Genomic DNA, 51,789 nt, shown 5'->3' with positions numbered 1-51,789 from the left:
CGCGCCGCGTGCGCGCCGCTGCTGCATGCCGCGCTGCACCGCGCCGAGGGTGAAGGCGAGGTTGGAGCCGGTGTCGCCGTCCGGCACCGGAAACACGTTGATGCGATCGAGGTGTTCGCGGCGCTCGATCACGCGGCGTATGCCGGCGGCGAGGGCGCGGCGCAGGCTGGCGCCGCCGCTTGCGGCAGCGGCGACGGGAGGGATCGCGGCAGCGTTCATCGCGCCAGAGTCTAACCGCGCAATGCGTCCGCGTATGTTGCGCCGCAGCGGGACGCGCTGGCACCCGCGTCCGCTTTCTGCCACCATCCGCGGACCCTCTCGCGCACGACCCCGAGGTCCGGCGCCATGAAACGCCCGCTTCTCGTCTGTCTCGCCTTCGGTGCCGGCCTGGCTGGTGCGGCCCAGGCGCGCGATTACGTCGTCGATGATCACCTGCTGGCGGCGAGCGATGCGCCGGCGCCGACGCTGCTCGGCGACCACGACCCGGGGCGCCCCTACGACAGCGGCGCGCACGTCGGCCCGCTCGGACCGGCCTCGTCCTACCGCGGCGACAGCAGCGACACCGGCAGCGGCACCGCGCAGGAAGCGGCACGCACGCCGACCACCCCGGATGCCGCGCCCGCGCAGCCCGCGCGCGAAACCGCACGCAGCCGCAGCACACCGTCCGCCGCGCCGGCGGCGCCGCGCAAGTCGCGCGGCAGCGGACCGAGCTGGCAGTCGCTGCTGCCGGGTTCGATCCAGTAGGGTGCGTCGCGGCGGCCTGCGGGTCGCCGCTCCACACACCGAGGTCCCACCTCCACATCCCCCATCCCTTGCTGCGCAAGGGATTCGCCCCTTTGACTCAATTCGTAGGGTGGAAGCCGCACGGCGGCTTCCACCAAGCGGGGTTGCACGGCCCGGCGGAAGCGCCGCGGTGCGGCGCTTCCGCCCTACGCAATGCGCGCGGCTTGATCGGCGCGACGCGCGCCCCGACCATCGCGGGATGACGACGCTGTTCGAACGCGTGGGCCGGCTGCTGCGGCCGGTGCCGCCGCTGCCCGACGATTTCTGGCGCGCCTGCGCGCAGGCGAATCCGCTGGCGCGACGCATGGACGCCGCGCGGCAGGCGCGCCTGCGTGCGCTGGTGGCGCAGTTCCTGGCGCGCAAGACCTTCAGCCCCGTGCGCGGCGCGCGGCTGGACGACCGCCGCTGCGCGCTGATCGCGTTGCAGGCCTGCATCCCGGTGCTGGAACTGGGCTTCGACTGGCTGGCCGGCTGGCGCGAGGCGATCGTCTATCCCGGCGAATTCAAGGTGAAGCGCACGCACGAGGACTACGCCACCGGCGTCGTCACCGAGGACGAGGACGTGCGCGTCGGCGAGGCCTGGGAGCGCGGCCCGCTGGTCCTGTCCTGGGCCGACGTGGAGCTCGACCTGGCGCAGCCCTGGGACGGCTTCAACGTGGTCGCGCACGAGATCGCGCACAAGCTGGACATGCTCGACGGCGCCGCCGACGGTGTGCCGCGGTTGCCGGCCGGCATCGCGCGGCGCGCGTGGATCGAGGCGTTCCAGCGCGGCTACGACCGGCTCGCCGCCGCGGTCGCGCGCGGCCGCCGCACCGCGATCGACCCGTACGCCGCGGAAAGCGCCGACGAATACTTCGCCGTGGTCAGCGAGCTGCACTTCTCCGATCCGGCCACGCTGCGGCGCGCCGAGCCGCAGGTCGCCGCGCTGCTGGAGGCGTTCTACGGGACGTCGCCGGCACCCGCGTAGGCGATGCACGCCGAACCGCGAGCCACCGGCGGGTAACGTGCGCTCCGCGCACGAAACGGGCGCCGAGTCGCGCTCGTGCGCATGCGACGTGCACGGAGTGCACGCTACGCGTTGCTCCCCGCGCCCCACTCCCGGCCCTCTTCATCCCTCCGGCAACCGCACGCGGAACCGCGCACCGCCCAGCTCCGGCGAGCGGTCCACGTCGAGTTCGGCGCGGTAGGCGCGCACGATGTCCTGCACGATGGCGAGGCCGATGCCGTGGCCCTGCACGCGCTCGTCGCCGCGCACGCCGCGCTGCAGCAGCAGGGCGACGCGTTCCTCGGGGATGCCGGGGCCGTCGTCCTCGACGACCAGCTCCAGGCCGGGCCGGCGCGCGCCGCGCCCGGCCTGCTGGCGCGCCGTCAGCAGCACGCGGTGGTTCGCCCACTTGAAGGCGTTCTCCAGCAGGTTGCCGATCAGTTCCAGCAGGTCGCCCTGCTCGCCGTAGAAGCGTGTGCCTTCCTCGATGTCGAACTCGCAGAGAATGTTCTTCGCCGCGTACACCTTCTCCAGGCCGCGCACCACCTCCTCGGCGTGCGGTTCCAGCGGCACCGGCGCGGCGAAGGTCTGGTGGCCGGAAGTGGCCGCGCGAGAGAGCTGGTAGGCGACGATCTCGTCCATGCGCCGCACCTGGTCGAGCACGTCCTGGCGCAGCACGGGCGTGCCGTTCTCCGACTCCAGCCGCGAGCGCACCACCGCCAGCGGCGTCTTCAGGCTGTGCGCGAGGTCGGCGAGCGTGTTGCGATAGCGCGACAGATGCTCGCGCTCGCTCTCGATGAAGTCGTTGAGGCTGCGGGTCAGCCCGGCCAGCTCGGGCGGATAGCGGCCGGACAGCCGCTCGCGCTCGCCGCGCTCGATGCGCGCGAGGTCGCCGGACACGCGCCGCAGCGGCGACAGCGACCAGCGCAGCAGCAGCAGTTGCATCAGCAGCAGCACCACGCCGAGGCCGGCCAGCCAGCCGAACAGGGTGCGCCGGTAGGCGGCGAGCTGGCGCTCGAACTGCGCCTCGTTCTCGGCGACGTGGAAGGTCAGGTTGATCTCGCCGCGGTTGGGCACCACCCAGGCGACGCCCTCGCTGAGCAGGTAGACGCGACCGACCTTGGTTTGCAGCGGACCGCGAAACTGCGTCTGGCCGGGCGCGAGGCGCGCGCCGAACGGCAGCTCGCGGCCGAGCGCGGACGGCGAATTCCAGCGCAGGCCCTCGCCGACCACCGCGGCGTACAGCCCGGAGCCGGGGCGCGAGAAGTCGGGATTGGGCAGCTTGTCGGGATCCGGCGGGATCAGCTTGCCGTAGCGGCTGACCTCGAAGCCGGCGAGGTAGGCGTAGACGTAGCCCTGCAGCCGGTCGCGCAGCACGCTGATCGCGCCCTCGTAATAGGCGCGGTCGAGCGCGAAGCCGGTGCCGCCGAGGAAGGCCGCCAGCGCGAAACCGGTGGCGAGGGTGGAGCGCGCCGCAAGCGAGAGCGGCCTTCGGCTCACTCGTCCTCGCTTTCGTCGCGCGGGATGGCGAAACGGTAGCCGCGGCCGCGCACGGTCTCGATCGGCTTCAGCTCGCCGTCGGGGTCGAGCTTGCGGCGCAGGCGCCCGATGAACACTTCGAGCACGTTGGAGTCGCGGTCGAAGTCCTGCTGGTAGATGTGCTCGGTGAGGTCGGCCTTGGAGACCAGCTCGCCGGCATGCAGCATCAGGTATTCGAGCACCTTGTACTCGTAGCTGGTCAGGTCGACCGCGCGGCCGGCCACGCCGACCGTCTGCGCGGTGGTGTCGAGGCGGATCGTCCCGCAGCGCAGCACCGGCCGCGACCAGCCGCTGGCGCGGCGCACCAGCGCGTTGATGCGCGCCAGCAGTTCCTCGACGTGGAACGGCTTGACCATGTAGTCGTCGGCGCCGTGCTTGAGGCCCTCCACCTTGTCCTGCCACGACGAGCGCGCGGTCAGGATCAGGATCGGATAGCGCCGGCCGTCGTCGCGCAGCATCTTGACCAGCTCCATGCCCGACAGCTTGGGCAGGCCGAGGTCGATGATGGCGAGATCGAACGGCACCTCGCGGCCGAGGTACAGGCCCTCCTCGCCGTCGGCGGCGGCGTCGACCGCGTAGCCGTCGCGTTTCAGCCGCGCGGCCAACGTCTCGCGCAGCGGTGCTTCGTCCTCGACCAGCAGGATGCGCATCAACGTTTCTCCTTCTCGCCCTTCTCGCTCTTTTCGTTCCTGTCGGCCTGCGCCCGCACCCGCACCACCTTCACGCGGCCTTCCGGGGTCAGCACCTTGATGCTGTACACGGTGGTGCGCCCGTAGTGCAGGGTGTCGGTCGCCAGCACGGTGCCCTTGGTTTCGCGCTGCACCTTCTCCATCGCCTGCTCGAGGGTCAGATCCTCGGCGCAGGCGGCGCCGGCGACCAGCGCCAGCGCGAGAAACAGCAGGACGTTACGGAGTTGTGGCATGCCGGGGATGGTAGCGCAAGGCCGCGGCGGACGGACGCGCCGGGATCGTCGCCGCGATGATGCCGGCAGGCATTGAATTCGCGCTGAATCGTCCGTCGCCGCGCGCCGCCCCCAACCTCCGCTTGCGCGCACCGGAAGCCCGGGGCCTCGCCGGCGCCACGCCGCCGGTCCCCGCAAGCGGGACGGCCGCCACGCCCGCCGCCTAGAACACCTCGCCGACGCAGCAGCGCAGGCTGCCGCCGGCCTTCTCCAGCTCGTCCAGCGGCGCGCTGCGCAGGGCGAAGCCCCAGTCCGCGAGCGCCGCGCGCTGCGCCGGCGCCAGCGCGTCGGCGGCGCGCTCGGACATCCACACCGTGTCGCCGGAAAGCGCGATGCCGTTGCCGCAATAGCAGCCGCACTGGCCGCCGTCCAGGCGCAGCACGCGCGGCGCATAGACGCTTGCGATCGCCTCGGCGTCGGCGGGATCGGCGAAGCCGCCCGGCGCGATCGCGCAGGCGCGGCCGGCGTACACGCTCAGCACCACGTTGGCGTGGTACTCGCCCGGCGCCAGCGCGAAGCAGTAGGTCAGGCGCAACCCGAACGCGGCGTGCATGGCGCGCGCGCCGGCCAAGTCGCAGCGCTCGGACAGGCCGCAGTAGCCGATGCCGCGGGCGCGGTCGATCACCAGCGCGCCGGTCAGCTCGGCCACGCCCTCGAGCGCGGACAGATCGACGAGGCGATAGCGCAGCACGTCGGTGAACCAGGCGCGGATGTCGGCGCGCGCGGCCTCGCGCCGGCGCACCGCGTGGCGCATGCGCCCGACCACCGCCACGCCCGGCGCGGTGCCGAACACGTTGTTGGGGAACACCGCGTCCGGCGTGGCCGCATCGCCGGGGAAGCTCGCCACCGGCAGCGTCGCCGACAGCGCGCGCGCCAGCGCGGCGTGCTGGCGCAAGGCGCGCGCCTCGTCGGCCGCCTGCGCCATCGCCATGTAGCGGTTGTCCTGTGCGGATTCGGCGGCCAGCGAAAAGCCCAGCGGCGTGACCAGGAACGCGCCGCGCGGCGTTGCCGGCGCGCGCGGCGGGTAGCGCTCGGGCGCATACGCGGCGAGGAAGTCGGCGGCGGAGGCGACGATCATGCGGCGTCGCGCGCCGGCGCCTGCACGGCGTCCAGCGCCGCTTCGACCACCTCCCAGCCGGCGTCGTCGCGGTGCGCGCGCTCGCTGAGGATGCGGCGGAACGCGCGCCCGCCCGGCTGGCCGTGATAAAGCCCGAGCAGATGCCGCGCGATGTGCTTCAGGCGCGTGCCGCGCGCCAGCTCGGCCTCGACGTAGACGCGCATCGCGCGCAGCGCCGCCTCGCGCGTCGGCGGCGTGCCGCCCCACAGCGCGGCGTCGGCTTCGGCCAGCAGATACGGATCGTGGTAGGCGGCGCGGCCCAGCATCGCGCCGTCGACGTGGGCCAGATGCCCGCGCAGCTGCGCGAGCGCGGTGATGCCGCCGTTGATCACCACCGTGAGCTGCGGGAACTCGCGCTTCAGCCGGTACACGCGCGCGTAGTCGAGCGGCGGCACCTCGCGGTTCTGCTTCGGCGACAGCCCCTGCAGCCAGGCCTTGCGCGCGTGCACCACCAGCACCTCGACGCCGGCGCCGAGCATCGCCTCGGCGAAGCGCTGCAGGTCGGCGTATTCATCCTGCTCGTCCACGCCGATGCGGCACTTCACTGTCACCGGCACCTCCACCGCCTCGCGCATCGCGCGCACGCAGTCGGCGACCAGCGCCGGCTCGCGCATCAGGCAGGCGCCGAAGCGCCCCGACTGCACGCGGTCGGACGGGCAGCCGACGTTGAGGTTGATCTCGTCGTAGCCCGCCGCGGCACCGTGACGCGCCGCCTGCGCCAGTTCGGCCGGCTCGCTGCCGCCGAGCTGCAGCGCGATCGGGTGTTCCTCGTGGCTGTGCTCGAGCAGGTGCAGGCGGTCGCCGTGCACCAATGCGGCCGAGGTCACCATCTCGGTGTACAGGCGCGCGTGCGGACTGAGCAGCCGATGGAAGTACCGGCAGTGCCGATCGGTCCAGTCCATCATCGGCGCCACGCACAGGCGCCATGCGGCGGGGTCGGGGCGGAACGTCATCCGCGCAGTGTAGCCGAGGCGCGGCGCCGCCACGCCGGAACGGGATCGACACGGATCGCCCGACCCGCCCTATGCTGGGCCCGCTGCAACACGGCCTGGAGCCGCCCGATGCGCCTTCCGCTTGAACGCTTCCTGCCGCTCGCGCTGCTCGCCGTCGCCGCGTGCGCGCACACGTCCGCCGACAGCATGCCCGGCACGCTGGAATGGGACCGCATCGCGGTGCTCGCCGAGGTGTCCGAGCCGGTGATCGCGCTGGACGTCAAGGAAGGCGACGCGGTGCGCCGGGGCCAACTGCTGCTGCGCCTCGACCCGCGCCGCACCGACGCCGAGCTGGCCGCGGCGCGGGCCGACGCGGCGCGCCTCGCCGCCAATCTCGACGAGCTGCGCCACGGCGCGCGCATCGAGACCATCGACGCCGACCGCGCGCAGCTCGCGCGCGCCGAGAGCGACGCCGCCAATGCCCAGCGCGTGCGCGACCGCGCCGCCGCGCTGCGCCAACAAGGCTTGAACGCGCAGGCCGACCTCGACAACGCCGAAACCAGCCTGCGCATGGCGCGCGCCGTGGCACGCGCGGCGCGCGCGCAGCTCGACGAGCTGCTGCACGGCACGCGTCCGGAGGACATCGCGCAGGCCGAGGCCGCGCTGGCCGCCGCGCGCGCGCAGGCCGAAGCGCTGCAGGTGAAGCGCGCGCGCCTCGACGTGCGCGCGCCGCGCAACGGCCGCGTCGACGCGCTGCCGTACCGGCTCGGCGACCAGCCGGCGACCGGCGGCACGCTGGCCAGCCTGCTCGCCGGCGACGCGCCCTACGCGCGCGTGTACGTGCCGGAGCGCCTGCGCGCCGGCGCGCAGCCGGGGCAGCATTACCGCGTGCACGTCGACGGCGTCGCGCAGCCGTTCGACGCGGTGCTGCGCAGCGTGCGCAGCGATCCGGCGTTCACGCCCTACTACGCGCTGTCCGGCGAGGACGCCGGCCGCCTGGTCTATCGCGCCGAGCTGGTGCTGCAGGGCGACGCCGCGCGCGCGTTGCCGGCCGGCCTGCCCTGCCGTGCGGAACGGGTGGGCGATGAACGCCCCTGACGAACGCCCGGCGATCCGCGCGCGCGGCCTGACGCGGCGCTTCGGCACGCTGGTGGCGGTCGATGCGCTCGACCTCGTAGTGCGCCGCGGCGAGGTCTACGGCTTCCTTGGCCCGAACGGCTCCGGCAAGTCCACCACCATCCGCATGCTGTGCGGGCTGCTGCTGCCCAGCGCCGGCGAGATCGAGGTGCTCGGCCACCGCATCCCGCAGGAGGCCGAGGCGCTGAAGCGCAGCGTCGGCTACATGACGCAGCGGTTCGCGCTGTACGACGACCTCACCGTCGGCGAGAACCTGCACTTCGTCGCCAGCGTGCACGACCTCGCCCGCGCCGCGGCGAAGGTGCGCGTCGAGGCGCTGCTGCGGCGCTACGCGCTGGCCGGCATGCGCAACCAGCTCGCCGGCACGCTCAGCGGCGGCCAGCGGCAGCGCCTGGCGCTGGCCGCGGCGGTGCTGCACGAACCGGCGCTGCTGTTCCTCGACGAGCCGACCAGCGCGGTCGACCCGCAGTCGCGGCGCGAATTCTGGGACTCGCTGTTCGAGCTGGCCGACGCCGGCACCACCCTGCTGGTCTCCACGCACTACATGGACGAGGCCGAGCGCTGCCATCGCCTGGCCATCCTCGACCGCGGCCGGCTGGCCGCCGACGGCAACCCGCGCGCGCTGATGGACGGCCTGCCCGGGCAGACCTTCCTGGTCGAATGCGCGGCGCCGCGCGCGGCGCAGCAGGCGCTGGCCGGCACACCCGGCGTGCTGGCGACCGCGCAGATCGGCGCCAGCCTGCGCGTGCTGGCGCAGGACGGCGCCGCGGAGGCGACGGCACTGCAGCGCGCGCTGGCCGCGGCCGGCATCGACGCGCGCGTGGTGCCGACGCCGCCCAACCTCGAGGACGTGTTCGTCGCCGCCACGCAGCGGCCGCGCCATGCCGACGGGGAGGCCGCATGAACGCCTTCAGCCCGCGCCGCCTGTGGGCGATCGTGGTCAAGGAGCTGCGCCAGCTGCGCCGCGACCGCCTGACCTTCGCCATGATCGTCGGCATCCCGACCATGCAGCTCTTGCTGTTCGGCTACGCCATCAACCTGGACGTGCGCCACCTCGACGCCGCCGTGCTCGACCAGGCGCACACGCGCAACGCGCGCGAGCTGGTCGCGGAGCTGGCGCAGTCGCAGGTGTTCGACTTCCGCTACCGGCTGGACTCGCCCGCGCAGATCGACGCGCTGCTGCGCGAGGGCCGCGTCAGCGCCGCGCTGGTGATCCCGCGCGATTTCGAGCGCCGCCTCGCCGACCGCGACCGCGCCGCGGTGCAGATGGTGGTCGACGGCTCCGACCAGGTGGTGCAGCAGGCGGCGCGCCAGCTCGCCGGGCTGTCGGTGACCACGCTGCTGTCGCCGCTGCACGCGGCGGTGCCGCAAGGCCAGGTCGAGATCGTCAACTGGTACAACCCGCAGCGGCGCGCGCCGCTGAACACCGTGCCCAGCCTGATCGGCGTGATCCTGACCATGACCATGGTGCTGTTCACGGCGATGGCGCTGGTGCGCGAGCGCGAACGCGGCAACCTCGAGTTCCTGATTGCCACGCCGCTGTCGCCGCTCGAGCTGACCATCGGCAAGGTGCTGCCGTTCGTCGGCATCGGCCTGGTGCAGGCCACGCTGGTGCTGCTGCTCGGTATCGCCATCTTCGGCGTGCCGGTGCGCGGCTCGCTCGTGGACCTGTACGTCGCGGCGCTGGTGTTCATCGTCGCCTGCCTGGCGCTGGGCGTGTTCCTGTCGACGCTGGCGAAGAGCCAGTTCCAGGCCATGCAGCTGGCGTTCTTCACCTTCCTGCCGCAGATCCTGCTGTCCGGCTTCATGTTCCCGTTCGGCGGCATGCCGCGCGCGGCGCAGTGGTTGGCGGAAACCTTCCCGCTGACCCACTTCATCCGCCTGGTGCGCGGCATCGTGCTGCGCGCGGCCGGCTTCGCCGACCTGTGGCGCGAATTGCTGGCGCTGCTGGCGTTCGCCGCGGTGATGCTGACGCTGGCCACGCTGCGCTTCCACAAGCGGCTCGACTAGGCGCCGCTGCCTTGGGCGCGAAGCGCGCGCCCGCTATGCTGCGCGCATGAGCGAAACGGGGGTGGTGATCGGGCTGGATGCGGTGATCGTGGCGGTCACCGGCGGTACGCCGCGCGTGCTCACCGCGCGCGGCGGCGACGCCGACGCGCTGCCGTCGGGCCTGCTCGACCTCGAACGCCACCAGACGCTGGAGCGCGGCGTGCGCGACTGGGTGGTGCGCTCGACCGGCTTCGGCCTCGGCTACGTCGAGCAGCTGTACAGCTTCGGCGACCGCTTCCGCGATCCGCGCGAGCGCGCCGGCGGCGCGCGCGTGATCTCGGTGGCCTATCTCGCGCTGGTGCGCGAGCAGGCGCTGCCGCCGACCTTCGACGCGCACTGGCGCGACGTCTACGCGTTCCTGCCGTGGGAGGACTGGCGCCACGACCGCCCCGCGCTGATCGAGCGCGACCTGGCGCCGCGCCTGTACGCCTGGGCCGGCGACGACGCGCGTCGGCGCCAGCGCATCGACCTCACCTTCGGCCTGGGCGGCGCGCCGTGGGATCCCGAGCGCACGCTTGAGCGCTACGAGCTGCTGTGGGAAGCCGGCCTGGTGGCCGAGGCGCGGCGCGACCAGGACGGCGACGCCGCGCTGCCCGCCGGCACCGGCCGCGCGCTGGCGCTCGACCACCGCCGCATCCTCGCCACCGCGCTGGGCCGGCTGCGCGGCAAGATCCGCTACCGCCCGGTGGTGTTCGAGCTGCTGCCGGACCGCTTCACGCTGTCGCAACTGCAGCACGTGGTCGAGGCGCTGGCCGGCAACCGCCTGCACACGCAGAACTTCCGCCGCCTGGTCGAGAGCGCCGGCCTGGTCGAAGGCACCGGCGAGCGCGACTGCAGCACCGGCGGCCGTCCCGCCGAGCTGTTCCGCTTCCGCAAGGACGTGTTCCGCGAGCGCCCGCAGCCGGGCGTGTACTACCCGGGCGCGTGGTGGTCGCGCTGAGGCCGGCGCGGCGGCGGACGCGCGCCGCAGCGCGGATCCGCCTCGCGGCCGCGCATCGCCCGTCGGCGGCGCACCCGTAGCGCGGGTCGCGATCCCACCGGGAAAGGCAACAAGGCGGCGCATTCGCACTAGACTCGTCGCCACGCCGCCACGGAGCCGCCGCATGCCGCGCCACGTCGCCCCGCTGATCGCCGTCGTCGCCGCGCTCGGCCTGGCCGGCTGCGAGCGCACGCCGCCGACCGCGCCGGCCGCCACGCCGGCCGCCGCGCCCGCGCCGATCGCGGCCAGCACCGTGAGCGTGCGGGACGCGCGCTACAGCATCCGCATCGCCTATCCCGAACTGCCGGCCGGCAGCGCCCCGCTGGCGGCGGCGCTGCACGCCTACGGCGATGCCGCCAAGCGCGAATTCATGCAGGCGCTGGAAGGCGGCGCGGCGCTGACGCAGGGCGCCGGTTTCCCGTGGCAGCTTACGCTCGACTTCGCCGTGGCCGCGCACACCGCCGATTTCGTCGCCGTGCGCGCGCGCGGCGGCAGCTACACCGGCGGCGCGCACGCCGCGCCGCTGGTCGCCGGCTTCAACTACGACGTGCGCCGCAGCCGCGTACTCGCGCTCGGCGACCTGTTCGCGGACCCCGCGGCCGCGCTGCGCGTCCTGGCCGACCGCGCGCGCGGCGCGCTGTCGCAGCGCGTGCTCGGCGCGGAGCCGGACGATCCCGCCGCGCCGCGCCCTGTCCGCAGCGCGGCGCAGCAGCGCGCGCTGGCCTGGATCGACGACGGCACCGCGCCGAAGCAGGCCAACTACGCCGCGTTCCTGGTCCACGCCGACGCCGCCGGCCGCGCCGACGGGCTGCTGCTGATGTTTCCGCCGTACCAGGTGGCGCCCTATGCGGAAGGCACGCTGGAAGTGCAGGTGCCGGCCGCAGCGTTCGCCGCGCTGCTCAGGCCCAGATACCGCGCCGCGTTCGCGGCGGGAACGGCGCCGTGACCGTCGCGCTGTTCGCGCTGGCCGCGCTGCTGATCCTGATCGGCCTGGCCGGCGTGATCCTGCCCGCCCTGCCGGGCGTGCCGCTGATGTTCGCCGGCATGCTGCTGGCGGCCTGGGCCGACGGCTTCCACCACGTCGGCGCGCTCACCCTGACCGTGCTCGGCCTGCTCGCCGTGCTGGCGCTGCTGGTCGACTTCGCCGCCGGCGCGCTCGGCGCGAAGCGGGTCGGCGCCAGCGGGCTGGCCTTGCTGGGCGCCGCGCTGGGCACCGTGGCCGGATTGTTCTTCGGCATCCCCGGGCTGCTGCTGGGGCCGTTCATCGGCGCACTGGCCGGCGAACTGCTGGCCGGCGGCGGCGTGGCGCGCGCCGCCAACGTCGGCGCCGGCACCTGGATCGGCCTGCTGCTGGGCACGCTGGTCAAGCTCGCGCTGTCGTTCGCGATGCTCGGCGTGTTCGCGCTGGCGCTGCTGCTGTAGCGCCGCGCATGGACGCCGCCACGCTGGACTTCCGCACCTACGCCGCCACCGCGGCCACGCACAGCCACGCGTTCCACCAGGTCGTGCTGCCGTGGCGGGGCCGGCTGGAGATCGAGATCGACGGTCGCGGCGGCCGCGTCGACCGCGACTGCGCGGCGGTGATCGGCGCCGGCGCTCGTCACGCCTTCGAGGCGCGCGGCGCCAACCGCTTCGTCGTCGCCGACCTTGCCGCGGACGGCGAGGACGGCGCGCTGCTGGCGCGCCTGGGCGAGCGCCGCTACGTGACGCTGCCGCCGGCGCTGCGGCGCCTGCTGGCGACGCTGGCGGACGTCGCGCCCGCCGACGCGGCGGCGCGCCGCGCGTTCGTGCGCGTGCTGCTGCACGCCATGGACGGCACGCGCACCGACGCCGCCGTGGACGCGCTGGCGGCGTGGCTGCGCGCGGCGCCGCCGGCCGCGGCGCCGGATGCGGCGACCCTGGCGCGGCTGGCCGGGCTCAGCCGCGCGCAGTTCTATCGCCGCTTCGGCGCGCGCGCCGGGCAGGCGCCGGGCGCGCTGCGGCGGGCGCAGCGCCTCGCCCGCGCCTGCACGCTGCTGCGCGACGGCGACGCGCCGATCGCGGACATCGCGCTCGCCTGCGGCTACGCCGAGCAGAGCGCGCTGACGCGCGCGCTGCGCCGGCACTGCGGCCTCACGCCGGGCCAGGTGCGCGCGCGGCGCTGATGCGGACATGCGCTAGGCTGGCGCCACCGCCACGACCGCCGCCGCTACGCCGCATGGACCATCCCCGCCCGCAGCCGCCCTCCGCGTTCCGCATCGCCGCCTGGCTGCTCGCGTTCGCCGCGCTGCTGCTGGTCCTGCGCCTGCACCTGCTCTCCGCCATCCTGGCCGGGCTGCTGGTGTTCCAGCTGGTGCACGTGTTGGCGCCGCTGCTGCAGCGGCGGCTGACCGGCGAGCGCGCGCGGCTGATCGCGGTGGCGCTGCTGGCCGGCGCGATCGTCGGCCTGCTGACGCTGGCGATCGTCGCCGTGAGCGCGTTCTTCCGCAGCGACACCGGCGGCCTGCAGGTGCTGTTCGGGCGCATGGTGCAGATCCTCGACCAGGTGCGCAGCGAGCTGCCGGCAAGCGTGGTCGGCTACCTGCCGGAGGACACCGACACGCTGCGGCGCGCGGTCGTCGAATGGCTGAGCACCCACGGCCAGACGCTGCAACTGGCCGGCAAGGAGGCGGTGCAGACCTTCGTGCACGTGCTCGCCGGCATGGTGCTGGGCGCGCTGATCGCGCTGCACGAGGTGCGCCCGGCGCACCGCCTGCGCCCGCTGGCGCGCGAGCTGCTGGCGCGCAGCGCGCACTTCGCCGAGGCGTTCCGCCGCATCGTCTTCGCGCAGATCAAGATCTCGTTCGTCAACACCGCGTTCACCGCGCTGTTCCTGCTGGCGATCCTGCCGCTGGCGGGGGTGTACCTGCCGCTGGCCAAGACGATGATCGCGGTGACCTTCGTGGTTGGCCTGCTGCCGGTGATCGGCAACCTGGTCTCCAACACCGTGATCGCGGTGATCGCGCTGTCGGTGTCGCCGTATGTGGCGCTGGCTGCGCTGGCGTTTCTGGTGGTGATCCACAAGCTGGAGTACTTCCTGAACGCGCGCATCGTCGGCAACGAGATCCACGCGCGCGCCTGGGAGCTGCTGCTGGCGATGCTGGTGATGGAGGCCGCGTTCGGCCTGCCGGGGCTGGTGGCGGCGCCGATCTACTACGCCTACGTCAAGCGCGAGCTGGCGGACCAGGGCTGGGTCTAGGGAACCGCGCGGCGCGGCGAGACGCGCGGTCAAGACGGCGGCGGCCCACGGCCGTAGCCTCGGCGGAAATCCAGCGGAGCACCACGCACCATGTCCGCCGTCCGCCGCGCCACCCTCGCCGGGTTCGGCGCCATCCTGCTGTGGTCGACGCTGGCCCTGCTCAGCCGCGGCGCCGGGCGCCTGCCGCCGTACCAGCTCCTGGCGTCGAGCTTCGCCGTCGGCGCGCTGGCGACGTTCGCGGCGAGCGCGCTGCGCCACGGCCCGCGCGCGGCGCTGGCGCGCTGCCGGCAGCCGTGGCCGGCGTTCGCACTCGGCTTCGGCGCGCTGTTCGGCTTCCACGCGCTGTACTTCAACGCGCTGGCGCGCGCGCCGGCGGCGCAGGCCAGCCTGATCGTCTACCTGTGGCCGCTGCTGATCGCGCTGGGCGCGGGCGCGCGCGATCCGGCGACGCGGCCGCGCCGCGCGCTGGCCGCGCTGTGCGGGCTGGCGGCGACCGCGCTGGCGATCGGCGCCGGCGCGACCGGCCCGGCGCGCGGCGCCTGGCTCGGCTACCTGCTGGCGCTGGCCTGCGCGTTCGTCTGGGCCGGCTACTCGCTGGCCAACGCGCGCTTCAGCCGCCTGCCGGCGGAGACGCTGATCCCCGCCTGCGCGGCGACCGCGCTGGCCGGCGCGGCGCTGCACCTCGGCGGCGAGGCGTGGGTGGTGCCGAGCACGCACGAATGGCTGGCGCTGCTGGCGCTCGGCGTCGGCCCGGTCGGCACCGCGTTCCTGCTGTGGGACGCGGCGACCAAGCGCGGCGACCTCGGCCTGCTCGGCGTCGCCGCCTACGCCGCGCCGGTGCTGTCGACCGCGCTGCTGGTCGCGGCGGGACTGGCGCCGGCGCGCGCGGCGCTGCTGGGCGCGGCGCTGCTGGTGGCGGCGGCGCTGGCGCTGGCCCGGCCGGCGCGGCGCACCTGACGACGCGCGACCGGCGCTCCCACCTCCGGCACATGGATCGCGGCCTGCGGCCCCGTAGGCTGGCTGCGTCCCTGAGGAGAAGGCCCATGTTGAGACACAAGCTCGCCGCGGCGCTGCTCGCCTGCGGCCTCGTCGTCACCGCGGTCCAGGCCGCCCCGCCCACCGCCGCGCCGAAACCGGCCGCGTGGGTGCAGCAGAGCAACGCCGCCGCGCAGCCGCTGCTGAAGGTGCTGGCCGACTTCCAGCCGGAGTTCGCCTCGCAGCTCGGCCTGCCCGGCTACGACAGCCGCGTCAGCGACCTCAAGCCCAACGTGGTCGAGCGCGCCAACCAGGCGCTCGCCGCCGCCAAGGCCGGCCTCGAGAGGCAGCTCGCCACCGAAAAGGATCCGCAGGTCCGCCAGGACCTCGAGATCATGATCCACTCCGCCGACCAGCAGATCGAGGGCAACACGCTCAACGCCAAGCTGCTGCTGCCCTACTACGACGTCGGCCAGACCATCTTCCAGGGCGAGTTCGTCCTGCTGCAGGACCAGGTCGACGCCAAGCGCCGCCCGGCCGCGCTGGCGCGCCTGAAGTGCTACGTCGGCATGGCCAGCGGCTGCGAGCCGATCGTCAAGCTGGCCGAGGCGCGCACCGCGGAGAAGCTCGCCGACCAGGCGCTGCTCGGCCCGTACAAGGGCGAGGTGGAGCAGAACCTGGCCAACACGCAGCGCTATGTCGACGGCATCCGCCAGCTCTATGCCAAGTACAAGATCGCCGGCGCCGAGCCGGCGCTGGACGCGCTGGCGCAGCAGTTGAAGGACTACGACGCCTGGGCGAAGGCCACCGTGCTGCCGCGCGCGCGCAGCGACTTCCGCCTGCCGCCGGAGCTGTACGCGTTCAACCTCAAGCAGGTCGGCGTCGACATCGCGCCCGAGCAGCTGATCCGCATGGCCGAGCTGGAGTTCATGGAGACCCAGGCGGCGATGCAGATGATCGCGCCCGAGGTGGCCAAGGCGAACGGCATCGACGCGCACGACTACCGCGACGTGATCAAGGCGCTGAAGAAGGACCAGCTCGACCGCAACTCGGTGGAGCCCTACTACCACGAGGTCATCGGCAAGATCGAGGACATCATCCGCCGCGAGCACATCGTCACGCTGCCGCAGCGCGCGATGCAGATGCGCCTCGCCTCGGAAGCGGAGTCCGCCGCGCAGCCGGCGCCGCACATGGATCCGCCTGCGCTGATCAACAACAAGGGCGAACGCGGCACCTTCGTGCTGACCATGGGCAACCCGTCCAGCAGCGGCGACAAGAGCCAGGCCTACGACGACTTCACGCACAAGTCGGCGGCGTGGACGCTGACCGCGCACGAGGGCCGCCCGGGCCACGAGCTGCAGTTCGCGGCGATGGTCGAGCGCGGCGTGTCGCTGGCGCGCAGTCTGTTCGCCTTCAACAGCGTCAACGTCGAAGGCTGGGCGCTGTACGCCGAGGCCGAGATGCTGCCGTACGAGCCGCCGGCCGGCCAGCTATTCGCCCTGCAGGCGCGCCTGCAGCGCGCGGCGCGCGCGTTCCTCGACCCGATGCTCAACCTCGGCCTGATCAGCCGCGAGCGCGCGCACGACATCCTCGTGCACGACGTCGGCCTGTCCGAGGCGATGACGCGCCAGGAGCTGGACCGCTACACGTTCCGCATGCCCGGCCAGGCCACCGCGTACTTCTACGGCTACACGCGCCTGCTGCAACTGCGCGCGGAGACGCAGATCGCGCTGGGCGACAGGTTCGATCGCCAGGCCTTCAACGACTTCGTGATCGGCCAGGGCCTGCTGCCGCCCGACCTGCTGGCGCAGGCGGTGAAGAGCGCTTTCGTTCCGGCGCAGCAGAAGAAGTGACGCACCCGCGTCCGTCCCTTCCGGCGATTCCGGAAGGGGCGGGCGCGTTCGCTTCACGCGGCGTCCGGCACCACGTACAGCAGGATCGCCAGGAAGTGCAGCACGCTGCCGCCAAGCACGAACAGGTGCCAGACGGCGTGGTGGTACGGCAGCTTGCGCCACAGGTAGAACGGCACGCCGAGCGTGTACACCGCACCGCCGGCGATCAGCAGCGCCAGCCCGCCGGTTTCCAGGCTGGCCTTCAGCGGCCCGAACGCGACCAGCGCCAGCCAGCCCATGCCGACGTAGATCAGCGCCATCAGCCAGCGCACGTGGCGCAGCGCGGTGAATTCGAGCACGAAGCCGACGAGCGCCAGCGTCCAGATCGCGGAGAACAATCCCCAGCCCCACGCGCCCTGCATCGCGACCAGGGTGAACGGCGTGTAGGTGCCGGCGATCAGCAGGTAGATCGCGATGTGGTCGAGATGGCGCAGCACGCGCTTGGGCGCGTGCAACGGGATCGCGTGGTACAGCGTCGAGGTCGTGTACACCAGCACCAGGGTGGCGCCGAACACCGCGCAGCTCGCCACCGCCAGCGCGCCGCCGGACAGCGCGGCGAACGCGACCAGCGTCGCCAGCCCGGCGATGCTGAGCACGATGCCGAGGCCGTGGATCAGGCTGTTGGCCACCTCTTCGCCGAATGAATAGCGCTGGGCGGCGGCGATCGCGAGCTCGGCCATGGGCGGGGATCCTTGTCGTCGGGTGGGCGCGCAGCGGCGCCGCGCATGCGGCCCGAGTGTAACGCCTGCGTCTACTTCGCCGGCGTGATCTCGAACAAGCCGAACGCGATGCCGAGATCCCAGCCGCGGCCGGTGCCGGAAATCGCCAGCGACACCGGGCCCTTGGTCAGCACCTGCGCGGTGCCGCTCCTGACCGCGCCGGCGTGCGCTTCCGCCTGCGCGTAGACGCCGGGCACCTCGCGAATGTCGTTGACGCCGGAGAACGCGCCCTTGCCGTCGTCGATCACGTACTTGCCCGCGGTCAACCCGCCGCCCTTGGCGACGATCCTCACGCGCATGCTCTGGCCGTTGTCGCAACGCACCGTGCCGGTGCCCTCGGCGCGCTTGTACAGCAGCGACCAGCCGCGCAGCGCGAAGCGCAGGTCGCAGTCGACCCCGGTCGCGCCGGCATGCGCCGCCGGCGCGAAGCCGGACAGCAGCGACGCCAGCAGCCATCCGCACACGAATCCCGCATGTCGTCGATGCATGGTCCACCTCCGCGAAGACCGCCGCCGCGCGTCCGCACTCGCGCACGCTAGCGCCATCCGCTTGCGCCGGCGTTAAGCATGGCCCGGACAGCGGCGCCGAGCGGAGACCGGGCGCCCGGTTTGCCGCCGGGCCGGCGACCGGCATTTGCCCGCAGGCGCCTTTAAGGCAGCTTTCACGCGCCGGCAACGTCGCTTGAACACTGGGGCGCGGATGCTGCTTGCGCCGGGCGTTGATCCCCATACCCTCTTACCCCCTGAACGTCCGGCATTCCCCGCCCGCCGCCCACCCCGGCGGGCTTTTTTTGGGTTCTTCCCCCTGCGGCTTCTGCCGCGAATCGCTGCCCCGCAATCGCGGCCGGAGCCGCTCCCGCCGGCGCGGGCAGCACCTTTCCTGCCCGCAAGCGTTGCGCAACCTGCGCCGCATTGGCCTGGCGCACGCGCCGCGCGCTAGGCTACGGCCGGGCCCGGGTGGAGCAGCAGGCATGCAGGAAATCCTCGTTCACGTGCGCCAGGCGGACGTGCAGGCGGCCGGCGTGCGCGTCGCGCTCGAACTGGGCGCGCGCTTCGGCGCGCGCCTGAGCGGCCTGTACGTCGTGCCGATGGTGCCGGCCGCATTCGTCGCGCCGGAGGCGGTGGCGATCCAGGGCCAGTTCATGGCGCACGAACTGGAAGAGGCGCGCGGACGCGCGGACTGGTGGCGCGAGGCGTGCGCACGGCGCGGCGTCGACGGCGAGTGGCTGGCGCTGGAAGGCGACCCCGTCGACGTGATCGCGCACTGCGCCAGCCTGGCCGACCTGGTGGTGATGGAGCGCCCGCAGAGCGACCCGTCCGCGCCGGTCGGCTTCGGCACCGTCAGCCGCTCGCTGTTCGCCGGCGCCTCGCCGATGCTGGTGGTGCCGGACGTCTGCCAGGTGCGCACGCCGGGGCGCCGCGTGATGATCGCCTGGAACGGTGCGCGCGAAGCCGCGCGCGCGGTGCGCGCCGCGCTACCGCTGCTGCAGCGTGCGGAAGCGGTGCGCGTGCTGGTGGGCGCGCGCCGCGACGAGGGCCTGCCGCTGGCGCCGCCCGCGCTGGCGCTGCGGCCGTGGCTGGAACGCCGCGGCGTCACCGCCGACTACGTCGACTTCGCGCCCGCGGGCAAGGTCGGCAGCGCGATGCTGGAAGCGGCCAGCGCGTACGAGGCGGACATGCTGGTGATGGGCGCCTGGGGCCGCTCGCGGCTGGCGGAACTGGCGCTGGGCGGCACGACCCGCTATCTTTTCCAGAACAGCGGCCTGCCCTTGCTGGTGGCGCACTGATGCCTTCGAGCTTCCACCCGCGCTCCGTCGTATCCGCCCTTGCCGCCACCACCTCCGTCGCTTCTTCCACTTTGCGCCAACGCTTCCCCGGCCTGAGCCTGATCAGCGCCGGGCAACTGCCGCTGGCGGCGCTGGCGGCGCTGTTCGAAGCCGCGTTCAGCGGCTACGTGGTGCCGGTCCGGCAGAACGCCGCGCTGCTCGCCGCGCGCGTGCGCAGCGAGCAGATCGACCTCGAACACAGCCGTATCGCCCTGCGCGACGGCGTGCCCTGCGCGCTGTGCCTGCTGGCGCGCCGCGGCGACACCATGCGCATCGCCGCGATGGGCGTCGTACCGGCCGCGCGCGGCGCCGGCCTCGGTCGCCTGCTGCTGGACGAGGCGATCGCGGTGGCGCGCGAGCAGCGCGCGGCGCGCCTGCTGCTGGAAGTGATCGCGAGCAACGGCGTCGCGCGCCGGCTGTACGAGCGCGCCGGCTTCCGCGCCCGCCGCCGCCTGTTCGGCTGGACCCGCGAACCGTTCACGCCGCAGGCGGAGGTGGCGCTGCGGCGCACCCACTGCATCGAGCTGGCGCGCGCGCTCGGCGCCGACCACACGCTGGAATGGCCATGGCAACTGGCGCCGGCCAGCGTCGCCTCCGGCTTCGCGTGGATGTCCACCTACGCGATCGACGACAAGGCCTACGCCTGGATCGACGACCGTGCGCGCGACCGGCTCTCGCTCGGCCACCTGTTCGTGGCGCCGCACGTGCGCGGCGCGGGCCACGCGCGGCGCCTGCTGGTCACGCTGCAGGCGCACTATCCGGGACGCGCGTGGACGATCCCGCCGCTGGTGCCGGAAGAGCTGGGCAGCGCGGTGCTCGGCGCGCTCGGCTTCGCGCGCGGCGCGCTCGAGCAGGTCGAGATGGAGCTTGCGCTGGCCTGAGCGTCAGCGCGTGGGCGTGGCCGTCGCGTGGCCGCTGCGCGCCAGCAGCCAGACCAGGCCGACCAGCAGCGCCAGCGGCAGCCACAGCGGCAGCGTCGCCAGCACCACCAGCGGCAGCACCGCCAGCGCCACCAGCAGGCCGATCGCGCCGCCGATCAGGCCGAGCACGCCGCCGATCAGCCCCAGGGTCAGCTTGAGGGCGAAACCTAGCAGGGAGCAGAGCGCGGCGACCACGCCCCACAGCACCAGCGCCATCATTCCGAGTGCGAACAGTTCGATCATGTGCGGATCCTCGCGGCTGCAAGGATGGGATGCGCACCGGCGCAGAAGGGTTGCCGGCGCGCACCGCCCGCGCACCTCGTGGTGCGCAGCCGCAATCTGCGCGCGCAGCGGAGCGCCGGCAAGCCGCGGAAGTCACGGCATGACTTCCGGCCGCGCGCTTGCCGCGTGCGGCGGCGACCCGGCGCGCTCAGCGCTCGATCACGAACTTGCCGAAGTCGACGCCGATGTCCCAGCCCTCGCCCTTGCCGGCCAGCGCCAGCGACACCGCGCCCTTGGTCACCACGGTGGCGCCGGCCGACCTGGCCGCACCGGCGTGCGCGTTGGCGTGCGCGTAGGCGCCATAGATGTCGCCGATGCTGCTGACCCCGGAGAATTCGCCCTTGCCGGTAATCGTCGATTTGCCGAAGGTCAGCCCGCCGCCCTTGCTGGTGATGCGCACGTTCGCGCGCTGGCCGTTGCTGCAGGTGACGTGGCCGGAGCCGGAGTAGGTCTTGTAGAACGCCGACCAGCCGGACAGGGTGAAGGTCATCTTGCAGGTGACGGTGCCGGCGCGCACGGGCGCGGACGGCAGCAGGGCGAGTCCGCAGGCCAGCAGGACGGCGGCGAGCGTGGGCATCGTGCGCATGACGGCTTTCCTCAGGGGTGGAAGCGACCGGCCAAGGATAGAGCAGGCGCCCGCCTGCGCGCTGAACGCTGCGCCGGCCGGCTGGCGCCGACGCGGGCGTAAACGATGCGGCCGTCGCGATCGACCAGGAACAGGCCCGGCGTGCCGGTCGCGCCGCGGCGGCCGGCGATCGCGTCGCCGTCGCGCACCCGGGTGAAGGTCTGGCCGCGTGCCGTCAGCCGTGGAACAGCCGCGCGCCCCAGGCGGCGAATACGCGGTCGATGTTGAAGGCGATGCAGGCCGTGGCCAGCGTGTCGTAGACCAGGTGCAGCGCGATGCCGTACCACAGCCGGTAGCCGGAAACGACATACACCAGCGCCAGCACCGATCCCATCACGCCGGTGATGATCCAGCCGCTCAGGCCCTGGTAGCCGTGCGCCAGGCCGAACACGATGCAGGAAGCGACGAACGCGACCGCGGTGGCGAGGCGCGTGCCGCCGAGCGCGGCGCGCAGGCGCCCCAGGGCGATGCCGCGGAACACGATCTCCTCGCACAGGCCGGCGGACAACCACATCGTCGGCAGCAGGCCGAGCAGCGCGCCGACGTTGCCGCGCAGCGCGTCGAACATGCGCAGGTCGCGGTGCTGGCCGGTCAGCGCCTCGACGGCCGGCGTCAGCAGGATCTTCGCCAGCAGCAGTTGCGCGACGCCCGCCAGCAGGCCGAACAGCACCACGCGGCGCCAGTCGGTGCGCTTCAGCAGCCCCAGCGGCACGTGCCAGCGGCGCGGCTCGAAGCGGGCGATCAGCAGCGCCACCGCGGCGCCGTAGATCGAACCCCAGCCCGGCGCGAACCAGGCGGTCGCCAGCACCGCGCCGATGACCGCGAATTGCCACAGCCCGGACGCGGCGCGCGCCCCGGCGGGCGCCGTTTCCACCCCCGCAAGATCCATGCTGTCTCCCCGCTCTGTGCCGAACCGCGGCGCGCGGACTCTCACACCGCGCCCGCGGGGCCGGCGCGTGCCGGTGGTCATGCCGCCCCACGCGACGATGCCCATAATCGGCAGCGACTACGCACGGATAACGCAGACATGCCCGCAGAAACGACCGACAAGCGCGTGCAGTTCGACTTCGAGATCGATTTCTCCAACGGCGGCGGCATCCAGGGCCAGGGCTTCCGCCTCGACATCGACGGCGACGACATCGCCGACACCGCGCTGGCCGACTACATCGTGCGCGACCTGCGCCTGCTGATGGTCGGCGCCGTGCGCATCCTCAACAAGACGATCATCCACGAGCGCCACAAGCGCGCGGCAGCCTCGGCGCAGGCCGCGCCGCGCGCGGCGGCGGCGGCGCGCCACATCGACCTCAGCCACGCCATCGAGGACGGCATGATCACCTACAGGGGCCTGCCGGCGCCGATCGTGTGCGACCACCTCAGCCGCGCGCAGTCGCGCGCGCACTACGCCGAAGGCACCGAGTTCCAGATCGGCAAGATCACGATGGTGGCCAACACCGGCACCTACATCGACAGCCCGTACCACCGCTACGCCGACGGCAAGGACGTGGCCGGATTCGACCTCGACGAGGTCGCCGGGCTGGACGGCGTGCTCGCCCGCGTCGCCGGCATGGCGGGCCGCGCGATCGGGCGCAGCGTCTTCCTGCCGCTCGACGTGCGCGGCAAGGCGGTGCTGGTGCACACCGGCTGGGACCGCCACTGGCGCACCGACCGCTACTTCGAGGGCCACCCGTTCCTGACCGCGGACGCGGCCGCCTATCTGCGCGACGCCGGCGCGCGCCTGGTCGGCATCGACTCGCTGAACATCGACGACACCGCCGACGGCCATCGCCCCGTGCACACCGCGCTGCTCGGCGCCGGCATCCCGATCGTCGAGCACCTGTGCGGGCTCGACCAGCTCCCGACCGCGGGCTTCCGCTTCTCCGCCGTGCCGGTGAAGGTCAAGGGCATGGGCACGTTCCCTGTGCGCGCGTACGCGACGCTCGAAGCGACCTGACGCCCGCCGGGCGCGCGTCCGTCAGCGTCCCGGCCGCAGCGGCTCCGGCACCATCGGCGACGGGCCCCACAGCTCGACCCGGAGCTGCGTCGCCATGCGCCGCAACTCGAGCTCGAGGGTCTGCCAGTCGCCCTCGTCAAACCGCGCCCAGTCGGGAGCGGACTGCCAGACGGTGGTGGTGCGCACCTGCGGCGAGCCGAGCAGGTTGCGGTGGGCGCGGAACTCCACGAAGCCGGGCTGCTTCAGCACGATGCCGAGCGCCTTCTTGACCCATGCGGCGTAGGCGCCGAGGTCGACCGTCGGCAGCAGTTCGTAGGTCTGGTTGACTTCGATCATGAGCGTCGCTCCGGGAGGGGTGCGGAGGACTGGCGCGGCGGCGCAGGACAGCATCCCGCTTCCGCAGGCCGGCCATCGTCGCCACCTTCGTCCGTGAGCGCGTGCGCCGCCGCACTTCCGCCGCAACCTTGCGGCCTCCGACGCGACGACGCACGTGCATCCGCGACGCGAGCGCCACGCGTGGCGGAGTGTCATCCCTGACCATGCACAGGTGCGGCCGACACCGGCATTCTGTGAGCCGCCCCGCGCGGACCATTGATTTGCATCAAACACCGGGCGGACACGCATAGAATGGCAGCGGCATCCTCGCCGGGAGCCGCCGCATGCGCGCCATGGTGCTGCACGCGCCGAACACCGCGCTGGTCGCGGAATCGCGGCCGGTGCCCGCGCCGGGCCCGGACCAGGTGCTGATCCGCGTGCACGCCTGCGCGGTGTGCCGCACCGACCTGCACGTGATCGACGGCGAGCTGCCGCACGCGAAACCGGATCTGGTGCCCGGTCACGAGATCGTCGGCACCGTGGTCGCGCACGGTGCGCAGGTCGAGCGCTTCCGCGAAGGCGAGCGCGTCGGCGTGCCGTGGCTGGGCTGGACCTGCGGCGCCTGCGCGTACTGCCGCAGCGGCCGCGAGAACCTGTGCGGGCGCGCACGCTTCACCGGCTACCAGCTCGACGGCGGTTACGCCGAATACACCGTCGCCGACCCACGCTACTGCTTCCGCCTTCCGGACGCCTACGGCGACGCCGAAGCCGCGCCGCTGCTGTGCGCCGGGCTGATCGGCTACCGCGCGCTGCGCCTCGCCGGCGACGCGCGCCGGCTCGGCCTGTACGGTTTCGGCGCTGCCGCGCACATCGTCGCGCAGGTGGCGCGCCACCAGGGCCGCGAGGTGTATGCGTTCACGCGCGCCGGCGACGCCGCCGCGCAACATTTTGCGCGCACGCTGGGCGTGGCGTGGGCCGGCGCCTCCGACGCCGCGCCGCCAGAACCGCTGGACGCGGCCATCGTGTTCGCACCGGTCGGCGCGCTGGTGCCGGCCGCGCTGGCGGCGACGGCGAAGGGCGGCACGGTGGTCTGCGCCGGCATCCACATGAGCGACATCCCGGCGTTTCCCTACCGCCTGCTGTGGGGCGAGCGCGTGCTGCGCTCGGTCGCCAACCTCACGCGTCGCGACGGCGAGGAATTCCTCGCGCTGGCGCCGCAGGTGCCCGTGCGCACGCACGTCGAAACCTTTCCGCTGGAGCAGGCCAACGAAGCGCTGGCCCGCCTGCGCGGCGGCGCGCTGCAGGGCGCGGCGGTGCTGCAGGTGGCGACACCCTATCCGCCCCATTCCCCTCTCATGCCGTAATCACATGGACTCGCCCTCGCACGATTGCGGTGGAAGCGACAGCTCACCACCGCTGGCGCTTCGACGCCTGGCAATGCAAGGGCGAGTCCATGTGATTACGGCGTTCGCGCTTCGCCGTTGCGGTCAGGTGCCGTCGAAGCGGACAGGGTGCACGGCGGCCACGCGCTTGCGCACGACCACCGTGTTGGCCAACCGGTCGTGCCAGCCCTGCTTGCGCGGGTCGAACGCCACCCAGACGTAGCCGAGGCACAGCACCACGGCCGAGAGGAGGTAGCCGAGATAGCGGATGACGCACTGGCCGAGCGTGGGCGGTTCGCCGGTGGCGGCGTCGACGATGCGCGCGCCGATGACCATCTTGCCCGGCGTCGCCTGCCGCGCCATCCAGAACGCGACGGTGGCGATTGCCGGAAGGATCCAGTTGATCACGGCGTCGGCCGGGCCGCGCACCAGCGCGAAGTCGTTCCAGTAGCCGGCGCCGTAGACCATGCGCATCAGCGGCACGGTGAAGAAGCTGATCAGCAGTACGTCGATCAGCGTCGCGCCGACGCGCGGCCAGAAGCCCACGTATTCCAGTTCGTTCGCGTCCATGCGGTCTCCACTGCGATTCACCGTGAGACGATGAGGCTCAAAGCGCCGCCTCGATCATGCGCACCATCTGCGCCTTCGGCACCAGGCCGATCTGCGTGGCCTGCACGCTGCCGCCCTTGTAGAGCTGCAGCGTCGGCGCGGAGCGCACGCGGCAGGCGATCGCGGTCTTCGGGTTGGCGTCCATCTCGACCTTCACCACCTTGATGCGCCCGGCGTAGTCGCGCGCCAGTTCGTCCAGCATCGGCGCCAGCGCCTTGCACGGCCCGCACCACGTCGCCCAGAAGTCCACCAGCACCGGCATGTCGGCGCGCAGCACCTGGGTGTCGAAATCGGCGTCGGTGGCGTGGGTGATGGAGTTGCTCATGGCGCCACCTTCCACGAATAACGTTGACGGGTTCCGCTTCGCACAGCCCACACCACGCACTTAGGTTGGTCTACGAGCGCATCTCGTGAGTTCATTCGATCGTTAGATCTGACTAACAATATGCTCTTGCCAGTTTGCATACGACTCGCCCGTGTCCGCATTGATCCATGCAGTACGTCCGTTGGCCGGGCGACCCGAGATGACAGCAGCGGCTGCGCTTGGACTTGAGAACGCGTAGTCAGCGGTGAAAGTGCGGACCCCTGCCATTTGTTCCGAGAGAATCCCGTCATCTACCAACTGGTCATACAGAGCTCGGTAGCCGGGATGCTCACTGGTCCATTGGGCTCGCGCCGCCGCCCCCTTGAGCACAATGAAGTCACCATCGATCTCTCGTGCGCGAGCGCTCACCCCGTGCTTGCGGATGCTCAGTTCAAAGATTGGCGAAACGCGTTGTCCACCCGAGCTGCCGACTGTACCCGGAGCAAAGGAAACATTCGGGCGGGAGCGCAGGAAATCAAACCCGAGCACCGGCAAGACAGTGCGCACCTGCTCGAGAAAGAACGCCATATCGGCGATGTCGGCCTCAGGCAATTGAGCGCCGTACACGGGGGCATTTCCGTTGACGAGGCTGGATCGAGCGGCTTCCCTAGCCAAACCAATCAGCACGCTCTCCAGATACTTTGCGTGTGCCTTGGTCAGGTTGGAATCCTTGCTGGTAACTACGCAGACCTTCTCCCAGAAATCCTTTCCACCTTGATTTTCCCCACGGTTGTGCTGCTTCAGCCGCGTCGACACATCGTCGGATTCTCCGACGTAGACCAGCGATCGCGCCGGGTTGTCCGGATCAGGGCCGACCAAGAAATACACGCCCGTGCGAGCTACCTCGGGACGTTTCAGTAACTCTGCAAGCATGCTGCGGGGTCCAGCCAATACATGGCCGGTCCAGTTCATGATTTCCGCAGTGATCAGCCCTCCGGGAGAGCCGTCCACCAGGAAGAGTCGAATCGAGCGGCCGTTACTCATGCACCGCGTATACGCCGTGGACGCGAGCGCGGCTGATAGCGACGCAACTCATCACTCGCTCACCCGCACTTCGAGTACCCGCAATTCAGGCACGTCGCGCAGCCGTCCATCATGACGACGGCGTTGGTGTTGCACTTGTGGCACATGGTGGCGCCGGGCGGGAAGGAGCCGTTGGACTGCGGCTCGGGCTTCGGCGCGACTTCGGCGGCGGCGGGGCTTACGTCAGGCTTTTTTTTTGAGCCGGCGGCCTCGTAGGCCGCGCGCTTCTCGGCGATCAGGGCGCGCTGGGCGTCGCTCATCTCGGGGTCGCGGATCAGGCCGATCATCTTCATGTGCTGCTCCACCACGCCGCCGATCTCGGCGACGATGGAGGGCATGTACACGCCGCCGGCCTTGAAGTAGCCGCCGCGCGGGTCGAACACGGCCTTCATCTCTTCGACCAGGAAGGTGACGTCGCCGCCCTTGCGGAACACGGCGGACATGATGCGGGTCAGCGCCACGATCCACTGGAAGTGGTCCATGTTCTTCGAGTTGATGAAGATCTCGAAGGGGCGGCGCATTTCGTGCGGGGTGCCGGCGTTGAGCACGATGTCGTTCAAGGTGACGTACAGCGCGTGCTCGAACAGCGGCGACTTGATCTTGTAGGTGGCGCCGACCAGGGTGTCCGGCCGCTCCACGCTCTCGTGCATCTGGATCACTTCCGCGCTGGGCGCGGCCGGCGCCTTGGCGGGCGCCGCGGCGGTCGCGGCTTCCTTGGCCTTGTCCTCCGGTTTGACGACGGCGTAGCCCTTGATCTTCTTGCCGATCTTGATCGTCATGCTGCTTCTCTGCGTTGCTGGGTGACGCGGCCGTGGACGGAACGCCGGCCCGGCCGCACGGCCGGGCCGGGGCGTAGGCTGGTTACTTCCTGCGACGGGCCGTTTTCTTCGCGGCCTTCTTGGCAACCTTGCGGGCGCCGGCCTTGCGCGCGACCTTGCGCACGGCCTTCTTCACGGCCCGCTTCTTTCCGGCCGCCTTGCGCGCGACCTTGCGGACCGCCTTCTTCGCGGCCTTTTTCGCCACGCGCTTCCTGGCGGCTTTCTTGGCGACTTTCTTCGCCGCCTTCTTGGCTACCCGCTTCTTGGCAGCCTTCTTGGCAACCTTCTTCGCGGCCTTCTTGGCGGCCCGCTTCGGCGCAGCCTTCTTGACCGCCTTCTTCACCGCCTTCTTCGCAACTTTCCTGGCAGCCTTCTTCTTCGGCGCAGCCTTCTTCGCAGCAGGCTGTGCCGGAGCAGCCGGCGCCGGTGCCGGTACAGGCACGACCGGCAGCAGCGGTTCCATCGTGGTCATGTCGCTCATCTTGGTTACCCCTCCGACTAGTCAGAACTTGCCGTAGTACCCTTCCTTCAACGCATCGAACAAGTTGGCGGCGGTGTGCACTTCGCCGTCGTACTCCACTTCCTCGTTGCCCTTCAGTTCCACAACACTACCGTCCTCCAGCTCGAAGCGGTAGAGGGTGCTCTCGAGGTCGGCTTCCTTGACCAGCACACCCTGGAATGCGGCGGGGTTGAAGCGGAACGTGGTGCAGCCCTTCAAGCCCTGCTTGTAGGCGTAGAAGTAGATGTCCTTGAAGTCTTCGTAGGGGTAGTCGGTCGGCACGTTGGCCGTCTTGGAGATGGACGAGTCGACCCACTTCTGCGCCGCCGCCTGGATGTCGACGTGCGCGGTCGGGGTGATGTCGTCGGCGGAGACGAAGTAGTCGGGCAGGCGCGCCTTGGGGTCGTCGGAGAACGGCATCGCCGCGGCGTTGATCAGGGCGCGGTAGGCGAGCAGCTCGTAGCTGTAGACCTCGACCTTCTCCTTGGTCTTGCGGCCCTCGCGGATCACGTTGCGCGAGTAGTGGTGGGCGAAGCTGGGCTCGATGCCGTTGGAGGCGTTGTTGGCGAGCGACAGCGAGATCGTGCCGGTCGGCGCGATCGAGCTGTGGTGGGTGAAGCGCGCGCCCACTTCGGCCAGTTCGGCGACCAGTTCCGGGCGCACCGAGGCGACGCGCTGCATGTAGCGCGAGTACTTCGCGTGCAGCACGCGGCCGGGGATGACGTCGCCGACCTGGTAGCCGTCGGCCGCCATCTCCGGGCGCTTGCGCAGCATCTCGCCGGTGACGGTGAAGTCCTCGGCCAGGATCGGCGCCGGGCCCTTCTCCTTCGACAGCGACAGCGCGACCTCCCAGCCGGCGATCGCCATTTCGCGGGCGACGTCCTCGGCGAACGCGCAGGCGTCGGCGTCGCCGTAGCTCATCTTCAGCATCGCCAGGGTGGAGCCCAGCCCGAGGAAGCCCATGCCGTGGCGGCGCTTGCGCAGGATCTCGTTGCGCTGCTGCTCCAGCGGCAGGCCGTTGATCTCGACCACGTTGTCGAGCATGCGCGTGAACACGCGCACCACCTCGCGGTACTCCTCCCAGTCGAAGCGCGCCTTCGGGCCGAACGGGTCGCGCACGAAGGTGGTGAGATTCACCGAGCCGAGCAGGCAGGAGCCGTACGGCGGCAGCGGCTGCTCGCCGCAGGGGTTGGTGGCGCGGATGTGCTCGCACCACCAGTTGTTGTTCATCTCGTTGACGCGGTCGATCAGGATGAAGCCCGGCTCGGCGTAGTCGTACGTCGAGACCATGATCATGTCCCACAGGTGGCGCGCGCGGATGTGGCCGTAGATCTTGCAGGCCACCAGGCCGTCGTCGCGGGCGATGTAGTTCTCGTGGGTCGGCCACTCGCGCCAGACCACCTTGGCCGGGTCGGCGAGGTCGATCTCGTCCTGTTCCTTGACGTGCACCGGGAACACCAGCGGCCAGTCGGCGTCGGCCTCGACCGCCTGCATGAACTCGTCGGTGACCAGCAGCGACAGGTTGAACTGGCGCAGGCGCCCGTCCTCGCGCTTGGCGCGGATGAACTCCTTCACGTCCGGGTGCGCGACGTCGAACGTGCCCATCTGCGCGCCGCGGCGGCCGCCGGCGGAGGACACCGTGAAGCACATCTTGTCGTAGATATCCATGAACGACAGCGGGCCGGAGGTGTAGGCGCCCGCGCCGGACACGTAGGCGCCGCGCGGGCGCAGCGTCGAGAACTCGTAGCCGATGCCGCAGCCGGCCTTCAGCGTCAGGCCGGCCTCGTGCACGCGCTCGAGGATGTTGTCCATCGAGTCGCGGATGGTTCCCGAGACGGTGCAGTTGATCGTCGAGGTGGCCGGCTTGTGCTCCAGCGCGCCGGCGTTGGAGGTGATGCGGCCGGCCGGGATCGCGCCGCGGCGCAGCGCCCACAGGAAGCGCTCGTTCCAGTACTCGCGCTTGTCCGGCGTGGCCTCGACCTCGGACAGCGCGCGCGCGACGCGCTTGTAGGTGTCGTCGACGGTGGCGTCGACCGGTTCGCCCTTCTTGGTCTTGAGCCGGTATTTCTTGTCCCAGATATCGTACGAAGCCGGCTGCAGCGGAATCTCCGCCGCGCCGCGTGCCAGGGCTTCCGCGCGCACCGTGCTCATCGTCTGCTCGACCTCCCGCTTATGTTCGTGCTGTTTTTTCTTGGCCACGGTCGTGGGGCTCGCTCGCGCTCGGGACGCCGGTGCGATCGATGGGGAAAACATCCCCCGCCGGCGCCGCCCCCGCCTTGGGCGAGATCAAGGCGCCACGCTACGGTCCGCTCCGCGCATCAGGCATTCCGGAACCTTCAACCGCCCCCGTGGTTGAGCGCTCGCGAACCCAAAGCATGGGCCCGCACCGTCTGCGCGGACACAAGATGTTGTGCTTGCGAGCGAGAAGGAACACTACGCTGGCGAATTCGGAATGTAAAGGCCCCGACGGCGCGCGCCGCGCGCGGAACCCGACGGCGCAGATACAGTCCCAGACGTGTCCGTTTTTTCGCGACAAGGAGTCGCCCGTGAACCTGCGCATTGCCCTCGGCTGGCCCGGTTTCGCCGCGCTTCCGCTGGCCGGTTTTCTCGCCGCTTTGCTGGTGCTGCCGTCGGGCGGACGCGCCGCGCCGCCCGCGCCCGCCGCGCCCGCGGTGCCCGCCGCCGCGCCGCTGCCTTCGCTGGCGCCGATGCTGACCCAGGTGACGCCGGCGGTGGTCAACATCTCGTCGAAGACGCACGTGCGCGTGCGCGATCCGTTCTTCGACGATCCGTTCTTCCGCCGTTTCTTCGGCGTGCCCGACATGCCGCGCGAGCGCGTCGAGCAGTCGCTCGGCTCCGGCGTGATCGTCGATGCGGCGAAGGGCTACGTGCTGACCAACAACCACGTGATCGCCGGCGCCGACGACATCACCGTGACCCTGCAGGACGGCCGCAACTTCAAGGCGAAGCTGACCGGCGCCGACCCCGACACCGACGTGGCGGTGGTGCAGATCCCCGCCGCAGGACTGCACGCGCTGGCGCTGGCCGACTCCGCGCGGCTGCGCGTCGGCGACTACGTGGTCGCGGTCGGCGATCCGTTCGGGCTCGGCCAGACCGTCACCTCGGGCATCGTCTCGGCGCTGGGCCGCACCGGCCTCGGCGACAACAGCTACCAGAACTTCATCCAGACCGACGCCTCGATCAACCCGGGCAACTCCGGCGGCGCGCTGGTCAACCTGCGCGGCGAGCTGGTCGGCATCAACACGATGATCTACTCGCCCTCGGGCGGCAACGTCGGCATCGGCTTCGCGATCCCGTCCAATCTCGCCGGCGAGGTGATGCAGCAGCTGATCCGCTACGGCACGGTCAGGCGCGGCAGCCTCGGCATCGACACCCAGGCGCTGACGCCGCGCATCGCGCAGGCGCTGGGCGTTGGCGCCGACGCCGGCGCGGTGGTGACGCGCGTCGATGCCGGTTCCGCCGGCGACAGCGCGGGGCTCAAGCCGGGCGACGTGATCACCGCGGTCGACGGCAACCCGGTGCGCACGCCGCAGGACCTGCGCAACGCCGAAGGTCTGGCGCCGGTCGGCAGCGCGCTGAACCTCGGCGTGCTGCGCGACGGCAAGCCGCTGGCCGTGCGCGCGCGCGTCGAGCCCGAGCGCCTCGCCAGCGCCGACGGCGCCCAGCTCGACGCGCGCCTCGCCGGCCTCACCCTCAGCGATGTCCCGCAGCGCCTGCGCCGGCAAGGGCTGTACGGCGTGCAGATCACCGCGCTCGGCGCCGGCAGCCGCGCCGCCGCGGCCGGCCTGCAGCAGGGCGACGTGGTGGTCGGCCTCAACCAGCGGCAACTGACCGACCTGCGCGCGCTGCGCGGCGCGCTGGCCCAGCGGCCGCGCCAACTGATGCTGGCGGTGGTGCGCGGCGACCAGTTGCTGTACCTGCTGGTGCCGTAGCGGAACGCGCACGGCGGAAATGCGCGCGCATGCACGTTCGCGGCGCCCGCGGCCGCCCGAACAGTGACGCAGCGCGCGTGCGGCCGCGCGCGGCGGAGCCCATAATCGCCGCCGCATCCCCTGCAGCAGAGCCGAATCACCATGGCCAGGACCCTTCTGACGCTCCTTCTCGCCGGCCTCGTCGCCGTCTCCGGCGCCGCCGTCGCCGGCAAGCACGGCGCGAGCAAGAGCAACCGCGCCGGCGTCGCCAAGAGCGCGAATGCCGACCGCACTGCGCTGACCTGGCGCGGCGACGTCGCCAGCTCGCGCGGCGTCGGCACCGACATCGCCCGCGCCTGGCAGGCCAGCGGCCACGGGCCGATCCAGGTGGTGTCGTTCAACACCATCTCCGGCATCGACGCCGTCGCCGGCGGCCAGGCCGACATGGCCGGCAGCGCGCGCCCGGCCTACGCCAAGCGCGCCGAGGAATCCGGCCTGACCTTCACCCCGGTGGCGTGGGACGGGCTGGTGATGATCGCGCACGCGCGCAACCCGGTGGCCGGCATCAGCCTGAAGCAACTGCACGACGTCTACTTCGGCAAGATCACCAACTGGAAGCAGCTCGGCGGCAACGACGCGCCGATCAACCTGTACTCGGTGGCGAGCCCGCTGGACGGCATCGAATACAGCCTGCGCGAGCTGCTGTTCAAGCGCGGCGACCAGCCGGTGGCCGCGCCGCGCCTGTACATGAACACGGCCAAGCTGGAGGAGGCGGTGACGCTGGATCCGAACGGCTTCGGCGTGACCACGCTGTCCGGCGCGCGCGAGAACGACAAGCTGCGCATGCTCCCGGTCGAGGGCGTGCGGCCGACGCCGAGCGCGGTCGCCGACGGCAGCTATCCGCTGTACACGCCGCTCTACGTGGTCTCGCGCGACGGCGGCCCGCACGCGGCCACGGTGCGCGCGTTCCTCGACTTCCTGCAGGGCGACCGCGCCAAGGCGATCCTGCGCGAGCACGGCCTGCTGCCCTACGCCGACGGCCTGGCGCTGGCGAACCAGCGCGACGACCACCTCGCCTGGGTCGACGCGCGCGTGCGCGGGGTGACGCCGATGAACGGCCCGCTGGCCGCGCCGCGCGCGACCTATTCCGCGCAGTCGTCGATCGCGCCCACCTCCGAGCGCACCACCGAGGCGCGCCAGCGCGCCGAGAAGTCGCGGCGCAAGAGCGGCGACAAGGACGACGGCAACTGACGTGCGCATCCTCGCGCTGTCGCTGGATCTCGACGATACGCTGTGGCCGATCGCGCCGGTGATCGCGCGCGCCGAGCAGCGCCTCGACGCCTGGATGCAGGCGCACTGCCCGGCGGCCGCGCGTGCGTTCCCGATTCCGGCGATGCGCGCGCTGCGCGACCGCGTCGCCGCCGAACACCCCGAGCTGGCGCACGATTTCAGCGCGCAGCGACGGCTGTCGCTGGCGCGCGCCTTCGCCGCCTGCGGGCATGACGACGCGGCGCTCGTCGACGCCGCCTACGCCGCCTATTTCGACGCGCGCAACGCGGTCGAGCCCTACCCCGACGCGTTGCCCGCGCTGGCGCGCCTGGCCGCGCTGCTGCCGCTGGCGAGCGTGTCCAACGGCAACGCCGACCTCGAACGCATCGGCCTGGCGCACCACTTCCGCGCCCGCGTCAGCGCGCGCGAGCACGGCGTCGGCAAGCCGGCCCCGTCGATCTTCCGCGCCGCCTGCGCGGCGCTGGGCGTGCCGCCGGAATGCGTGCTGCACGTCGGCGACGATCCCGCGCTGGACGTGGCCGGCGCGCGCGCGGCCGGGCTGCGCTGCGCCTGGCTGAACCGCGACGGGCGCGACTGGACCGGCGGCGGCGACGCGCCGGACATGACGATCGCCGACCTCGCCGCGCTGGCGGACTGGTGCGAACGCCACGCCGGGCGCACGATGGCCGCTTGAACCGGCGCCCCGCGCCGCAGCGGAGATCCTCGCGATGCACCCCAGTCTTGCCGAACTGCGCCGCGGCGCGCGCGCCGTGCCCGTCGAAAGCGTCGATCGCGCCCACCTCGCCGCCGCGCGCAAGCGCCTCGACGCCGCGCAGCGGCGCTGGCTCGACGCCGCCGGCTTCGACGCCGCGCCCGGCACGCTATGCCTGCTGCCGGACGCGCAGGGCCGGCGCGCGCGCGTGCTGGCCGGCGTCGATGCGGACGAGCCGCTGTGGGCGTTCGGCGCGCTCGCGCACGCGCTGCCCGAGGGCGACTACCGGCTCGCCGACGAGGGCGTGCTGGCCGAGCGCGAACTCGTCGCGCTGGGCTGGGCGCTGGGCGCCTACCGCTACGCGCGCTACCGCGCGCCCAAGCGCGCGCCGGCGCGGCTGCTGCTGCCGAAAGACATGCTGGCGACGCTGGCGCCGCAGCTCGACGCCGCGCTGCAGGTGCGCGACCTGGTCAACACGCCGACCGAGGATCTCGGCCCCGAACAGCTCGCCGAGGCGGTGGCCGCGCTGGCGAAGGCGCACGGCGCGAAGACGCGCGCCTTCGTCGGCGAGCAGTTGCTGAAGGCCGGCTTCCCGACCATCCACGCGGTCGGACGCGCCAGCCATCGCGCGCCGCGCCTGGTCGAGCTGGGCTGGGGCAACCCGCAGCATCCGCGCCTGGTGCTGGTCGGCAAGGGCGTGTGCTTCGACTCCGGCGGCCTCGACCTCAAGACCGCCGACGGCATGCGCTGGATGAAGAAGGACATGGGCGGCGCCGCGCACGCGATCGCGCTGGCCGGCCTGGTGATGCAGGCGCAGCTGCCGGTGTGCCTGACCCTGCTGGTGCCGGCCGTGGAAAATTCCGTCGCCGGCAACGCGCTGCGCCCCGGCGAAGTGATCCGCACGCGCGCCGGCCACACCGTCGAGATCGACAACACCGACGCCGAGGGCCGGCTGATCCTGTGCGACGCGCTGGCCTACGCCGCCGAGCAGCAGCCGGACCTGATCGTCGACTTCGCCACGCTGACCGGCGCCGCGCGCGTCGCGCTCGGCCCCGACCTGCCGGCGCTGTTCGCCAACCGCGACGCGCTGGCCGACGCCGTGCTCGCCGCCGCGCGCGCGGTGCGCGACCCGCTGTGGCGGCTGCCGCTGTGGCGGCCGTACCGCAAGATGCTGGAGTCCTACCTCGCCGACTTCGCCAACAGCGGCGCCTCGCGCCACGCCGGCGCGATCACCGCGGCGCTGTACCTGGAGCGCTTCGTGCCGGAGGCAACGCCGTGGCTGCACCTCGACACGTATGCGTGGAACGACACCGACCGCCCGGGCCGGCCGAAGGGCGGCGAGGCGCAGGGCCTGCGCGCGTTCTTCCGCTTCCTCGAGGAGCGCTATCCGCGCTAGGCGCAGGCGTCGCCCGCCACGGCATCCGTGGCGACGGAACGGCGGAAGCCGCACGCGGCTTCCGCCCTGCGGACTTGACGGCGCGCGATCGGAAGACGAGCGCTCCTCCCCCCGCTTGCAGCGCGTAGCGTGCGCACAGCGCACGCTACGGGTGGATCAGTCGATCGGCGACTTCTGCGCCGGCAGCACGCGCGCGGCGAGGCGGGTGTCGGCGTGCACCAGGTCGACCTCGTCGGCGAGGATGTGCGCGGCTTCCTGCAACAACACGTCGCGCGCGTTCTCCGCGGCCTTCTCCTGCGCCAGCTCGCTCTTCAGGCTGCGCTCGCCCGGTTGCAGGCCGTCGTCGACGCGCAGCAGCGCGTCGCCGGTGCTGGACGCCGGCTTCGGCACCGAAGCGGCGTTCGCCGGGGCGCCCTTGCCGGCGGCGCCGGCGGAGGCCTGCAGCAGCGCCTTCTCGCGCGCCTTGAACTCGGCCTGCTGCGCTTCGATCTGCTTGCGCTCCTTCTCGCGCACGGCGTAATCGAGCGAAACCGTGGTCTGGTCGTGCGTGCGGCGCGCCGCCGCCAGCTCGTCGAGGTAGAGCTTCCACTCCGGGCTGTGCGCGACGCGCGCGTCGTGGCGCTGCTTCAGCAGCGGCAGCAGCGGCGACAGGTCGGCGACCTTGTGGTATTGCGCCGGCGCGATCTGCGTCCACGGCAGCGCGTTGTCGTAGCTGGACTCGCCGAAGTCGTCGGCGTCGACGGTCTTCGGGAAGGCGATGTCCGGGGTCACGCCGCGCAACTGGGTGGAGCCGCCGTCGATGCGGAAGAATTCCTCGGTGGTCATCTTCAGCTCGCCGTACTCCGGCTTCTCGTTGCCCATCATCTCGTCGAGGTTGGCGAGGTTCTGCACGGTGCCCTTGCCGAAGGTCGGTTCGCCGACCACCAGGCCGCGGCCGTAGTCCTGCAGCGCGGCGGTGAAGATCTCCGACGCCGAGGCCGAGCCGCGGTTGACCAGCACCGCCAGCGGGCCGCTCCAGGCCATGCCCGGCTCGTCGTCGTCGTCCATCAGGATGCGGCCGTTGGCGGCACGGCGCTGCACCACCGGACCCTTGTCGATGAACAGGCCGGTCAGGCGCGTGGCCTCGTCCAGCGAGCCGCCGCCGTTGTTGCGCAGGTCGACGACCACGCCGTCGACCCGCGCCTGCTTCAGCTCGCCGAGCAGGCGCGCGACGTCGCGCGTGGCGCTCTTGAACTCGGGATCGCCGCGGCGACGCGCGTCGAAGTCCTGGTAGAAGGTCGGCAGGTCGATCACGCCGATGCGGCGCACGGCGCCGCCGTCCTTCACCTCGATGATCGACTTCTTCGCCGCCTGCTCCTCGATGCTGACCTTCTTGCGCACCAGCGCAAGGTTGACGTGCTTGCCGTCGACGCCGGCGTCGGCCGGCAGTACTTCCAGGCGCACGGTGGTGTCCTTCGGCCCGCGGATCAGCTCGACCACGTCGTCGAGGCGCCAGCCGACCACGTCGGTGACCGGCCCCGCGGTGCCCTGGCCGACGCCGACGATGCGGTCGCCGACCTGCAGCTTGCCGGACTTCGCGGCCGGGCCGCCGGGCACGATCTCGCGGATCTGCGTGTACTCGTCGCGCCGTTCCAGCACCGCGCCGATGCCCTCCAGCGACAGCTTCATCGCGATGTCGAAGTTCTGCGAGGCGCGCGGGCCGAAGTAGTTGGTGTGCGGATCGGCCGACATCGCGTACGCGTTCATGAAGGTCTGGAACACGTCTTCGGCGTCGAGCTGCTGCACGCGGTCGAGGTAGTTGGCGTAGCGCTTGTCCAGCGTCTTGCGGATCTCGGCGTCGTCCTTGCCGGCCAGCTTCAGGCGCAGCCAGTCGTTCTTGACGCGGCGCCGCCACAGGTCGTCCAGCTCGGCGGCGTCCTTCGGCCACGCCGCCTTCTTGCGGTCGTACTCGTAGCTCTCGTCGACGCCGAGGTCGAAACCCTTGGCGAGCTGGCTGCGCGCATAGCCGAGGCGCTCGACCACGCGCTGCTCGTACAGGTTGAAGATCGCGAACGGCACGGCGAGGTCGCCGTTCCAGATCGCGTCGTCGAGCTGGGTGCGCACGGCGCCGAAGCGGTCGAGGTCGGCCTGCGTGAAGAACAGCTTCTCGCCGTCGAGCGCGTCGAAGTAGGCCTTGAAGATCTTCTGCGACATCGCGTCGTCGAGCGGCTGCGGCGCGTAGTGGAAGCGCGTCAGCGCCTGCGCCGACAGGTAGGCGGCCTTGGTCTGGGCCGCGGCGGGCTTGAGCAGCGGCGCCGGCGCGGCGCCGGCGGAGACCGCGAGGAACAGCAGGGCGACCAGCGCGATGCGCGGAGACATGGACAATCCTCAGGCGGCTCCGACGTAGCCGGCCGCGTGGGCCATCTCGTCGGCGTGGTAGGACGACCGCACCATCGGCCCGGCGGCGACGTGGGCGAAGCCCTGCGCCATGCCCAGCTCGTGCAGTTCGTTGAATTCCTCGGGCGCCCAGTAGCGGCGCACCGGATGGTGGTGCGGCGACGGCTGCAGGTACTGGCCGATGGTGATCATGTCGACGTCGTGCGCGCGCAGGTCGCGCAGCGTGCCGAGCACCTGTTCGCGGGTCTCGCCGAGGCCGAGCATGATGCCGGACTTGGTCGGCACCTCGGGGTGCTGCGCCTTGAAGCGCCTGAGCAGCTCCAGCGACCACGCGTAATCGGCGCCGGGGCGCACTTCGCGGTACAGCTCGGGCACGGTCTCGAGGTTGTGGTTGAACACGTCCGGCGGGAAATCCTTCAGCACTTCCAGCGCGCGCTCCATGCGGCCCTTGCCGCGGAAGTCGGGCGTCAGGATCTCGATGCGCGTGGCCGGGTTCTCGTAGCGCACCGCGCGGATGCACGCGGCGAAGTGCGCGGCGCCGCCGTCGCGCAGGTCGTCGCGATCGACCGAGGTGATCACCACGTAGCGCAGGCCCATGTCGCGGATGGTGCGCGCCAGGCGCGCCGGCTCCAGCGGATCGGGCGGCTGCGGGCGGCCGTGGGCGACGTCGCAGAACGAGCAGCGCCGCGTGCACACGTCGCCGAGGATCATGAACGTCGCGGTGCCCTTGCTGAAGCACTCGTGGATGTTCGGGCACGAGGCTTCCTCGCACACCGTCACCAGCGCGTTGGCGCGCAGCTTCTCCTTGAGCTTCTGCACCGCGTTGCCCTGCGGCAGGCGCACGCGGATCCACGACGGCTTGCGCAGCGCCGGCGCGTCGCTGTCGAAGCCGGCGCGGTTGCGCGCGATCTTGTCTTCGCCGACGGCCTTGGCGCCGACCACGGTGATCGGGATGGTCTTGCCGGAAATCGTGTCGCTCATGCTGATGCGGGCTTGCGCCCGCGCTCGCTGTGGGGGATGACGGGATCGGCGGCGCGCGCGTCGAAACCGAACTGGCGGCAGAACTCCCGCACCAGCGCGTCCTCGACCTCCGCCAGCCGCGACGGACCGCCCAAGTCTAGCACCTGCGTGACCCGCAAACCCTTGTAACCGCACGGATTGATGCGCAGGAACGGCTCCAGGTCCATGGCCACGTTCAGGGCCAGGCCGTGGAAGGTGCAGCCGTGGCGGACGCGCAGGCCGAGCGCGCCGACCTTGGCCCCGGCCACGTAGATGCCGGGCGCGCCCTCGCGGCGCTCGGCGCCGATGTTCCAGTCCGCCAGCGCGTCGATCATCACCTGCTCGATGCGGTGCACGAACTCGCGCACGCCGATGCCGATGCGGCGCAGGTCGAACAGCGGGTAGCCGACGATCTGGCCGGGGCCGTGGTAGGTGACCTGGCCGCCGCGGTTGGTCGGCACCACCGGGATGTCGCCCGGCGCCAGCAGGTGCTCGGGCTTGCCGGCCTGGCCGAGCGTGAACACCGGGTCGTGCTCGAGCAGCCACAGCTCGTCGACGGTGGCCTCGTCGCGCGCGTCGGTCAGCGCCTCCATCGCGTGCCAGGTGGACTCGAAGCGCTGGCGGCCGAGGCGGCGGACCAGCAGAGGGCGGGACTCGGGACTCGGGACTCGGGACTCGGCGTTCACGGTGTCGATACGAACGGTGCGATGAATGATCGGATGCGGCGGCGGGCCGTCGCTACATGCGTCCGTACGCGGACGCCCACAATACCCGGTGCATGGCAAGAAGCACCCGAGTCCCGAGTCCCGCTACAGCGTATACCGGATATCCGGTTCCGCACGCAGCGCCGCGTGCGCCGCTTCGTACTTCTCGCGCGAGGGGCAGGTGAAGCTGACGGTCACGGCGACATAGCGGCCCTCGCGCGAGGGCCGTGTGCGCAGGCTGGCCTCCAGCACGCCCAGCCCCAGCGCGGCCAGGATCGCCGGCACGCGCGCCTCGAGGTCCGCGCCGGCGTGGCCCATCGCGGTGATCTCGAAGCTGCCCGGAAACTGGAAGCCCTGGCCGGGCTGCGGGCGCAGGGCGTCGAGGTCGCGCATCAACGGGTATCCGGCTGCTGCTCGGGGGCGCTGCCCTTGCCGCCCTGGAACCACAGCAGCACGGCGTCCGACAGGCGCTTGAAGAAGCCGCCCTCGGGCGCGTCGGCCAGCGCGACCAGCGGCCGCTGCGCGACCGGCTTGCCGTCCAGGCTGACCCGCAGGCTGCCGATCGGCTGGCCCTTCTTGTACGGCGCGATCAGCGTGGCCGGCAGGTCCATGCTCGCCTTGAGGTCGCCGTAGCGGCCGCGCGGGATGGTCACCAGCACGTTCTCGGCGACGCCGACCGGCAACTGCGCCGTCTCGCCCTTCCACAGCGTCGGCGTGGCGACCGGCTTGCCGGCCTGGTACAGCACGTGGGTCTCGTAGAAGCGGAAGCCGTAGTTCAGCAACGCCTGGGCGTCGTCGGCGCGCGCCTTCTCGCTGGGCGCGCCCATCACGATCGCGATCATGCGCGCGTCGCCCTGCTTGGCCGAGGCGGCCAGGCAGAAGCCGGCACCCTTGGTGTGGCCGGTCTTGATGCCGTCCACGCTGGGGTCGCGCCACAGCAGGGTGTTGCGGTTGTGCTGCTTGATGCCGTTCCACTCGAACTCCTTGATCGCGGAGATCGCGTAGTCCTCGGGGAAGTCGTGGATCAGCGCGCGCGACAGCAGCGCCACGTCGTGCGCGGTGGTGTAGTGGTCGGCGGCCGGATAGCCGGAGGCGTTGACGTAGTGCGTGCCGGCCATGCCGAGCCGCTTGGCGTAGGCGTTCATCAGCTCGGCGAAGGTCGCCTCGGAGCCGCCGACGTGCTCGGCCAGCGCGATCGCGGCGTCGTTGCCGGACTGGATGATCATGCCGTACAGCAGATCCTTCAGCGGCACCTTGGAGTTGACCTTGAGGAAGCTGGTCGAGCCGTCGGTGCCGGCGCCGCCGGACTTCCAGGCGTTCTCGCTGATGAACACCGGGTCGTCCATGCGCACCTTGCCGGCGGCGACCTCGGCGGACACCGCGTAGTCGGTCATGACCTTGGTGATCGAGGCCGGCTCGACGCGCAGGTCGGGATCCTTGGCGGCGAGGATCTGGCCGGTGGCGTAGTCCATCAGCACCCAGCTCTTCGCGTCGATGTCCGGCGGCGGCGGCGTGGGCGCCTGCGGCAGCGACACCGCCGGCTTCGGCTGCGGCACCGGCACGGCGGCGCCGGCGGCAGCGGCCAGCGCGGTCAGGGAGAGTGCGAGCAGGATGCGGGAAAGCGGCTTCATGACGGTTCCTGTGGTGAGGCTGTTCGATACGGTGGCTCAGTCGTCCACGGTCGCCCGGACGTGCGGAATGCCTTCGCGCCCGAGGCGCTCGCTGATGCGGTCGACGGCGTCCACGTCGGGCAGCGGTCCGATGCGCACGCGCGTCACGCGCCGGCCGTTGACGCCGACTTCGCTTACGCCGACCGGCCCCACGCCCAGCGCGCGCAGCCGCGCGGCGAGCCGCGCGGCGTTGGCCGGGTCGGCGAACGAACCGGCCTGAAGATACAGCCGCGGCGCGCCGCCTGCCGCTGTGACCGCCGGCGGCGGCGGCAGTTCCGCCGGCGCGGCGGGGTCGATCGCGCGCACCTCGACCACGCCGGTGCCCTTGGGCCAGATGCCGATGCGCACCGCGGCGGCGTAGCTGAGGTCGATCAGGCGGTTCTCGGCAAACGGCCCGCGATCGTTGACGCGCACGACCACGCTCTTGCCATTGGCGAGGTTGGTCACCCGCGCGTAGCTCGGCAGCGGCAGCGTCTTGTGCGCGGCGGTGAACTGGTACATGTCGTAAGGCTCGAAGTTCGAGGTCATGTAGCCGTGGAACTTGTTGCCGTACCACGAGGCGATGCCGCGCTCGACGTAGCCCTTCGCGCTGGGCAGCACATAGTAGGTACGGCCGAGCACGGTGTACGGCGACTTGTTGCCGTAGCGCGAGCGCGGCTCGATTCTCGGCGCCGGTTCGGGCAATTTGCTGACGTCGACGGGCGGCGCGCCGGGCCCGCCGTCGCGGTCGAGGCGGTAGCGGCTCGACTGCGGCAGCGTGGTGTCGTCGGCGCCGCCCGCGGCGGGCGGCGCGCCCGGCGCCGTCGGCCGCGGCCGCTCGTGCGCGCAGCCGGCCAGCAGCAGCGCGGCGCCCGCCACGCACCCGAGCGCGAACCTCATCGGCCGAGGTCCGCCTGCGCCGCGCCGGCGGCGATCGCCTGCGCCAACTGGTACACGGCCATCGCGTACAGCGGGCTGCGGTTGTAGCGGGTGATCACCTGGAAGTTGCGGTAGATCGCCCAGTACTCGGGGCCGTTGGCGCCGTCCAGGGTCAGCAGGGTGGCCGCGCGCGCGGGGTCGACGTGCACGAACGGCGCGTAGCCCCAGGACTCCAGCCGGCCCATGGTGAACGACGGCTCGACGCCGTCCGCGGCGACCGCCTGCGCGTCCGCCGCGCGCTGCACGCGCTCGGCCACCGGCGCGCCGCGCTCCCAGCCGTGCGCGGCGAAGTAGTTGGCGACGCTGGCGACGATGTCGGGCAGCGAGTTCCACAGGTCGATGGTGCCGTCGCCGTCGTAGTCGCGCGCGTAGGCGGCGATGCTGGACGGCATGAACTGGCCCCAGCCCATCGCGCCGGCGTAGGAGCCGGTCAGCCGGTCCAGCGGCTGCGGCAACCGGTGCGGCGGCAGCGCGAACAGCTGCTCCAGCTCGCCGCGGAAGAACGCGGCGCGCGGCGGATAGTGGAAGGCCAGCGTCGCCAGCGCGTCGATCACGCGGTAGCGGCCAGTGATGCGCCCGTAACCGGTCTCGACGCCGAGGATCGCGACCACGTACTCCGGGGCCACGCCGAAGTCCTGCGCGGCGCGCTCCAGCAGCTCGCGGTGCGCGCGGTAGAACGCCACGCCGTCGGCGATGCGGCGGTCGGTCAGGAAGATCGGCCGGTAGTCCTTCCACGGCTTGGCCTCGGCTGGGCGGCTGATCGCGTCGACGATGCCCTGCTGGTACCGCGCCGCGTCCAGCGTGGCCAGGATCGACGCCTCGTCGAGGCCGCGGCGCTGCGCGACCTCGCGCGCGAACGCGCGCGCGCCGGGATGGGCTTCGGTCGGTACGCTTTCCGCGGCGGGCTCGGCGGCGGCCAGCGCGAACGCGGGGAACAGGGCCAGCAGCGGCAGGACGCGGATCAGCCAGGGCATCGGTCTACGGGAGCGGAAAGGCGCGCGGCGCGCGAGGCGGCGCCGCGGCGAGGCTAGGGTAACACGCGCCCTGGGCGCCATCAGGTCTCGATCAGCTTGCGGTGCGCATGGATCGACATCAGCACGCCGAAGCCGGTCAGCAGCGATACCGCCGAGGTGCCGCCGTAGCTGATCAGCGGCAGCGGCACGCCGACCACCGGCAGCAGGCCGGTGATCATGCCGCCGTTGACGATCACGTAGACGAAGAAGCTCATCGCGATCGCGCCGGCCAGCAGGCGCGAGTAGGTGTCGCGCGCGTTCATCGCGATCCACAGGCTGCGGCCGATGACGAACGCATACAGCGCCAGCAGCACGCACACGCCGATCAGGCCGAACTCCTCGGAGAACACCGCGAACACGAAGTCGGTGGTGTGCTCGGGCAGGAACTCCAGCCGCGACTGCGTGCCGTGATGGAAGCCCTTGCCGAGGATGCCGCCGGAGCCGACCGCGATCTTCGACTGGATGATGTGCCAGCCGTTGCCGAGCGGATCGGCCTCGGGGTCGAGGAACATGCGCACGCGGTTGCGCTGGTATTCGTGCATGAAGTGCCAGGCCACCGGCGCGGCGCCGGCCACCGCGCCGAGCAGCGCGCCGATGCGCCACCACGACAGCCCGGACAGGAACAGCGCGAACGCGCCGGAGGCCGCGACCAGCAGCGCCGTGCCGAGGTCGGGCTGCTCGGCGATCAGGCCGGCGGGAACCGCGATCAGCGCGCCGACCGCGGCCATGTGCTTCCACGACGGCGGCAGCGGGCGCGGATGCAGGTACCAGGCGACCATCATCGGCATGGTCAGCTTGAGCAGCTCGGAGGGCTGGAAGCGCACCACCTTGAGATCCAGCCAGCGGTAGGCGCCGCGGCCCTCGCCCATCACCGCCACCACCACCAGCAGCAGCACGCTGATCGCGTACAGCCACGGCGTCCAGGTGCGCAGCGTCGACGGCGGGATGCGCGAGATCAGCACCAGCAGCGCGCCGCCCAGCACGAAGCGCGCGCCCTGGTTCAGCACCAGGCCGGGGTCGAGGTCGCCGGCGCTGTACAGCGTGACCAGGCCGATCGCCGCCACCGCCGCCAGCGCGCCGACCAGCGGCAGGTCGAGGCGCGGCCGCGTCAGCAGGCGGTCGACGAAGCGGCGCGTTCGCGCATACAGCACGGCGATCATCGCCCGTCTCCCGCGGCGGCCACGACCGGCGCCGCCTGCTCGGCCGCCCAGGCGTCGAGAATCCTGCGCGCGATCGGCGCGGCGTCCTTGCCGCCCCAGGCGCCGGCTTCCAGCACCACCGCCACGGCGATGCGCGGCGCCTCGGCCGGCGTGAAGCAGATGAACAGCGCGCGATGGCGCGCGGCCAGCTCGGCGTCGCTGACGCGCGACTCGTAGGCGTCGGTGGTGCGCGAATAGCGCTCGGCGGTGCCGGTCTTGCCGGCGATCAGGTAGGGGAAACCCGCGGCGATGCCGCGCGCGGTGCCCCGGTCGCCGTTGACCGCTTCCAGCATGCCCTGCTCGACCGGCGCCCAGTCGGCGGGATTCCTGAGGGCGCCGGGCGCAGCGGGCGGCGGCGGCACCGGCACCAGCGGCGCGCCGAGGCCGTTCTGGGTCGCGCGCAGCAGGTGCGGGGTGCGGTCGACGCCGCGGTTGGCCAGCATCGCCACCGCGTGGCCGAGCTGCAGCGGCGTGATCACCCAGTAGCCTTGGCCGATGCCGGCGATCACGGTCTCGCCGAGGTACCACGGCTTGCCGAGGGCGCCGCGCTTCCACGCGCTCGAGGGCAGCACGCCGGAGCCTTCGCCGGGCAGGTCGACGCCGGTGGGTCGGCCGAAACCGAACTTGCCCATGAACGCGGCCATGCGGTCGATGCCCATGTCCAGCGCCAGCGAGTAGAAGTAGGTGTTGACCGACTGCGCGATCGCCTGCACCAGATCGACGCGGCCCTGTCCGCCGCGTATGTCGTCGCGGTAGCCGCGCGACTGCCCGGGGATGAAGAATTCGCCGGTCGACAGCACGGTGTCCTCGGGCCGGCGCAGGCCGTACTCGAGGCCGGCCAGGCCGAGGAACGGCTTGATCGTCGAACCGGGCGGGTAGTGCCCGCGCAGGGCGCGGTCCAGCAGCGGCCGGTCCGGCGCCTCCAGCAGCGCCGTGTAGTCGGCCTGGGCGATGCCGTTGACGAACAGGTTGGGATCGAAGCTCGGCACGCTGGCCATCGCCAGCACCTCGCCGTTGCGCGGGTCGATCGCCACCGCCGCGCCGGCGCGTCCGGCGAACGCCTGCTCGGCGGCGCGCTGCAGGCGCGCGTCGAGGCTGAGGTAAAGGTTGCGCCCCGGCTTCGGCGGCACCGTCTCCAGCACGCGCTGCACGCGCTGGTCGGCGTTGACCTCGACCAACTGGTAGCCGGGCTCGCCGTGCAGGATGTCCTCGTACTGGCGCTCGATGCCGTTCTTGCCGATATGGGTGGTGCCGACGTAGCGGTCGGCGTCGAGCCGGTCGAGGTCGTTGTCGTCGATGCGCGCCACGTAGCCGAGCACGTGCGCGAAGCCCTCGCCCTGCGGGTAGCGCCGGGTCAGGTACGGCACCACGCTGGCGCCGGGGAAGCGCCACTGGTTGACCGCGAAGCGGCCGATCTCGTCCTCGGTCAGTCTGAGCTTCAGCGGCACGCTCTGGAACGCGCGGTGCTGGCGCAGCTGCTGGCGGAAACGCTTGACGTCGTCGTCGCTCAGCGGCACCAGTGCGCCGAGGCGCGCGAGCATCGCGTCCATGTCCTTGACGCGGTCGGGCACCACCTCGAGGCGGAATGCCGGCACGTTGTCGGCGAGCAGCACGCCGTTGCGGTCGTAGATCAGGCCGCGCGCCGGCGGCAGGTGCACCACGTGCACGCGGTTCTGCTCGGAGCGCGTGGAGAACTCGTCGTGGTGCAGCACCTGCAGCCAGACGAAGCGCCCGGCCAGCACCAGCAGGCCGATCAGGATCAGGGCGAAGCCGGTGAGGGCGCGCCGCCGGAACAGCGCGGCCTCGCCGCGGGCGTCCTTGATCGCCGTACGCTGGCGGCGCCGCGGCCTCATGTCTCGTGCACGCGCAGGCGGGCGCGCAGGTCGTCCAGCAACAGGAACAGGAACGGCCAGACCAGCGTGCCGGAGAACGGCTCCAGCCAGTAGTTCGCCGACGGCAGCGGATCGCCGGCGAAGGCGCGCACCATCAGCAGCAGCACGCGATCGTTCAGCAGCAGCGCCAGCACCGCCAGCGCCTGCTGCCACATCGGGAAGAAACGCAGCCGCGCGCGGAAGCGCAGCGCGATGAACGTGAGCGCGGTCAGGCGCAGCGCCTGCTCGCCGAGCAGCGCGCCGTTCAGCAGGTCGGCGAACAGGCCGACCGCGAACGCCAGCCCGAGCCCGACGTGCTCCGGCGCCTCCAGCGACCAGAAGATCAGCACCAGCGCCGGCCAGTACGGCTTCAGCGGCAGCAGCGCCGCCGGCAGCGGCATCAGGGTCAGCAGCAGCGCGGCGGCGAGGCTGGACGCCAGCAACAGAAACTGGGCGCGCAGCCGGGTCATCGCGGCGCTCCCGGCGCGGCGGCCGGCGCGGCGGCCGGCGCGAGCTGCGCCGGCGGCCCCACCGGCGCCACCGGCGCGGGCGGACCGACCGGCTCGGCCAGGTCGTGCAGCAGCAGCACCTCGCCGCTGCGGTCCAGCGCCGCCGCCGGGCGCGCGATCGCGACCGCGAACATGCCGGCCTGGTCGGGGCCGATCTGCACGATCTCGCCGACCGGGAAACCCGCCGGGAAGCGCCCGCCGAGCCCGGAAGTGACCAGCCTGTCGCCGACCTGCACGCGCGCCGACAGCGGGATGTTCGGCAGCTTCAGCTGGTCGATCGCGCCGGTGCCGTAGGCGACCGTGCGCAGGCCGGTGCGCTCCACCGTCACCGGCAGCGCGTGGTTGGGATCGGTGATCAGCATCGCCACCGCCATGTGCGGCAGCACCTCGACCACCTGGCCCATCACGCCGTGCGCGTCGATCACTACCTGGCCGACGGCGACACTGTCGCGGGCGCCGGCATCGAGCACGATGCGGTGGCGGAACGGGTCGAGGTCGATGTCGAGCAGGCGCGCCAATTGCACGTTCATGCCGAGCACGTGGCGCACGTCGAGCAGTTCCTTCAGGCGCTGGTTCTGGTCGGCGATCGCGTCGAGGCGGTTCAGTCGCGCCTGCGCCAGCAGCAGCGCCTCGCGCAGGCGCCGGTTCTCGTCGGTGAGCCCGCTGCGCTCGGCCAACGCGAGGCGCGCGTCCTGCACCAGCCCGGCGGGCAGTGCGGCCAGCCGGTAGATCGGCTCGACCGCCAGCGCGCCGGCGTAGCGCAGCCGCGCCAGCCAGCCGCCGCGCTGGTCGACCACCATCAGCACGCAGGCGAGCGCGAGATAGCCGATCAGGCGCAGCGTGCCTGCGGCGGTGTCGGAAAACAGCGGTGCCGTGCCGTTGCGTGCCATCGCGATCGGGCCTGCCCGGGCGCCCGAGCGCGATTCACTCGGCCGAGAAGAAGTCGCTGCCGTGCTGGTCGATCAGCTCCAGCGCACGGCCGCCGCCCCGCGCGACGCAGGTCAGCGGATCGTCGGCGACCTGCACGTGCAGGCCGGTTTCCTCGGAGATCAGGCGGTCGAGGTCGCGCAGCAACGCGCCGCCGCCGGTCAGCACGATGCCGCGCTCGGCAACGTCGGAGCACAGCTCCGGCGGGGTCTGCTCCAGCGCCGACTTGACCGCGGCGACGATGCCGCTGAGCGGCTCGTGCAGCGCCTCCAGCACCTCGTTGGAGTTGATCGTGAACATGCGCGGCACGCCCTCGGCGAGGTTGCGGCCGGACACCTCGATCTCCTTGACCTCGCTCTGCGGGTAGGCGCAGCCGACCTCGAGCTTGATGCGCTCGGCGGTGGACTCGCCGATCAGGGTGCCGTGGTTGCGGCGCACGTAGTTCGTGATCGCCTAGTCGAAGCGGTCGCCGCCGATGCGCACCGACTGCGAGTAGACGATGCCGTTCAGCGAGATCACCGCCACCTCGGAGGTGCCGCCGCCGATGTCCAGCACCATCGAGCCGCGCGCCTCGTGCACCGGGATGCCGGCGCCGATCGCGGCCGCCATCGGCTCCTCGATCAGGAACACGTCGCGGGCGCCGGCGCCCTCGGCGGATTCCTTGATCGCGCGGCGCTCGACCTGGGTCGAGCCGCAGGGCACGCACACCAGCACGCGCGGGCTCGGCCGCAGCATGCGCGACTTGTGCACCTGGCGGATGAAGTGCTGCAGCATCGCCTCGGTCATGGTGAAGTCGGCGATCACGCCGTCCTTCATCGGCCGGATGGTGACGATCGAGCCCGGCGTGCGGCCGAGCATGCGCTTGGCGCCGCTGCCCACCGCCTCGACCTTGCGCGAGCCGCCGGGACCGCGGTCCTGGCGCAACGCCACCACCGAGGGCTCGTTGAGGACGATGCCCTGGCCGCGCACGTAGATCAGCGTATTGGCGGTGCCAAGGTCGATGGAGATGTCGTTGGAGAAGAGTCCCCGAAGCTGCTTGAACATGGCGCGCGGCGAGCTCGGCAAGAGGGGTGGGTAAAGGGCGTGAGTCTAGTCAGCGCTGTTCCGGCACGCAAGCGAGTGCGCGTTAAAAAAGCCTTGCCGCGCTTGGGGATGCGCCCCCTGCGGCAGCGGCGGAACGCCCCGGCAAGCCGCCGGCTTGCGGCGGCCGCGGCGCGGCCGGCTCGAATTGGCGTTGCCGACACGGTAGGATCGCGCGCTGCACGCGCATCCGCCCCGCGCGACCCGCCCTCGTCGCGCCGCGGTCGGGTTGCCCGCCGGCGCGTCCACCTCGATCACCGCCCCGGGAACCCGAACGGCATGTCTGCTCTGATCTGCGGCTCGCTGGCCTACGACACCATCATGGTGTTCCAGGACCAGTTCCAGAACCATATCCTGCCGGACAAGGTGCACATCCTGAACGTGTCGTTCCTGGTGCCGCGCATGCGCCGCGAGTTCGGCGGCTGCGCCGGCAACATCGCCTACAACCTCAAGCTGCTCGGCGGCGAGCCGATCCCGATGGCGACCGTGGGCCAGGATTTCGGCCCGTACCGCAGCTGGTTCGAGCAGTGCGGCATCCGCCTCGACCACGTCAAGGTGCTGAGCGACCTCTACACCGCGCAGGCGTTCGTCACCACCGACCTCGACAACAACCAGATCACCGCCTTCCATCCCGGCGCGATGATGCGCTCGTTCGAGAATCACGTGCGCGACGTGGCCGGCGTCAGCTTCGGCATCGTCGCACCGGACGGCCGCGAGGCGATGCTGCAGAACGCCAGCGAGTTCGCCGAGCTCGGCATCCCCTTCATCTTCGATCCCGGCCAGGCGATGCCGCTGTTCAGCAGCGAGGAGTTCCGCAACTTCATCGCGCAGGCCGACTACGTCGTGGTCAACGACTACGAGTCCAACCTGCTGCAGGAGCGCACCGGCTGGAACGAGCGCGAGATCGCGAGCAAGGTGCGCGCCTACATCACCACGCTGGGGCCGCGCGGCTCGGTGATCCACACCGCCGGCGCCACGCACCAGATCCCGCCGGCGCACGAGCGCCGCATCACCGACCCGACCGGCTGCGGAGACGCCTATCGCGCCGGCCTGATCTTCGGCCTGATGCGCGATTACGACCTGCCCACCTGCGGGCGCATGGCCTCGCTGATGGGTGCGCTGAAGGTCGAGCATCCCGGCACGCAGAACCAGCGCTTCACCTACGCCGAATTCGCCGACCAGTTCCGCCAGCAGTTCGGCTACGCGCTGGACTGAACCCGCGCGAGCGCGCGTTCACGCCTCGGCGTGCTCGCGCACCACGTCGACGAACGCCTGGCCGTAGCGCTCCAGCTTGCGCGCGCCGACGCCGCCGATCCCGGCCAGCGCGTCGAGGTCGCGCGGACGCCGCGCGGCGATCTCCTGCAGGGTGGCGTCGTGGAAGATCACGTAGGGCGGCACGCCCTGCGCACGCGCCAGCGCCAGGCGCTTCGCCCGCAGCGCCTCCCACAGCGCGGCATCGACCGCCGCCGCCGGGTCTGCCGCCACGCGCCCGTCGCCGCGGCGGCGGGCGCGTGGCGGCGGCGCGCTGTCGGTGCGGAAGCTGACCGGCTCCTCGCCCTTCAGCACCGGACGGCTGGCCGCGGTCAGGCGCAGCGCGCCGTAGCCTTCCAGGTCGACCGCCAGCAGCCCGCGCGCCACCAGCTGGCGCAGCGCGCTGCGCCACTGCCGCTCGTCGAGGCCGCTGCCGATGCCGAACGTGCTGAGGCGGTCGTGGCCGAACTGGCGCACCTTGTCGGTGGCGCGGCCGAGCAGCACGTCGGCGACGTGCGCCGCGCCGAAACGCTGCCCGGTGCGGTACACGCACGATAGCGCCTGCTGCGCCGCCAGCGTGCCGTCCCAGGTCTGCGGCGGCGCGATGCAGTTGTCGCAGCGGCCGCATGGGCCGCTGTAGCTCTCGCCGAAGTAGCCGAGCAGGGTTTCGCGGCGGCAGCGGATCGATTCGCAGAAGCCGAGCAGCGCTTCCAGGCGCTGACGTTCCAGCCGCTTGCGCTCCTCGCCCGCCTCGGAACCCTCGATCATTTGCCGCAGGGTGACGACGTCGCCGAGGCCGTAGGCCAGCCACGCTTCGGCGGGCAGCCCGTCGCGGCCGGCGCGGCCGGTTTCCTGATAGTAGCCTTCGATGCTGCGCGGCAGGTCGAGGTGCGCGACGAAGCGCACGTTGGGCTTGTCGATGCCCATGCCGAACGCGATCGTCGCCACCATCACCACGCCCTCCTCGCGCAGGAAGCGCGTCTGGTGGGCGGCGCGGCTGGCCGCATCCATGCCGGCGTGATACGGCAGCGCGGCGTGGCCGCGCGCCTGCAGCCAGGCGGCGGTGGCGTCCACCTTCCTGCGCGACAGGCAGTAGACGATGCCCGCCTCGCCCGGGTGCGCCTCGACCAGCGCAAGCAGGCCGCGCCGCGTGTCGCCGCCGCCCTTGGCGGCGATCGTGTAGCGGATGTTCGGACGGTCGAAGCTCGAGACGAAGCGGCGCGCACCGGCGAGGCCGAGGCAGCGCACGATCTCGTCGCGGGTTGGCGCGTCGGCGGTCGCGGTCAGGGCGATACGCGGGATGCGCGGGAAGCGCTCGCACAGCAGCGACAGCTGCCGGTACTCGGGACGGAAATCGTGGCCCCACTGCGACACACAGTGCGCCTCGTCGATCGCGAACAGGGCCAGCTCGACGCGGTCCAGCATGTCGAGGAAACGCGGCGTCAGCAGGCGCTCCGGCGCGACATAGAGCAGGTCGAGCGTGCCGGCCAGGAAGGCGCGCTCGACCTCGGCCGCCGCCGCGGCGTCGAGGCTCGAATTGAGGTAGGCCGCGTTCACGCCGGCTTCGCGCAACGCGTCGACCTGGTCCTGCATCAACGCGATCAGCGGTGAGACGACCACCGCGGTGCCGGCGCGCAGCAGCGCCGGGATCTGGTAGCACAGCGACTTGCCGCCGCCGGTCGGCATCAGCACCAGGGCGTCGCCGCCGCCGGTCACGTGTTCGACGATCGCCTGCTGCTCGCCGCGGAAATCGGCATAGCCGAACACCTGGCGCAGAACGTGTCTGGGATCTGCAGTCATGGCCTGCATGGTATGCGTTCGCGCGCATGGCGGCGCAGCGCTGAAGCTCCGTTACGCCGTCGTCCGCTGTAGGCGCAAGGCCCGCCGCGATCGGAAAAGCAAACGGCCGCCCCGTGGGGCGGCCGTTTGGGGATTGAATCCCTGGCGGTGACCTACTCTTGCATGGCTTGAGCCACACTACCATTGGCGCATGCGCGTTTCACTTCCGAGTTCGGGATGGGATCGGGTGGTACCACGCCGCTATGGCCGCCAGGGAACTGGAGCG

Annotated in this window: 51 protein-coding genes, 1 rRNA gene and 1 pseudogene; 21 read left to right on the top strand and 32 right to left on the bottom strand. The window is 72.0% G+C overall.

Translation table 11 applies throughout. The features are described 5' to 3' along the window. Positions 1 to 219, bottom strand: a 219-nt coding sequence (locus ABFC67_RS12120; protein WP_346738286.1) for a hypothetical protein, incomplete at its 3' end; no start/stop codon positions are given. Between the two features lie 126 nt (positions 220 to 345). Here ABFC67_RS12120 and ABFC67_RS12115 point away from each other — a divergent pair. Beyond that, positions 346 to 744: a hypothetical protein gene (locus ABFC67_RS12115; protein ID WP_346738285.1), complete on the top strand. Its 399-nt coding sequence runs from the start codon at positions 346 to 348 to the stop codon at positions 742 to 744. A gap of 238 nt (positions 745 to 982) precedes the next feature. Then, complete coding sequence (locus tag ABFC67_RS12110) at positions 983 to 1,750, top strand: M90 family metallopeptidase (RefSeq protein ID WP_346738284.1); 768 nt, start codon at positions 983 to 985, stop codon at positions 1,748 to 1,750. 141 nt (positions 1,751 to 1,891) lie between these two features. Here the strand turns inward: ABFC67_RS12110 and ABFC67_RS12105 are convergent, their stop codons facing one another. The 5 genes from ABFC67_RS12105 to dusA form a co-directional block, all read right to left on the bottom strand. Continuing rightward, positions 1,892 to 3,268 carry an ATP-binding protein gene (locus tag ABFC67_RS12105; RefSeq protein ID WP_346738283.1) on the bottom strand — a complete coding sequence of 459 codons (1,377 nt, stop codon included), beginning with the start codon at positions 3,266 to 3,268 and terminating at the stop codon, positions 1,892 to 1,894. Further along, a complete protein-coding gene (locus tag ABFC67_RS12100; RefSeq protein WP_346738282.1) occupies positions 3,265 to 3,957 on the bottom strand; it encodes a response regulator transcription factor in 693 nt (230 codons plus the stop codon). The genes ABFC67_RS12105 and ABFC67_RS12100 overlap by 4 nt, the downstream gene beginning before the upstream one ends. Next, positions 3,957 to 4,229, bottom strand: a complete 273-nt coding sequence (locus ABFC67_RS12095; protein ID WP_346738281.1) for a hypothetical protein — start codon at positions 4,227 to 4,229, stop codon at positions 3,957 to 3,959. The genes ABFC67_RS12100 and ABFC67_RS12095 overlap by 1 nt, the downstream gene beginning before the upstream one ends. A gap of 202 nt (positions 4,230 to 4,431) precedes the next feature. Continuing rightward, a complete protein-coding gene (locus tag ABFC67_RS12090) occupies positions 4,432 to 5,346 on the bottom strand; it encodes an arginine deiminase-related protein (protein ID WP_346738280.1) in 915 nt (304 codons plus the stop codon). Next, positions 5,343 to 6,338 (bottom strand): tRNA dihydrouridine(20/20a) synthase DusA, encoded by a 996-nt coding sequence (dusA, locus tag ABFC67_RS12085; protein ID WP_346738279.1) that lies wholly within the window; start codon positions 6,336 to 6,338, stop codon positions 5,343 to 5,345. Before dusA ends, ABFC67_RS12090 begins: the two co-directional genes overlap by 4 nt. 108 nt (positions 6,339 to 6,446) lie before the next feature. On the opposite strand from dusA, the gene ABFC67_RS12080 reads away from it, so the two are divergent. From ABFC67_RS12080 to ABFC67_RS12035, 10 genes are all read left to right on the top strand, one after another. Continuing rightward, a complete protein-coding gene (locus ABFC67_RS12080; protein WP_346738278.1) occupies positions 6,447 to 7,415 on the top strand; it encodes an HlyD family efflux transporter periplasmic adaptor subunit in 969 nt (322 codons plus the stop codon). A gap of 13 nt (positions 7,416 to 7,428) precedes the next feature. Next, positions 7,429 to 8,358, top strand: a complete 930-nt coding sequence (locus ABFC67_RS12075; protein ID WP_346738289.1) for an ABC transporter ATP-binding protein — start codon at positions 7,429 to 7,431, stop codon at positions 8,356 to 8,358. Beyond that, positions 8,355 to 9,464, top strand: a complete 1,110-nt coding sequence (locus ABFC67_RS12070; RefSeq protein WP_346738277.1) for an ABC transporter permease — start codon at positions 8,355 to 8,357, stop codon at positions 9,462 to 9,464. The genes ABFC67_RS12075 and ABFC67_RS12070 overlap by 4 nt, the downstream gene beginning before the upstream one ends. A gap of 46 nt (positions 9,465 to 9,510) precedes the next feature. Next, positions 9,511 to 10,443, top strand: coding sequence for a hypothetical protein (locus tag ABFC67_RS12065; RefSeq protein ID WP_346738276.1), 933 nt, complete (start codon positions 9,511 to 9,513; stop codon positions 10,441 to 10,443). A gap of 163 nt (positions 10,444 to 10,606) precedes the next feature. After that, positions 10,607 to 11,428, top strand: coding sequence for a DUF3298 domain-containing protein (locus ABFC67_RS12060; RefSeq protein WP_346738275.1), 822 nt, complete (start codon positions 10,607 to 10,609; stop codon positions 11,426 to 11,428). Continuing rightward, complete coding sequence (locus ABFC67_RS12055) at positions 11,425 to 11,904, top strand: DUF456 domain-containing protein (RefSeq protein ID WP_346738274.1); 480 nt, start codon at positions 11,425 to 11,427, stop codon at positions 11,902 to 11,904. The genes ABFC67_RS12060 and ABFC67_RS12055 overlap by 4 nt, the downstream gene beginning before the upstream one ends. 8 nt (positions 11,905 to 11,912) lie before the next feature. Further along, positions 11,913 to 12,626 carry an AraC family transcriptional regulator gene (locus tag ABFC67_RS12050; RefSeq protein ID WP_346738273.1) on the top strand — a complete coding sequence of 238 codons (714 nt, stop codon included), beginning with the start codon at positions 11,913 to 11,915 and terminating at the stop codon, positions 12,624 to 12,626. 53 nt (positions 12,627 to 12,679) lie between these two features. Continuing rightward, the gene (locus tag ABFC67_RS12045; RefSeq protein ID WP_346738272.1) at positions 12,680 to 13,699 is read left to right on the top strand and encodes an AI-2E family transporter; all 1,020 of its coding nucleotides are present in this window, start codon (positions 12,680 to 12,682) and stop codon (positions 13,697 to 13,699) included. Positions 13,700 to 13,789: 90 nt separating this feature from the next. Next, positions 13,790 to 14,656: a DMT family transporter gene (locus ABFC67_RS12040; protein WP_346738271.1), complete on the top strand. Its 867-nt coding sequence runs from the start codon at positions 13,790 to 13,792 to the stop codon at positions 14,654 to 14,656. An 86-nt stretch (positions 14,657 to 14,742) separates the two neighbouring features. After that, positions 14,743 to 16,527 carry a DUF885 domain-containing protein gene (locus ABFC67_RS12035; RefSeq protein WP_346738270.1) on the top strand — a complete coding sequence of 595 codons (1,785 nt, stop codon included), beginning with the start codon at positions 14,743 to 14,745 and terminating at the stop codon, positions 16,525 to 16,527. A 53-nt stretch (positions 16,528 to 16,580) separates the two neighbouring features. Here the strand turns inward: ABFC67_RS12035 and ABFC67_RS12030 are convergent, their stop codons facing one another. Beyond that, entirely contained in the window at positions 16,581 to 17,246 is a 666-nt protein-coding gene (locus ABFC67_RS12030; protein ID WP_346738269.1) for a hemolysin III family protein, read from the bottom strand. Between the two features lie 71 nt (positions 17,247 to 17,317). Continuing rightward, on the bottom strand, positions 17,318 to 17,773 hold the full coding sequence (locus tag ABFC67_RS12025; protein ID WP_346738268.1) for a hypothetical protein: 456 nt from the start codon (positions 17,771 to 17,773) through the stop codon (positions 17,318 to 17,320). 482 nt (positions 17,774 to 18,255) lie between these two features. Here ABFC67_RS12025 and ABFC67_RS12020 point away from each other — a divergent pair, with 482 nt between their 5' ends. Together ABFC67_RS12020 and ABFC67_RS12015 are read left to right on the top strand one after the other, a co-directional pair. Continuing rightward, entirely contained in the window at positions 18,256 to 19,071 is an 816-nt protein-coding gene (locus tag ABFC67_RS12020) for a universal stress protein (RefSeq protein ID WP_346738267.1), read from the top strand. A gap of 71 nt (positions 19,072 to 19,142) precedes the next feature. Then, complete coding sequence (locus tag ABFC67_RS12015) at positions 19,143 to 19,991, top strand: GNAT family N-acetyltransferase (protein ID WP_346738266.1); 849 nt, start codon at positions 19,143 to 19,145, stop codon at positions 19,989 to 19,991. Positions 19,992 to 19,994: 3 nt separating this feature from the next. On the opposite strand, the gene ABFC67_RS12010 is transcribed toward ABFC67_RS12015, so the two are convergent. The 3 genes from ABFC67_RS12010 to ABFC67_RS12000 all read right to left on the bottom strand — a co-directional run bounded on the left by ABFC67_RS12010 (position 19,995) and on the right by ABFC67_RS12000 (position 21,826). Then, on the bottom strand, positions 19,995 to 20,273 hold the full coding sequence (locus ABFC67_RS12010; RefSeq protein WP_346738265.1) for a hypothetical protein: 279 nt from the start codon (positions 20,271 to 20,273) through the stop codon (positions 19,995 to 19,997). A gap of 187 nt (positions 20,274 to 20,460) precedes the next feature. After that, positions 20,461 to 20,898, bottom strand: coding sequence for a hypothetical protein (locus ABFC67_RS12005; RefSeq protein ID WP_346738264.1), 438 nt, complete (start codon positions 20,896 to 20,898; stop codon positions 20,461 to 20,463). Positions 20,899 to 21,112: 214 nt separating this feature from the next. Beyond that, positions 21,113 to 21,826: a type II CAAX endopeptidase family protein gene (locus ABFC67_RS12000; RefSeq protein WP_346738263.1), complete on the bottom strand. Its 714-nt coding sequence runs from the start codon at positions 21,824 to 21,826 to the stop codon at positions 21,113 to 21,115. A gap of 138 nt (positions 21,827 to 21,964) precedes the next feature. On the opposite strand from ABFC67_RS12000, the gene ABFC67_RS11995 reads away from it, so the two are divergent. Continuing rightward, positions 21,965 to 22,888 (top strand): cyclase family protein, encoded by a 924-nt coding sequence (locus ABFC67_RS11995; protein ID WP_346738262.1) that lies wholly within the window; start codon positions 21,965 to 21,967, stop codon positions 22,886 to 22,888. 21 nt (positions 22,889 to 22,909) lie between these two features. Here the strand turns inward: ABFC67_RS11995 and ABFC67_RS11990 are convergent, their stop codons facing one another. Beyond that, positions 22,910 to 23,224 carry an antibiotic biosynthesis monooxygenase gene (locus ABFC67_RS11990; protein ID WP_346738261.1) on the bottom strand — a complete coding sequence of 105 codons (315 nt, stop codon included), beginning with the start codon at positions 23,222 to 23,224 and terminating at the stop codon, positions 22,910 to 22,912. Between the two features lie 323 nt (positions 23,225 to 23,547). On the opposite strand from ABFC67_RS11990, the gene ABFC67_RS11985 reads away from it, so the two are divergent. Beyond that, entirely contained in the window at positions 23,548 to 24,567 is a 1,020-nt protein-coding gene (locus ABFC67_RS11985) for a zinc-dependent alcohol dehydrogenase family protein (protein WP_346738260.1), read from the top strand. Between the two features lie 123 nt (positions 24,568 to 24,690). Here the strand turns inward: ABFC67_RS11985 and ABFC67_RS11980 are convergent, their stop codons facing one another. The 6 genes from ABFC67_RS11980 to ABFC67_RS11955 all read right to left on the bottom strand — a co-directional run bounded on the left by ABFC67_RS11980 (position 24,691) and on the right by ABFC67_RS11955 (position 30,049). Beyond that, a complete protein-coding gene (locus ABFC67_RS11980; protein ID WP_346738259.1) occupies positions 24,691 to 25,155 on the bottom strand; it encodes an RDD family protein in 465 nt (154 codons plus the stop codon). A 37-nt stretch (positions 25,156 to 25,192) separates the two neighbouring features. Next, positions 25,193 to 25,519 (bottom strand): thioredoxin, encoded by a 327-nt coding sequence (trxA, locus tag ABFC67_RS11975; RefSeq protein WP_346738258.1) that lies wholly within the window; start codon positions 25,517 to 25,519, stop codon positions 25,193 to 25,195. A 102-nt stretch (positions 25,520 to 25,621) separates the two neighbouring features. Next, positions 25,622 to 26,542, bottom strand: coding sequence for a GIY-YIG nuclease family protein (locus ABFC67_RS11970; RefSeq protein WP_346738257.1), 921 nt, complete (start codon positions 26,540 to 26,542; stop codon positions 25,622 to 25,624). Between the two features lie 59 nt (positions 26,543 to 26,601). Further along, the gene (locus tag ABFC67_RS11965; protein ID WP_346738256.1) at positions 26,602 to 27,360 is read right to left on the bottom strand and encodes an NrdJb; all 759 of its coding nucleotides are present in this window, start codon (positions 27,358 to 27,360) and stop codon (positions 26,602 to 26,604) included. An 82-nt stretch (positions 27,361 to 27,442) separates the two neighbouring features. Beyond that, positions 27,443 to 27,880: a hypothetical protein gene (locus tag ABFC67_RS11960; RefSeq protein WP_346738255.1), complete on the bottom strand. Its 438-nt coding sequence runs from the start codon at positions 27,878 to 27,880 to the stop codon at positions 27,443 to 27,445. Positions 27,881 to 27,901: 21 nt separating this feature from the next. Next, positions 27,902 to 30,049 carry an adenosylcobalamin-dependent ribonucleoside-diphosphate reductase gene (locus ABFC67_RS11955; protein WP_346738288.1) on the bottom strand — a complete coding sequence of 716 codons (2,148 nt, stop codon included), beginning with the start codon at positions 30,047 to 30,049 and terminating at the stop codon, positions 27,902 to 27,904. Between the two features lie 521 nt (positions 30,050 to 30,570). Between ABFC67_RS11955 and ABFC67_RS11950 the strand changes: the two genes are divergently transcribed. The 4 genes from ABFC67_RS11950 to ABFC67_RS11935 all read left to right on the top strand — a co-directional run bounded on the left by ABFC67_RS11950 (position 30,571) and on the right by ABFC67_RS11935 (position 35,207). Beyond that, the gene (locus ABFC67_RS11950; protein WP_346738287.1) at positions 30,571 to 31,851 is read left to right on the top strand and encodes a Do family serine endopeptidase; all 1,281 of its coding nucleotides are present in this window, start codon (positions 30,571 to 30,573) and stop codon (positions 31,849 to 31,851) included. A gap of 141 nt (positions 31,852 to 31,992) precedes the next feature. Next, entirely contained in the window at positions 31,993 to 33,081 is a 1,089-nt protein-coding gene (locus ABFC67_RS11945; protein WP_346738254.1) for a substrate-binding domain-containing protein, read from the top strand. A gap of 1 nt (position 33,082) precedes the next feature. Next, on the top strand, positions 33,083 to 33,793 hold the full coding sequence (locus tag ABFC67_RS11940) for an HAD family hydrolase (protein ID WP_346738253.1): 711 nt from the start codon (positions 33,083 to 33,085) through the stop codon (positions 33,791 to 33,793). Between the two features lie 34 nt (positions 33,794 to 33,827). After that, positions 33,828 to 35,207 carry a leucyl aminopeptidase family protein gene (locus ABFC67_RS11935; protein WP_346738252.1) on the top strand — a complete coding sequence of 460 codons (1,380 nt, stop codon included), beginning with the start codon at positions 33,828 to 33,830 and terminating at the stop codon, positions 35,205 to 35,207. 156 nt (positions 35,208 to 35,363) lie between these two features. On the opposite strand, the gene ABFC67_RS11930 is transcribed toward ABFC67_RS11935, so the two are convergent. From ABFC67_RS11930 to ABFC67_RS11875, 12 genes and pseudogenes are all read right to left on the bottom strand, one after another. Beyond that, positions 35,364 to 37,565: a carboxy terminal-processing peptidase gene (locus tag ABFC67_RS11930; protein ID WP_346738251.1), complete on the bottom strand. Its 2,202-nt coding sequence runs from the start codon at positions 37,563 to 37,565 to the stop codon at positions 35,364 to 35,366. 9 nt (positions 37,566 to 37,574) lie between these two features. Further along, a complete protein-coding gene (lipA, locus tag ABFC67_RS11925; protein WP_346738250.1) occupies positions 37,575 to 38,564 on the bottom strand; it encodes a lipoyl synthase in 990 nt (329 codons plus the stop codon). After that, positions 38,561 to 39,268 (bottom strand): lipoyl(octanoyl) transferase LipB, encoded by a 708-nt coding sequence (lipB, locus tag ABFC67_RS11920; protein ID WP_346738249.1) that lies wholly within the window; start codon positions 39,266 to 39,268, stop codon positions 38,561 to 38,563. Before lipB ends, lipA begins: the two co-directional genes overlap by 4 nt. Before the next feature lie 123 nt (positions 39,269 to 39,391). Then, complete coding sequence (locus ABFC67_RS11915; RefSeq protein ID WP_346738248.1) at positions 39,392 to 39,679, bottom strand: DUF493 family protein; 288 nt, start codon at positions 39,677 to 39,679, stop codon at positions 39,392 to 39,394. After that, positions 39,679 to 40,917, bottom strand: a complete 1,239-nt coding sequence (locus tag ABFC67_RS11910) for a D-alanyl-D-alanine carboxypeptidase family protein (RefSeq protein WP_346738247.1) — start codon at positions 40,915 to 40,917, stop codon at positions 39,679 to 39,681. Before ABFC67_RS11910 ends, ABFC67_RS11915 begins: the two co-directional genes overlap by 1 nt. A 36-nt stretch (positions 40,918 to 40,953) precedes the next feature. Next, positions 40,954 to 41,835, bottom strand: a complete 882-nt coding sequence (locus ABFC67_RS11905) for a septal ring lytic transglycosylase RlpA family protein (protein ID WP_346738246.1) — start codon at positions 41,833 to 41,835, stop codon at positions 40,954 to 40,956. Further along, positions 41,832 to 42,848, bottom strand: a complete 1,017-nt coding sequence (mltB, locus tag ABFC67_RS11900; protein WP_346738245.1) for a lytic murein transglycosylase B — start codon at positions 42,846 to 42,848, stop codon at positions 41,832 to 41,834. Before mltB ends, ABFC67_RS11905 begins: the two co-directional genes overlap by 4 nt. 80 nt (positions 42,849 to 42,928) lie before the next feature. After that, positions 42,929 to 44,047, bottom strand: a complete 1,119-nt coding sequence (rodA, locus tag ABFC67_RS11895; protein ID WP_346738244.1) for a rod shape-determining protein RodA — start codon at positions 44,045 to 44,047, stop codon at positions 42,929 to 42,931. Further along, positions 44,044 to 45,939, bottom strand: a complete 1,896-nt coding sequence (gene mrdA / locus ABFC67_RS11890) for a penicillin-binding protein 2 (protein WP_346738243.1) — start codon at positions 45,937 to 45,939, stop codon at positions 44,044 to 44,046. Before mrdA ends, rodA begins: the two co-directional genes overlap by 4 nt. After that, a complete protein-coding gene (gene mreD / locus ABFC67_RS11885) occupies positions 45,936 to 46,427 on the bottom strand; it encodes a rod shape-determining protein MreD (protein ID WP_346738242.1) in 492 nt (163 codons plus the stop codon). The genes mrdA and mreD overlap by 4 nt, the downstream gene beginning before the upstream one ends. Beyond that, positions 46,424 to 47,356: a rod shape-determining protein MreC gene (mreC, locus tag ABFC67_RS11880; protein WP_346738241.1), complete on the bottom strand. Its 933-nt coding sequence runs from the start codon at positions 47,354 to 47,356 to the stop codon at positions 46,424 to 46,426. The genes mreD and mreC overlap by 4 nt, the downstream gene beginning before the upstream one ends. 34 nt (positions 47,357 to 47,390) lie before the next feature. After that, positions 47,391 to 48,437 (bottom strand): annotated as a pseudogene (locus ABFC67_RS11875) (rod shape-determining protein). A 315-nt stretch (positions 48,438 to 48,752) separates the two neighbouring features. Here ABFC67_RS11875 and ABFC67_RS11870 point away from each other — a divergent pair. After that, complete coding sequence (locus tag ABFC67_RS11870; RefSeq protein ID WP_346738240.1) at positions 48,753 to 49,688, top strand: carbohydrate kinase family protein; 936 nt, start codon at positions 48,753 to 48,755, stop codon at positions 49,686 to 49,688. Positions 49,689 to 49,706: 18 nt separating this feature from the next. On the opposite strand, the gene recQ is transcribed toward ABFC67_RS11870, so the two are convergent. Then, positions 49,707 to 51,533 carry a DNA helicase RecQ gene (gene recQ, locus ABFC67_RS11865; RefSeq protein ID WP_346738239.1) on the bottom strand — a complete coding sequence of 609 codons (1,827 nt, stop codon included), beginning with the start codon at positions 51,531 to 51,533 and terminating at the stop codon, positions 49,707 to 49,709. A 130-nt stretch (positions 51,534 to 51,663) separates the two neighbouring features. After that, positions 51,664 to 51,778, bottom strand: a 5S ribosomal RNA gene (gene rrf, locus ABFC67_RS11860). Between the last annotated feature and the right edge of the window lie 11 nt (positions 51,779 to 51,789).

Source organism: Mizugakiibacter sp. (assembly GCF_039680435.1).
GTDB lineage: Bacteria > Pseudomonadota > Gammaproteobacteria > Xanthomonadales > Rhodanobacteraceae > Mizugakiibacter.
This window is presented reverse-complemented; position numbering and strand designations above follow the sequence as displayed.

Excerpts from the sequence above, each read along its gene's own strand:
- ABFC67_RS12115 (WP_346738285.1), top strand. The coding sequence starts at position 346 with ATGAAACGCCCGCTTCTCGTCTGTCTCGCCTTCGGTGCCGGCCTGGCT.
- ABFC67_RS12110 (WP_346738284.1), top strand. The coding sequence starts at position 983 with ATGACGACGCTGTTCGAACGCGTGGGCCGGCTGCTGCGGCCGGTGCCG.
- ABFC67_RS12100 (WP_346738282.1), bottom strand. The coding sequence starts at position 3,957 with ATGCGCATCCTGCTGGTCGAGGACGAAGCACCGCTGCGCGAGACGTTG.
- ABFC67_RS12095 (WP_346738281.1), bottom strand. The coding sequence starts at position 4,229 with ATGCCACAACTCCGTAACGTCCTGCTGTTTCTCGCGCTGGCGCTGGTC.
- ABFC67_RS12090 (WP_346738280.1), bottom strand. The coding sequence starts at position 5,346 with ATGATCGTCGCCTCCGCCGCCGACTTCCTCGCCGCGTATGCGCCCGAG.
- dusA (WP_346738279.1), bottom strand. The coding sequence starts at position 6,338 with ATGACGTTCCGCCCCGACCCCGCCGCATGGCGCCTGTGCGTGGCGCCG.
- ABFC67_RS12080 (WP_346738278.1), top strand. The coding sequence starts at position 6,447 with ATGCGCCTTCCGCTTGAACGCTTCCTGCCGCTCGCGCTGCTCGCCGTC.
- ABFC67_RS12070 (WP_346738277.1), top strand. The coding sequence starts at position 8,355 with ATGAACGCCTTCAGCCCGCGCCGCCTGTGGGCGATCGTGGTCAAGGAG.
- ABFC67_RS12065 (WP_346738276.1), top strand. The coding sequence starts at position 9,511 with ATGAGCGAAACGGGGGTGGTGATCGGGCTGGATGCGGTGATCGTGGCG.
- ABFC67_RS12060 (WP_346738275.1), top strand. The coding sequence starts at position 10,607 with ATGCCGCGCCACGTCGCCCCGCTGATCGCCGTCGTCGCCGCGCTCGGC.
- ABFC67_RS12050 (WP_346738273.1), top strand. The coding sequence starts at position 11,913 with ATGGACGCCGCCACGCTGGACTTCCGCACCTACGCCGCCACCGCGGCC.
- ABFC67_RS12045 (WP_346738272.1), top strand. The coding sequence starts at position 12,680 with ATGGACCATCCCCGCCCGCAGCCGCCCTCCGCGTTCCGCATCGCCGCC.
- ABFC67_RS12040 (WP_346738271.1), top strand. The coding sequence starts at position 13,790 with ATGTCCGCCGTCCGCCGCGCCACCCTCGCCGGGTTCGGCGCCATCCTG.
- ABFC67_RS12035 (WP_346738270.1), top strand. The coding sequence starts at position 14,743 with ATGTTGAGACACAAGCTCGCCGCGGCGCTGCTCGCCTGCGGCCTCGTC.
- ABFC67_RS12030 (WP_346738269.1), bottom strand. The coding sequence starts at position 17,246 with ATGGCCGAGCTCGCGATCGCCGCCGCCCAGCGCTATTCATTCGGCGAA.
- ABFC67_RS12025 (WP_346738268.1), bottom strand. The coding sequence starts at position 17,773 with ATGCATCGACGACATGCGGGATTCGTGTGCGGATGGCTGCTGGCGTCG.
- ABFC67_RS12020 (WP_346738267.1), top strand. The coding sequence starts at position 18,256 with ATGCAGGAAATCCTCGTTCACGTGCGCCAGGCGGACGTGCAGGCGGCC.
- ABFC67_RS12010 (WP_346738265.1), bottom strand. The coding sequence starts at position 20,273 with ATGATCGAACTGTTCGCACTCGGAATGATGGCGCTGGTGCTGTGGGGC.
- ABFC67_RS12005 (WP_346738264.1), bottom strand. The coding sequence starts at position 20,898 with ATGCGCACGATGCCCACGCTCGCCGCCGTCCTGCTGGCCTGCGGACTC.
- ABFC67_RS12000 (WP_346738263.1), bottom strand. The coding sequence starts at position 21,826 with ATGGATCTTGCGGGGGTGGAAACGGCGCCCGCCGGGGCGCGCGCCGCG.
- ABFC67_RS11995 (WP_346738262.1), top strand. The coding sequence starts at position 21,965 with ATGCCCGCAGAAACGACCGACAAGCGCGTGCAGTTCGACTTCGAGATC.
- ABFC67_RS11990 (WP_346738261.1), bottom strand. The coding sequence starts at position 23,224 with ATGATCGAAGTCAACCAGACCTACGAACTGCTGCCGACGGTCGACCTC.
- ABFC67_RS11985 (WP_346738260.1), top strand. The coding sequence starts at position 23,548 with ATGCGCGCCATGGTGCTGCACGCGCCGAACACCGCGCTGGTCGCGGAA.
- ABFC67_RS11980 (WP_346738259.1), bottom strand. The coding sequence starts at position 25,155 with ATGGACGCGAACGAACTGGAATACGTGGGCTTCTGGCCGCGCGTCGGC.
- trxA (WP_346738258.1), bottom strand. The coding sequence starts at position 25,519 with ATGAGCAACTCCATCACCCACGCCACCGACGCCGATTTCGACACCCAG.
- ABFC67_RS11970 (WP_346738257.1), bottom strand. The coding sequence starts at position 26,542 with ATGAGTAACGGCCGCTCGATTCGACTCTTCCTGGTGGACGGCTCTCCC.
- ABFC67_RS11965 (WP_346738256.1), bottom strand. The coding sequence starts at position 27,360 with ATGACGATCAAGATCGGCAAGAAGATCAAGGGCTACGCCGTCGTCAAA.
- ABFC67_RS11960 (WP_346738255.1), bottom strand. The coding sequence starts at position 27,880 with ATGAGCGACATGACCACGATGGAACCGCTGCTGCCGGTCGTGCCTGTA.
- ABFC67_RS11955 (WP_346738288.1), bottom strand. The coding sequence starts at position 30,049 with ATGAGCACGGTGCGCGCGGAAGCCCTGGCACGCGGCGCGGCGGAGATT.
- ABFC67_RS11945 (WP_346738254.1), top strand. The coding sequence starts at position 31,993 with ATGGCCAGGACCCTTCTGACGCTCCTTCTCGCCGGCCTCGTCGCCGTC.
- ABFC67_RS11935 (WP_346738252.1), top strand. The coding sequence starts at position 33,828 with ATGCACCCCAGTCTTGCCGAACTGCGCCGCGGCGCGCGCGCCGTGCCC.
- ABFC67_RS11930 (WP_346738251.1), bottom strand. The coding sequence starts at position 37,565 with ATGTCTCCGCGCATCGCGCTGGTCGCCCTGCTGTTCCTCGCGGTCTCC.
- lipA (WP_346738250.1), bottom strand. The coding sequence starts at position 38,564 with ATGAGCGACACGATTTCCGGCAAGACCATCCCGATCACCGTGGTCGGC.
- ABFC67_RS11915 (WP_346738248.1), bottom strand. The coding sequence starts at position 39,679 with ATGCGCGACCTCGACGCCCTGCGCCCGCAGCCCGGCCAGGGCTTCCAG.
- ABFC67_RS11910 (WP_346738247.1), bottom strand. The coding sequence starts at position 40,917 with ATGAAGCCGCTTTCCCGCATCCTGCTCGCACTCTCCCTGACCGCGCTG.
- ABFC67_RS11905 (WP_346738246.1), bottom strand. The coding sequence starts at position 41,835 with ATGAGGTTCGCGCTCGGGTGCGTGGCGGGCGCCGCGCTGCTGCTGGCC.
- mltB (WP_346738245.1), bottom strand. The coding sequence starts at position 42,848 with ATGCCCTGGCTGATCCGCGTCCTGCCGCTGCTGGCCCTGTTCCCCGCG.
- rodA (WP_346738244.1), bottom strand. The coding sequence starts at position 44,047 with ATGATCGCCGTGCTGTATGCGCGAACGCGCCGCTTCGTCGACCGCCTG.
- mrdA (WP_346738243.1), bottom strand. The coding sequence starts at position 45,939 with ATGAGGCCGCGGCGCCGCCAGCGTACGGCGATCAAGGACGCCCGCGGC.
- mreD (WP_346738242.1), bottom strand. The coding sequence starts at position 46,427 with ATGACCCGGCTGCGCGCCCAGTTTCTGTTGCTGGCGTCCAGCCTCGCC.
- mreC (WP_346738241.1), bottom strand. The coding sequence starts at position 47,356 with ATGGCACGCAACGGCACGGCACCGCTGTTTTCCGACACCGCCGCAGGC.
- ABFC67_RS11870 (WP_346738240.1), top strand. The coding sequence starts at position 48,753 with ATGTCTGCTCTGATCTGCGGCTCGCTGGCCTACGACACCATCATGGTG.
- recQ (WP_346738239.1), bottom strand. The coding sequence starts at position 51,533 with ATGCAGGCCATGACTGCAGATCCCAGACACGTTCTGCGCCAGGTGTTC.